The sequence below is a fragment of the Streptomyces sp. NPDC030183 genome (assembly GCF_055573455.1).
Map to the genome: position 1 here is coordinate 226,072 of NZ_JBVIBK010000008.1, position 57,291 is coordinate 283,362.

A 57,291-nucleotide genomic window follows, 5' to 3' on the forward strand; every position below is an offset into this window, starting at 1 on the left:
TCTGCGCGGGCACGACGACCGCGAGCAGTTCCTCGCCGGGATCACCCTCATCCTCGCCGGCATCACGGTGATCCACCCGCCCGCCGGATAGCAGGCGGGGCCCGGGTCGCTGCCCTGCCCGGATCCCTGTCCGCCTACGGCAGCCCGCGTACCCCCGGGCGCCGGTTGGCCCCGGTTGGAACCGATCACTAGTCTGAACGCCGATAAAGCCCGGATAAGCCGGGTGCCGAGCGGCGGACGCTCGGGCGGCGGGTCCTTCCGCGCGCCGGGCCCGCTCGGCCGAGCTCAGCAGCCCGACGGGGGAGCACATGGGAGAGCAGCGCAGGCGACTGCGGTCCAGCACGGTCGTACTCGGTGGCATGGGCGTCGTCGCCGCGGCCCTCACCTCCTGCGGATCCGACCCGGACCGCCGGTGCGTGGACCGCGACAGCTATGACTACGCCAACGGCTACAAGATCATCGCCGACAAGAACTGCAACTCCGGCTCCTCCTCGTCGTCCTACGGCAAGAACCGCAAGAGCAGCAGCAGCGGCAACCGCAGCCAGCCCGGCTCGGTCGACGCGGCCTGGTACTACGACGCCGACGTCACCGGCAACCGGGCCGACGACGGCACCTTCAGCCGCAGCGAGGCCGTCGACCGGGACGGCTTCGGCTGCTCCGGCTCCGGCGGCGGCTGACCCCGCCCGGGAGACAGAGCCATGGAACGCCGCACCATCGAACCCCGGCCCGGATGGCAGCAGACGGTGGAGGAACAGGGGCTCATCTATCCCCTGACCCGCCACCCGGACGGCTCCCTGCGCCCCTACTGGAACGAGAGCGCCTACTACGTCTTCTCGCTGCCCGAGGTGGAGGCCCTGGAGGAGGTCGTCGAGGAACTGCACGCCATGTGCCTGGCCGCCGCCGCGCACATCGTCGAGCACGACCGCTTCGCCGACCTCGGCATCACCGACCCGCGCCTCGCCGGCCTTGTCGCCGAGGCTTGGCACCGGCGTGACGAACTGCCCTCCGTCTACGGCCGCTTCGACCTGCGCTACGACGGCACCGGCCCCGCCAAGCTGCTGGAGTACAACGCCGACACCCCGACCTCGCTCGTCGAGGCCGCCAGCCCCCAGTGGTTCTGGATGGAGGAACGCTTCCCGGGCGCCGACCAGTGGAACTCCCTCCATGAACGCCTCGTCGACGCCTGGAGGAAGCAGGCCCGCCTCCTCCCGCCGGGCAGCCCCCTGTACTTCGCGCACTCCGCGGGCGACGAACTCGGCGAGGACCTGATGACCGTCGCCTATCTGAAGGAGACCGCCGAGCAGGCCGGACTCGACACCGACTGGATCTCCATGGAGGACATCGGCTGGGACCGCCTCTCCGAGCGCTTCGTCGACAAGAAGCTCCGCTTCATCCGCAGCATCTTCAAGCTGTACCCCTGGGAGTGGCTCACCACGGACCGCTTCGCCCCGCACGTCCTCGCCACCCTCGACAACGGTGGCGGCACCGGCACCACCCTCTGGATAGAGCCCGCCTGGAAGATGCTCCTCAGCAACAAGGCGCTGCTCGCCGTCCTCTGGGAGCTGTACCCCGGCCACCCCAACCTCCTTCCCGCCTACCTCGACGGCCCCCGTGAACTGGCCGCAACCGACGGCTACGTCTCCAAGCCCCTCCTCGGCCGGGAGGGCGCCGGTGTCACCGTCCACGAGCCCGGCGCCGACCCTGTCCTGCGCGAAGAGCCCTGCTGTTACCAGGGCTTGGCGCCCCTGCCGGCCTTCGACGGCAACCATGTCGTCCTCGGTGCCTGGGTCGTCGAGAACGAGTCCGCCGGCCTCGGCATCCGCGAGTCCTCCGGCCTGGTGACCGACGAGTACGCCCGCTTCCTGCCGCACGTCATCCTGTGACGTCCGCCGCCCCCGCCGCACCGGTCTCCTCGTCGTTCGAATGGTGGACGTCCGGGTCTGCGGCTCGGCGCCGCCCGATAAGGTGACCGACGGGTCGTGACTGGCGCGCTGGGATGGGACGGACCATCGGGGAGCGGCCCGGGAAGATGAGTGCCGTGCGCCTGGGCCGTACCGTGAACGCTGAACGCAACGTCCGGAGGTCCCCATGTCAGCCGAGCCCCTCTCCACCGAGTCCACCGCCTTCCGCTCCGCCCTCGACGTGATCCGCGCCGTCGAGCCGCGCGTGGCCGACGCCATCGGCCAGGAGGTCGCCGACCAGCGCGAGATGCTCAAGCTGATCGCCTCCGAGAACTACGCCTCCCCGGCCACCCTCCTGGCCATGGGCAACTGGTTCAGCGACAAGTACGCCGAGGGCACCGTCGGCCGCCGCTTCTACGCCGGCTGCCGCAACGTCGACACCGTCGAGGCCCTCGCCGCCGAGCACGCCCGGGAGCTGTTCGGCGCCCGCCACGCCTACGTCCAGCCGCACTCCGGCATCGACGCCAACCTCGTCGCCTTCTGGGCCGTCCTCGCCGACCGCGTCGAGGCCCCCTTCCTGGAGAAGGCCGGCGCCCGCCAGGTCAACGACCTCTCCGAGGCCGACTGGGCCGAGCTCCGCCAGGCCTTCGGCAACCAGCGCATGCTCGGCATGTCCCTGGACGCCGGCGGCCACCTCACCCACGGCTTCCGCCCGAACATCTCCGGCAAGATGTTCGACCAGCGTTCCTACGGAACCGACCCCGCGACCGGTCTCATCGACTACGAGGCCCTGCGCGCCTCCGCCCGAGACTTCAAGCCGATGATCATCGTCGCCGGCTACTCCGCCTACCCCCGTCTCGTGAACTTCCGGATCATGCGCGAGATCGCCGACGAGGTCGGCGCCACGCTCATGGTGGACATGGCGCACTTCGCGGGCCTCGTCGCCGGCAAGGTCCTCACCGGCGACTTCGACCCGGTGCCGCACGCCCAGATCGTCACCACGACCACCCACAAGTCGCTGCGCGGCCCGCGCGGCGGCATGGTCCTGTGCGACGACTCCCTCAAGGACCAGGTCGACCGCGGCTGCCCCATGGTCCTCGGCGGCCCGCTCCCGCACGTCATGGCCGCCAAGGCCGTCGCCCTCGCCGAGGCCCGTCAGCCCGCCTTCCAGGACTACGCGCAGCGCATCGTCGACAACTCCCGCGCCCTCGCCGAGGGCCTGATGCGCCGCGGCGCCACCCTGGTCACCGGCGGCACCGACAACCACCTCAACCTGATCGACGTCGCCACCTCCTACGGCCTCACCGGCCGCCAGGCCGAGGCCGCGCTGCTCGACTCCGGCATCGTCACCAACCGCAACTCCATCCCCGCCGACCCGAACGGCGCCTGGTACACCTCCGGTATCCGCATCGGGACGCCCGCCCTGACCACCCGTGGTCTGGGCACCGCGGAGATGGACGAGGTCGCCGGTCTCATCGACCGCGTCCTCACCACCGCGACTCCCGGCACCACCAAGTCGGGGGCGCCCTCCAAGGCCCAGCACGTCCTCGATGCGAAGGTCTCGGACGAGATCTCCCGCCGCGCCACCGACCTCGTGGCCGGCTTCCCGCTGTACCCGGAGATCGACCTCGGCTGACATCGCCGCCAGGCGCCGCTCCTCCTGATCGCGAGGGGCGGCCGCCCCGGCCGTCAGGCGTCCAGCAGCTCCTGTCGGGGCTCCGACGGTCCGGCGTCCCGCCGGGCCGCCGCGCGGCGCACCAGCACCGTGACGGTGGAGCCGAGGGCGAGGCCCAGCACCAGCGCGGGTATCGCCCACCGGGCCTGGTCCGCCAGGCCCGGCTCGACCGCCCTTGCGCTGCCGTCCGTCGCCGCGCGGCCATCGGTCGGGACCCCGTCCGGCGTGCCGGATGACGGAAGCGTGCCCTGGCCCGCGCCGGTCGACCCCGGGCCGTCGGATTCTGCGCCGTCCGATCCCGCGCCCAGGACCCCGAGCCAGGTCAGCACCTGCCGTAGCTCCTCGGAGTGCTTTGCCTTGTGCCAGGTGCCGCGGCGCTCCGCCGCGTTCGTGTCCGTGCCCATGCCTCCGACGCTGACCGTCGTCCGTATCCAGACGTCCTTCGTGCCGGGCAGGCTCGGATACACCCGGTCCACCCGCCAGGGGCTCACATCATGGATCATCCAGGTGACATTGATCATGTCGCCCGCTGCCTCCGCGATCTCCTCCTCCGGCATCGGAGGCTTTCCCCGGCGGTTGGCGAGCCCGGAGCCGGCCTCGCCCAGCAGCTCGTGCAAACGGATGTACGCCTTGTCCGTGCCGTAGAGCGAAGCCGTCCGCCGGCTGGTCGGTGAGGCCAGCAGCACGCTGGTCGGTCCGCCCGCCGCCGAGGGCGGCGCCCCCAGCAGTACCAGGGTCAGCGCCGTCAGTAAGGCCCCCACGGCCACCGCCGGTCCTCGCATTCCACGCATCCGACACCCCCGATCGGAAGCGGTGCGGTCCGCCCGCACTCGCAGTGTCATTCCTGGTACACCGCTCGCGCCGCCGGGGTTCCCACTTCGGCCCGGTCACTTCACGGACCGGGCGATCTCCTCGGCCCGTGCCCTGGAGTCCACGCCCTCCAACCGCAGGGTGAGGTCGCCCTCGTGCACCCACAGCAGCGTCGGGCCCGCCGTGCGCTCGGAGCGGGTGAAACGGGAGCCGTCCTCGGAGAGCATCCAGAAGCGCAGCAGATGCGCCCTCGGGAACCACAGCACCTCGTACCAGCCGGGTCCCAGGTCGACCCACTCCACGTCCTGCTCGCCCAGGACGCTCTTGGTGTACTCGGGCGCCAGCCGGGCCGCGTACTCGTCGAGCCGGATCACGCGCCCCCGCTCCCGCCAGCACAGGGTGACCACGAAACGGTCCTTCGGCGCCGCGGTCACGGACACCGCGTCCGGCGTGCCCAGCGCCTCCGGGACGAGCGGGGTGAACCCGGCGCGCCGCCCGGCCTCGGCGAACGGGACCGGGTCGGGGCAGCCCGGCACCCTCGCGCCGGGCGAAGGTGTCGCCGACGGGTCGTACCGCACCTCGACCCCGCCGAACCGGAACCAGTCGGCCACGGCCGCCCGCACCGGGGGAGTGAGGACCAGGGCGGTGAGCAGCCCGCACAGCGCGGCCGTCAGCGCACGCCACCGGAGCCGCAGCCACCGGCGCACCGCCGGTCGCCCACCGGCCACCACCGGCGGCTCGGCCACTGGCGTCGGCGCCTGCTCGGCGAGTATCTGCCGCAGGACCCGCTCGACCATGGTCTCGTCCGCGTCGCCCCCCGGCCGGTCCAGCGACCGCCCGAGCGCCCGCAACTCCGCGGGCAGCCCGACCACCGGACGATCACGCAGCGCACCGTCGCCGTCGCCCCCAGGGGCCCCGTGGCCGCCGTCGCCGGGGGTACCCGCCATGTCACCTGTGCTGCGGCCCTCGCCCCGCCTGGGCGCCCGCTCCCTGTCCTCGTCCCCGGTCCGCTCACTCACCCCCCATCACCCGCTCTCCCGCTTGCCGCCGGTCGAGAGGCTCTCCCGGGTCGAACTCGGGCAGCAAACGCCCCAGCCTGCGCAGGGCGCGGCTCAGGCGGGACTTCACCGTGCCCCGGGGCCAGCCGAGGGCGGCGGCCGTCTCCGACTCGTCCATCTCCAGCAGATAGCGGTACGTGACGACCAGACGGTGCTCCTCGCTCAGCTGCTCCAGCGCGCCCAGCAGGGCGACCCGGCGCTCTATGTCCAGTGCCGCGACCGCCGGATCGGACGCCGGCGGTATCAGCGGCTCGGCCTCCGCGAGCGCCGCCTCCCGGTCGGCCAGGGACCGCTGACGTCCGGCTGTCCGCACTGTGTTCCTCGTCTCATTGGCCACGATCGACAGCAGCCACGGCCGGAACGCGGCCCCGTCCCGGAAGCGGCCGAGCGAGCAGTACGCCTTGAAGAAGGCCTGCTGCACCACGTCCTCCGCGTCCGGACCGGCACCGAGCGCCCGCGCCGCCCTGAGCGCGATGCCCGTGTGGGCGCGCACCAGGTCCGCGTACGCCTCCGGCTCCCCGGCGCGTACGCGTGCGATCACCGCGGCCTCATCGACGATGCGGCCCCCCTCCCGCGTTCTCACAACAGGGGTACACCGCCCGGGCCCGATCGGTTCCCACCCGTGTGCCGGTTTCCGGTACGTTCCGGAACGGGTCCCGATACCTGAGAGAATGATGAGCATGGCCTCTGACCGCCCACCCGTCGCCCACCACCGCCCTCAAACGGGGCGCTCCGCGCCGCTGCCTGGTTCTCGTGTGCTCTCCGGAATCCAGCCCACCGCAGGCTCGTTCCACCTCGGCAACTACCTCGGCGCCGTGCGCCAATGGGTGGCTCTGCAGGAGTCCCACGACGCGTTCTACATGGTCGTCGACCTGCACGCGATCACGATCCCGCAGGACCCCGCGGACCTGCGGGCCAACACCCGGCTCGCCGCCGCGCAGCTGCTCGCCGCCGGTCTCGACCCGGAGCGGTGCACCCTCTTCGTCCAGAGCCACGTCCCCGAGCACGCCCAGCTCGGCTGGGTGATGAACTGCCTCACCGGCTTCGGCGAGGCATCCCGCATGACCCAGTTCAAGGACAAGTCCGCCAAGCAGGGCGCCGAGCGCGCGAGCGTCGGCCTCTTCACGTACCCGATCCTCCAGGTCGCCGACATCCTGCTCTACCAGGCGAACGAGGTCCCGGTCGGCGAGGACCAGCGCCAGCACATCGAGCTCACCCGTGACCTCGCCGAGCGCTTCAACGGCCGCTTCGGCCAGACCTTCGCGATCCCGAAGCCGTACATCCTCAAGGAGACGGCGAAGATCTACGACCTCCAGGACCCGGCGATCAAGATGAGCAAGTCGGCGTCGACCCCCAAGGGGTTGATCAACCTGCTCGACGATCCGAAGGCCACCGCCAAGAAGGTCAAGAGCGCGGTCACCGACACCGACACCGTGATCCGCTACGACGCAGCCGAGAAGCCGGGCGTCAGCAATCTGCTGACCATCTACTCGACGCTCACCGGGACGGGTGTCGCGGAACTGGAGCAGAAGTACGTCGGCAAGGGCTACGGTGCGCTCAAGACGGACCTCGCCGAGGTCATGGTCGACTTCGTGACGCCCTTCCGGGAGCGCACCCAGCAGTATCTGGACGACCCGGAGACGCTCGACTCGATCCTGGCCAAGGGTGCGGAGAAGGCACGCGCTGTCGCCGCGGAGACGCTCTCCCAGGCGTACGACGCGGTGGGCTTCCTGCCCGCCAAGCACTGAGCCGCACCACCGCGGCACCACCCTCGCACCACCGCCGCACCACCCCCGTCGGCCGAGCGCCGATCGCGCCACCGGCAGCGCTGTACATCACTCCGGCCACGCCTGCCCGGAACACCGTCGTGGCCGTACAGTCGATAGCCGGTGGCGCGTCACGACAGACGAAGACACGGACGCATGACACGACGACAGGAGACGACGTGGGGACCGTAACGATCGGTGTGTCGATCGCGGTCCCGGAGCCCCACGGCAGCCAGCTCCAGGAGCGGCGCGCGGGCTTCGGCGACGCCGCGGCTCACGGCATCCCCACCCATGTCACGCTGCTGCCGCCGACGGAGGTCGAGGAGACCGAGCTGCCGGCGATCGAGGCGCATCTCGTCGAGGTCGCGGCCGCCGGCCGGGCCTTCCCGATGCGGCTGTCCGGCACGGGCACCTTCCGGCCGCTCTCGCCCGTGGTGTTCGTCAAGGTCGTCGAGGGCGCCGAGGCGTGCACCTGGCTGCAGAAGCAGGTCAGGGACGCGTCGGGGCCGGTGGCACGCGAGCTGAACTTCCCGTACCACCCGCACGTCACCGTGGCCCACGGCATCGCCGAGGAGGCGATGGACCGGGCGTTCGAGGAGCTGGCGGGGTACGAGGCCCAGTGGCCCTGCACGGGCTTCGCGCTCTACGAGCAGGGCGCCGACGGGGTCTGGCGCAAGCTCCGCGAGTTCGCCTTCGGCGGTTCGGTCGTCCCCCCGCAGGCGGGCGCCCCGGTGGGCGACACCACCCTCCCCGCCCACTGAGAACCGGGTCGGCCGGCGCCCTACAGCGGCAGGCGGCGGAACAGCGGCCTCGGTACGTGGCGCAGCGCCGCCATCACCAGCCGCAGGGCCCCCGGCACCCACACCGTCTCCGAGCGGCGTCGCAGACCCAGCTCGATGGCCGTCGCCACCGCCTCCGGGGTGGTGGCGAGGGGCGTCTCCGGGCGGCCCGCGGTCATGTTCGTGCGGACGAAACCGGGCCGTACGACCATCACATGGACGCCGGTGCCGTGGAGGGCGTCGCCGAGGCCCTGGGTGAAGGTGTCGAGGCCGGCCTTGGCGGAGCCGTAGATGAAGTTGGAGCGGCGGGCGCGTTCGGCGGCCACCGAGGACAGGACGACGAGCGAGCCGTGGCCCTGCCCCTGGAGGGCCCGCGCGCACACCAGTCCGGCCGACACGGCGCCCGTGTAGTTGGTCTGGGCGACGCGCACGGCGGCCACCGGGTCGCGTTCGTCGTGCGCCTGGTCGCCGAGCACACCGAAGGCGAGGAGCACCATGTCGACGTCGCCCTCGGCGAAGACCTTGCCGAGGATCGTCTCGTGGGAGTCGGGGGCGAGGGCGTCGAAGGCGACGGTGTGCGTCTCGGCGCCGAGTCCGCGCAGATGGGCTGCGGCCCTCTCCAGGTCCGGCGAGGGGCGTCCGGCGAGCCAGACCGTGCGGGTGCGGCGGGCGATCAGCCGGCGGGCGGTGGCCAGCGCGATCTCCGACGTACCGCCGAGGATCAGCAGGGACTGGGGGGTGCCGAACGCGTCCTTCATGACAGCTCCTGAGCGACTGGGGAACGGGGGTGCGGGGCGCGGCGCGAGCGCGGGGGGTGTGGTGAGGGCGCTGGGGGTGCGGTGCGGGGCGCTCCCCGCGCCGCCCCCTACAGGCCCAGGCGGCGGGCCAGGTCCGAGACGAACACGCCGTCGGGGTCCAACTCGCGGCGCAGCGCGCGGAACTCGGGCAGGCGGGGGTACATCGCGGCCAGCAGTTCGGGGCGCAGCCGGGCGTCCTTGGCCAGGTACACGCGTCCGTCGGCCGATGCGACCTCGTCGTCCAGCCGGTCGAGGAAGGCGCCGAGGCCGGGCAGGCCCGCCGGGATGTCGAGGGCGAGCGTCCAGCCCGGCATCGGGAACGACAGCCAGCCGGGGTCGCCCTCGCCGAACCGCTTCAGCACGGCGAGGAAGGAGGGGCAGCGGCGCGCGGAGATCCGGGTCACGATCCGCCGCAGCGCCTCCTCGTGGCCGTGCCCGACGACGAACTGGTACTGCACGAACCCGGAGCGCCCGTAGAGCCGGTTCCAGTGCGGGACCCCGTCCAGGGGGTGGAAGAACGTCGAGATCCGCTGGAGCTGGTCGGCGCGGGCCCGGGGGGCCTTGCGGTACCACAGCTCGTTGAACAGGCCCACGGTCTTCCGGCCGAGCAGGCCCTCGGGGACGAAGGAGGGGGCGGCCGGGAGCCGGGAGGTCCGGAATTCCAACGGACTGCTCAGCGGGTCCCGGCGTGCGAACCGCGCTCCACGCGTGCGTGCGGACGAGGACTCCAGTGTCTCCAGAGGGGCGTGCTCACCGCGGGTCAGGACCGCGCGGCCCGTCGACGAGCCGCGGGCGAGGAGGTCGATCCAGGCCACGGAGTAGCGGTAGTAGCGGTCGGTGGCCGTGAGCCGGGCCAGCAGGTCGTCCAGGTCGCGGGCCCGTTCGGTGTCGACCGACATCCAGGACGTCTCGACGGGCAGCAGCCGTACGGTCGCCGTGAGGATCACCCCCGTCAGGCCCATGCCGCCGGCCGTGGCGTCGAAGAGAGGGGTGCCGGGGACAACCGTGCGGATCTCGCCGTCGGCGGTGAGCAGTTCGAGCGACAGCACATGGCGGGCGAACGACCCGGAGACATGGTGGTTCTTGCCGTGGATGTCGGCCGCGATCGCGCCGCCCACGGTCACCTGGCGGGTCCCCGGGGTCACCGGCACGAACCAGCCCAGCGGCAGCAGCACCTCCATCAGCCGGTGCAGTGAGACCCCCGCGTCGCACAGGACCGTGCCGCCGTCCGCGTCGATGGCGTGGACCCGGTCCAGGGCCGTCATGTCGAGCACGGCGCCGCCCGCGTTCTGCGCCGCGTCCCCGTACGCCCGCCCCAGCCCCCGGGCGATCCCGCCGCGCGCCCCGCACGCCCGCACGGCGGCCGCGGCCTCCTCGTACGTACGGGGGCGGATCAGCCGGGCGGCGGTCGGGGCGGTGCGGCCCCAGCCGGTGACGGGGGTGGTGCGGCCGGAGAGGGGGACGGCATTGGCTGGCATGCGCGCGACCGTATCGCCGCGCATGCCGAGGAATCGGGTGTGTCGGCCCGCCGTCCCAGGCGCCTCACCGAAATGGGTGATTAATGGGATGTCGTTCAAGATTGCCGGAGTTCTCGGGCGGTCGCCTAGAAGAGTGGCATCACATGGACGAAGTTGACGCTGTCGAGGGTGTGCGCGGCCTGGACCGGCGGCTGCTCTCCGTGTGCCGGGCGCACGGCGCGGACCCGCGCGTCGCGGCTGTCGCGCGCGGACTGTCCCGGGCCGGGGAGCACGGCGCGCTCTGGCTCGCGGCCGGGCTCACGGGCGCCGCCGCCGACCGGGAGCGCCGTGCCGTCTGGCTGCGCGGCACCGCCGTCACGGCCGGGGCGCACCTGCTGAGCATGGGCGTCAAACGGCTCGTACGCCGGGCCCGCCCCACCCACGTCGAACCGCTGGTCCGCACCGCCGGACGGCACTCCTTCCCCAGCTCGCACGCCACGTCGGCGGCGGCGGCGGTCGTGGCGTACGGGACGCTCGGCGTCGTCCCCCTCATGGCGCCGCTCGCCGCCGCGATGTGTCTGTCGCGGCTCGTGGTCGGCGTGCACTACCCGTCGGACGTGGCGGCCGGAGCGGCGCTGGGGGCCGTCACGGCCGCGCTGGGCGCCCGCTGGACGACCCGGCGGGGGGCGAGCGGCCATGGCTGAGCCCACGACCGTCCTGGAACGGCGGACCGCCCCCGCAGAGGCGCCGCCGAAGGGCGGGCTGGCGCTCGGTCTGCTCCGGACCGCCCGCCCCCGCCAGTGGATCAAGAACGTCCTCGTCATCGCCGCCCCCGCGGCCGCCGGCGAACTCTTCACGCCCCGCGCCCTGACCCGGCTCCCGCTGGTCTTCGTGCTCTTCACGGCCTGCGCCGCCGCCGTGTACCTGATCAACGACGCCCGCGACGCCGAGGCCGACCGCGCCCACCCGGTCAAACGCCACCGCCCGGTCGCCGCGGGCCAGGTCCCCGCGCCGGTCGCGTACACCGTCGGCGGCGCCCTCGCCGTCCTCGCGCCGGCGGCCGCCGTGTGGCTCTGCTCCCCGTACACCGCCGCACTGCTGACCGCGTACCTCGGACTCCAACTCGCCTACTGCGTCAGCCTCAAGCACGTCCTGGTCGTCGACCTCGCCGTCGTCACCACCGGGTTCCTGATGCGGGCGATGATCGGCGGACTCGCGCTGGGCATCCCCCTGTCGCGCTGGTTCCTCATCACCACCGGGTTCGGCGCGCTGTTCATGGTCGCCGCCAAGCGGTACTCGGAAGCCGTGCAGCTCGCGGACCGGGCCGGGGCGACCCGGGCGCTGCTCACCGAGTACACCGCCGGATACCTGCGCTTCGTCTGGCAACTGGCCGCCGGGCTCGCCGTCCTCGGCTACTGCCTGTGGGCCCTCGAAGAGGGCGGTGTACCCAGCACCAGTGTGCTGCCGTGGCGTCAGCTCTCCATGGTGGCCTTCGTCCTGGCCGTGCTGCGCTACGCCGTCTTCGCCGACCGGGGCACGGCCGGTGAGCCCGAGGACGTCGTCCTGCGCGACCGGGCCCTCGCCTCCATCGCGCTGATGTGGCTGGCGATGTACGGGCTGGCCGTGGCCGACTGGTGATCAGCGCCGGACTGGTGATCAGCGCCGGACCGGTGAACAGCGCAGAACTTGTGAACAGCGCAGGGCTGGTGATCAGCGCTCACGTGGGTACCCCCGGCATCGGGTGACCACGACGAGGGCAGAGTCGGATCATGGACTGGCTGAAAAGGCTTCCCGGGATCGGCCCCTTGGCCGAGCGCCTGATGACCACGCACGCGTGGCGCTCGTACGAACGGCTGGAGCGGGTGACGTGGACGCGGCTGGCGGCGGCCATGACGTTCATCAGCTTCCTCGCGCTGTTCCCGCTGCTGACCATGGGCGCGGCCATCGCTGCGGCGACGCTCGGCGAGGACCGGCGGCGGGAGCTGGAGGACCGGCTCGCCGAACAGGTTCCCGGCATCTCCGACCAGCTCGACATCGCCGGGCTCGTCGAGAACGCCGGCACCGTCGGGTTCATCGCCGGCGCGCTGCTGCTCTTCACCGGCATCGGCTGGGTCGGGGAGATGCGGGGGTGTCTGCGGGTGGTGTGGGAGAAGCCGGAGCCCGAGGAGAACCCCGTCCTCGCCAAGGCCAAGGACGCGGGCATCCTCGTCGGGCTCGGCGGCGCGGTGCTCGTCTCCCTCGCGGCGTCCATGGTGGCCTCGGCGACGATCGGGTGGACCGCGGACCGGCTCGGCGTCGACCGGGGCGGGTGGGGTGGGGTCCTCCTCCAGATCGCCGCGTTCGGCGTGGCCGTGCTGGCCGATTTCCTGCTCCTGCTGTACGTCCTGACGCTGCTGCCGGGCGTCCATCCGCCGCGGCGGCGGCTCGTGGTGGCCGCGCTCATGGGGGCGATCGGCTTCGAGCTGCTGAAGCTGCTGCTCAGCGGATACATGCAGGGGGTCGCGTCGAAGAGCATGTACGGGGCGTTCGGTGTGCCGATCGCGTTGCTGCTGTGGATCAACTTCACGTCGAAGTTGCTGCTGTACTGCGCGGCTTGGACGGCGGAGGGGCGGGGGGAGGCGGAGGGCGCCCAGTAGCTCGGGGGTGCGCGGTTCGTCGGCGGGTGCGGGTGGTGTGTGGTTTCTCGCGCGGTTCCCCGTAGCCCCTGAAAAGCGACCTGGGCTGCGCCCCGTGCTTCTCAGGATGAAGGGCGGGCCGCAAGGCCCGAGCCTTCAGGGGCGCGGGGAACCGCGCGACCAGCCACGAACCACCCGCACCCGCCGACGAACCGATCCCGTACCCCCGCGGATGCGACCCACGCCCTACTTTCCGCGCAGGGGCCACTTCCGGTTCACCAGGAACACCCCGCCCGCGACGAGGGCCAGGACCCCGCCCGTGATGCCCAGGGCGATCCCGATCCCGCTGGACTCGTCGGTCGCCGCCGAGGCCACCGCCTTGCCGCCCGCGCCCCCTGTGGCCGGCGCCGAGGCCGGTGCCGTGCCCTCCGGCCGCGTGCTGGGCCCGGGGCTGTCGGAGGTCTCCGCTCCCTTCGGCGGCACCAGTTCGCCCACCGGCCGCACCTTGCCCGCCGCCGCGAACCCCCAGTCGAAGAGCTGCGCGGTCTCCTTGTAGACCTGGTTGTGCTCGTTCTTCTCGGGGTGCATGACGGTGACGAGGAGCACCCGGCCGTCCCGCTCGGCGACCCCCGTGAACGTCGCGCCCGCGTTCGTCGTGTTGCCGTTCTTCACACCCGCGATGCCCTGGTAGGCGTCCAGACCGCTGTCGCCGGTGAGGAGCCGGTTGGTGTTCTGGATCTCGAAGGAGGACCGCTTCTTCTTGCCGTTCTTGCCCTTCTTCGTCTCCCCGGGGAACTTCGCGCGCACGGTGGAGCAGTACTCCCGGAAGTCCTTCTTCTGGAGCCCCGACCTGGCGATCAGCGTCAGGTCGTAGGCCGACGAGACCTGCCCCTTGGCGTCGTAGCCGTCCGGGCTGACCGCGTGCGTGTCGAGGGCCTGGAGCTCCTCGGCGTGGGCGTTCATGTCGGCGACGGTCTGCTTGACGCCGCCGTTCATCGCGGACAGGACATGTACCGCGTCGTTGCCGGAGCGAAGGAAGACGCCGAGCCACAGATCGTGCACGGTGTACGTCTCGTTCTCCTTTATGCCGACCATGCTGGAGCCCGCGCCGACCCCGGCGAGGTCGGTGGGGGCGACCTCGTGCTCGTCGTCCTTGTTGAACTTCGGCAGCAGCGTGTCCGCGAAGAGCATCTTCAGCGTGCTCGCCGGGGCCAGCCGCCAGTGCGCGTTGTGCGCGGCCAGCACCTCGCCCGACTCGGCGTCCGCCACGACCCACGACCTGGCGCTGATGCCCTTGGGCACCACCGGCGCGTCACCGCCCAGGTTGGCCTGCGTCCCCGGCAGGCCCAGCTGTTCGCCGCCGACGGTCGACATCGCCGCCGGGGGAGTCGCCGACGGGGAGGCGCTGCCGCTCGGGGTCGGGTCGGCGGCGTGGGCGGCCGGGGCGAGCACCGGGGAGAACAGCGACGCCGACGAGAGGGACACGGCGAGGGCGGAGGTGACCAGCAGGGAGCGCCTGACGGTCTTCTTGGAGGCGGGCACGATCGAGAAAGTACATGGCTCCGCCCGGTGAGTCCCACAGCGGTTCTCGGCCACCGCGCCGCCCGCGCCCCCGCTCGCACCCCGGCGCGAATGCCCGGCGGGCGGCGGTGATACTGAACCCATGAAGCTCAGCCGCCCCCTCTCCTGGTTCCTGCTCGCCTTCGGGGTGTGGAGCTGGGTCATCTGGGTCACTTTCATCCGGAATCTCTGGAAGGACGGCAGCGGCCTCGCGTTCGACGACGCGGGCGATCCGACCGCGTACTTCTGGGTGCATCTGACGCTCGCCGTCGTCTCCTTTGTCCTTGGGACGGCCATCGGCGTCATCGGGTTGCGCGGTCTGCGCGCACTTCGTCGGACCGCGTGACGGGGAGTACGGCGTGATGGTGATCGTCTTCGTGCTCGTGGCGCTGCTGGTCCTGGCCGCCTTCGGGGTCCTGCACTGGTACGCCTGGCGCCGGTTGGTGCGCGACACGACCCGGGGGCCGGGCCTGGCCAGACGGGTGGGCGCGGGTGTGTTCATCGCCGGGCCGGTGCTGCTGTTCGCGGCGTTCGGCGCCGAGCGCGGCGGTGCCCCTTTCTGGCTCCAGCAGACGCTGGGCTGGCCGGGCTTCCTGTGGCTCGCCCTCTCGCTGTACCTGCTGCTGGCCCTGTTGGCGGGGGAGGTCGTACGCCCCCTGCTGAACCGTCTCCTGGCGCGGCGCGCTCCGGTCCCGGCGGAGCGTCCCGAGCCGGCGGTACGCGAACCGGAGCCGGTCCCGGCGGGCGCCAGGCCCGCGGACCCGGCCGACCCGGCCGACCCGGCCGGATCGACGGAAACGGCCGGGTCCGCCGACGCGACGGCGACCGCCGACCCGGCCTCCGCCGACGGCACCCCACCCGTCGCCGGCTCTCCCGTCGAGCCCGCCGGGTCGGCCGGTCCGGCCGGGGCGTCCCCCGCGGGCGTCTCCCGGCGGCTCTTCGTCTCCCGTGTGGTCGGCGGGGCCGTCGCCGCCACCGCCGTCGGGACGGTCGGCTACGGCACGTACGGCGTCGTCCGGGGTCCCCGGGTCAAGCGGGTCACCGTGCCGCTGGCGAAGCTCCCGCGCGCGGCGCACGGCTTCCGGATCGCCGTCGTCAGCGACATCCACCTCGGGCCCATGCTGGGCCGCGGCTTCGCGCAGAAGGTCGTCGACACGATCAACGCGACCCAGCCCGACCTGATCGCGGTGGTCGGCGACCTGGTCGACGGCAGCGTGAAGGACCTGGGCCCGGCGGCGGCGCCCCTCGCGGGCCTGGAGGCACGGCACGGCAGCTACTTCGTCACCGGCAACCACGAGTACTTCTCCGGCGCCGAGCAGTGGGTGGAGGAGGTGCGACGCCTGGGGATGACCCCGCTGGAGAACGACCGCCGGGAGCTGCCGTACCTCGACCTGGCCGGGGTGAACGACATCGCGGGGGAGGACGAGGGCCACGGCCCCGACTTCGCGAGGGCGCTCGGCGACCGGGACACCTCGCGGGCCGTCGTGCTCCTCGCCCACCAGCCCGTCCAGATCCACGACGCCGTCGACCACGGCGTGGACCTCCAGCTCTCCGGGCACACCCACGGCGGTCAGCTCTGGCCCATGAACTACGTCGCCGAGGCGGCCAACCCCACCCTCGCGGGCCTGGAGCGCTACGGCGACACCCAGCTGTACGTCAGCCGGGGCGCGGGCGCGTGGGGGCCTCCGGTGCGGGTGGGGGCGCCGTCGGACATCACCGTCGTCGAACTGGCGTCGAAACAGGCGTGACACTTCGTCAGGCTTCCTGGCGAAAACCACAGTTCACGCGCTTACCAAGTTCTTTCTCAACTCAACAAAACCCCTCTTCCGTGCGTACGAACGCGTGTGGTTAGGTGATCGGCGCCACCGCGCGGCCACTGAGCGTCGCGGGCCGGGTGGAGTCATGGGGAGGGGCACCGATGCGGTCGGTTCGCATGCGGGTTCTCGCGTCGCTGCTGGTGCTGGCGATCGCGGCGATCGGCGGCCGGCAGTTGCTGCCCGCCGAGCGGGACGCGAACAGGACGATCACCGTGGGAACGACCGACTCGGTCACGTCCCTCGACCCGGCAGGCGCGTACGACGCCGGTTCCTGGGCCCTGTTCAACAACGTCTTCCAGTCGCTGCTCACCTTCGAGCCCGGCGGCGCGACGCCCGTACCCGACGCGGCGCGTGGCTGCGCGTTCGCCGGCAACGCGCTCACCGTCTACCGCTGCACCCTGCGCCCGGGGCTGAGGTTCCCCAGCGGACGCGAGGTGACCGGGGCGGACGTGAAGTACTCCTTCGACCGGGTCAAGCGGATCAACTCGGACGTCGGCCCCGCCTCGCTCCTCGGCACCCTGCGGTCGGTGAGCGTGAGCGGGCCGACCGTCACCTTCCGCCTCACCTCGCCGGACGCCACCTTCCCGTACAAGATCGCCACCGGCGCCGGATCGATCGTCGACCGCACCGAGTACCCGGCGAACCGGCTGCGCACCGACGGGGGCGTCGACGGCACGGGACCGTACGTCCTGACGTCGTACACGAAGGACCGGCAGGCCCGCCTCGGCCCCAACGAGAGCTACCGGGGCGCCGTCCAGCACACCGGCAGACGGGTCCTCATGCGCTACTACAAGGACTCGGCGGCGCTGGAGACGGCGTGGAAGGCGCGGCGGATCGATGTCGCCGCGCGCACCCTGCCGCCCGCCGTGCTCGCGGGGCTCTCCCCGAGCGACCCCGACCAGCGGGTCATGGAGTCCGACAGCACCGAGACCCGCAACCTGGTCCTCAACGTCCGCGAGGGCTCCCCCTTCCACGACCGCCGGGTGCGGCAGGCGCTGGCCGCGGTGATCAACCGGGAGAAGCTGGTCGCCGACGTGTACCAGGGCACCACCGACCCGCTGTACTCGCTGATCCCGGCCGGGGTCACGGGCCACACGACCTCGTTCTTCGACGCGTACCCGAAGCCCGATCCGCAGCGGGCCCGCAAGCTGCTCGACGCGGCCGGCGTGAGCATGCCGGTGCGCTTCACCTACGCCTATGCCGAGGGCCGTGAGTCGGCCGTCGCCGAGGCCGCCGAGCTGAAGCGGCAACTGGAGGCGACCGGGCTGTTCTACGTGACGACCAAGGCCTACCCGTGGGCCGACTTCCAGCAGCGTTACGCCGACGGCAGGCTGGACGCGTACGGCGTCGGCTGGGTGGCCGACTTCCCCGACCCCGACACCTTCGGCGGGCCGCTCGTGGGCACCGGCGGCTCCATGAAGGACGGATACGGCAGCGAGGAGGCCGACCGGCTCGTCCAGGAGGGCCGGCGCTACGAGGACCGCAGCAGGGCCGTCGACGACTTCAAGAGCCTCCAGGACGTCGTGGCGCGGGACGTCCCGCTGATCCCGCTGTGGCAGGGCAAGGAGTACGTGCTCAGCACGGAGGACGTCGGCGGGGCGCAGTACCTGTCCGACGCGACCGGGGTGTTCCGGCTGTGGCGGCTGGACTGGATCTGACGGCGGGCGGATGCCGCCGCCGGCGTCTCAGCGCGGCGGCAGGGTCACCGTCACCTCCAGACCGTCGCCCGGGGACGTGGTCACCGTGACCTCGCCGCCGTGGGCCTCCGCCACGCCCTGCACGATGGCCATCCCCAGGCCGCTGCCGGCGCCGCCGCCCGCCCGGAAGAAACGGTCGAAGATCCTGGCCGCGTCCTCCGCGCACAGCCCCGGGCCCTCGTCCGCGACGGACAGCCGCACGGCGCCGCTCTCCCGTGCCACACAGAGACGGACCGGCACGTCCGCGGGGGTGTGGGTGCGTACGTTGCTCACCAGGTTGCCCAGGATCTGCCGCAGCCCCGACTCGTCGGCGTGGACGAGGAGGGCGCCCTCCGCGGCGACCGTGACGGGGCGTTCCGGCTGCTGGGCGCGCAGATCGGCGGCGGCGTCACGGACCAGGCAGGCGAGATCCACGTTCCTGAGCCGGAGTTCGGGGTGCTGGTCGAGGCGGGCGAGGGTGAGCAGTTCGTCGACGAGGCGGCCCATGCGGTCGACCTCGCCGTTCATGCGGTCCCAGGCGCGGCGGCGTTCGGCGGGATCGGTGAGCATGCCCTTCTCGTGGAGCTGGAGGTAGCCGCGGATCGCGGACAGCGGGGTGCGCAGCTCGTGGGAGGCGTCGCCGACGAAGCGGCGCAGCTGGGCGGCGCTGCGTTCACGGGTGCGGTAGGCCGACTCGACCTGCTGGAGCATCGAGTTGAGGGCGAGGCGCAGCTGCTCGACCTCCAGCGTCGCCTCGGAACTGGACGGGACACGGCGGGTCAGATCGCCCTCGGCGATCGCGGACGACGTCTCGACCATGTCCTCCAGCGGCCGCATCCGGCGGCGCACGCCGAACAGGGTCAGACAGGCGAGGAGCGCGAGGAGCAGGGCGCCGACACCGAAGTCCAGCCGGAGCGCCTTGGCGATCACCCGGTGGAGCGACTCGGTGGAGGTGGCGAGCAGGACGGTCGTGCCGTCGTCGAGGCGGGCCGCGGTGACCCGGTGCGGGGCGCCGGACACGTCGATGTCGTGGGGTTCGTCGTCGGCGACGAGGGCGGCCGGGTCGTCGACGGCGGCGGTGAGCGCCCGCTGTCCCGCGGTGGGCGCGAAACCGGCGACGGTCAGCGGCTCGCCCCGCTCGTCGAGGGCGGCGAAGACGGCGCCCTGGACGAGGGAGTCGGCGTCCTCGGCGGCGGGCTCGGCGGAGGACTCGCGGCTGATGGCGACCAGCGCGCTCAGCGCGTCGACCTGTTCCATGCTGACCCGGGCACGGCCGATCGAGTCGCGGGTCGTCATCAGTTCCGTGTCGACGCTGTCCAGCAGGTACAGCCGCATGCCCATCGCGCTGACCGTGGTCGCCGCCGTGATCGCCACGGCCAGCAGCACCACGTTGGCGAGGGTGAGCTTGGCGCGCAGGGAGTAGTGGCCGCGCCCCTGCCGGGGCATGCCGGGGAGCCGCCGGGGCCTGCCGGGGAGCCTCCGGGGCCTGCCGGGGAGCCGTCGGGGGAGGGTCATGCCAGTCCGTATCCGACGCCCCGCCGGGTGGTGATCAGCGGCGGGCCGAGGGCGTCCAGCTTGCGGCGCAGATAGCTGATGTAGGTCTCGACGACCGTCGACTCGGCCGGCGCGTGCTCGTACTGCCAGACATGGCGCAGGAGCTGTTCCTTCGGCACGATCCGCCCGCCGTTGCGCACCAGGAACCGCAGCAGGGCGTACTCCGTCGGCGTCAGCTCCACCGTGCGGCCCGCCCGGTGCACCGAGTACGTCGTCTCGTCCAGCTCCAGGTCGCCGTAGCGCAGCGGCGGACGCTGGGGGAGGACGTCGGCCCGCCGGGTGCGGCGCAGGACGGCGGTGACGCGGGCGACCACCTCGTCGATGTGGAACGGCTTGGTGATGTAGTCGTCGCCGAAGCCGAGCGCGCCCACGATCTCCGCGGGCGAGTCCCGCGCGGTCAGGAAGACCAGCGCCAGCTCCGGCCGCCGGGCGCGCAGTTCACGGCCGAGGGCCCGGCCGTCGCCGTCCGGGAGCATCACGTCCAGCAGGGCCGCGTCGGGCCGGGTGCGGTCGGCGAGCGCGAGTGCCTCGCGGACCGTACCGGCGGTCATCACCTCGAAGCGGTGGTAGCGCAGGGCGATGGCGAGGACGTCCGCGATGCTCGGCTCGTCCTCGACGACGAGCACGGTGGCCGTCGTCTCGCGCTGCCCAACCCCGGCGTGGCCCACGGCCTCGTCGACTCCCTCGTGTCGGGTCATGTCCTCAGTATCCGCACGGGTCTTCGGCCCGGGGAGGGCTTCCTCTTTGGAGTTCCTTGAGAGTCATGGGCCTGCCATGTCGCCCCGGCCGCCCGGCCGTCGAAGGTGTTCCGAGGACCTGGGGGACCCAACGAACGCCGCAGAAGGAGAGTTGATCGTGGCGACACTGGCACGGTGGTGCTATCGGCACCGACTGGTGGTCCTGTTGCTGTGGGTGGGGACGGTGTGCGGCGTCGGCTTCGCCGGCTCGGCCGCGGGCACCGACTACGTGAACGTCTTCTCGCTCCCGGACACGGACTCCAAGCGCGCGTACGACCTGATGGACAAGGCGTTCCCGGAACGGGCGGGCGACGTCGACACGGTGGTGTGGAAAGTGGACGAGGGGTCGGTACGGGACGCGTCCGTACGGTCCCGGATCGAACCCGCGCTCGAACGGATCGGGCGGATGGACGGCGTCGGGGAGGTCACCGGCCCGTACGACGAGGCCGGCGCCGCGGGCGGCGGCGCGGGCGTCAGCCGGGACGGGACGATCGCCTACGCCCAGGTGACCTTCACCGAGCAGGCGAACTCCGTACCGAAGGCGCTGATCGACGACGTCATCGAGACGGCGCGGGACGCCGAACGGGACGGACTCCAGGTGGAGCTGGGCGGCCAGGCCATCGCCCGGGCGCAGGAGGCCACCCAGGGCACGTCCGAGGCGGTCGGCATCCTCGCGGCGGCCGTCGTCCTCTTCCTCGCCTTCGGTTCGCTCTTCGCGATGCTGCTGCCGATCGTGGTGGCGATCGCGGGCGTCGGCACCGGCATGATGGCCACGGCCCTGCTCAGCCACACCACGAACATCCCGGACGTGGCCCCGCTGCTCGGCTCGCTCATCGGTCTAGGCGTCGGCATCGACTACGCCCTCTTCATCGTCACCCGGCACCGGCGCGGCATCCTGCGCGGCATGAAACCGGAGGAGGCGGCGGTGACCGCCCTCAACACCTCCGGCCGTGCGGTGCTGTTCGCGGGCGGCACCGTGTGCATCGCGCTCGCCGGCATGCTGGTGATGAACCTCCGCTTCCTGGACGGCGTCGTCATCGCGACCTCGCTGACCGTGGTGCTGAGCGTGCTCGCCGCGGTCACCCTGCTGCCGGCCCTGCTCGGGCTGCTGGGCCCGCGGGTCCTCAGCCGCCGCCAGCGGCGCCGGCTCGCGGCCGCGGGGCCAGAACCGGAGACGACGAGCGGCCTCGCCGCCCGCTGGTCGGCGTACGTCGAGCGACGCCCGCGCTCGACCGCCGTGCTCGCGCTCGTGGTGATGCTGGTCCTCGCCGTGCCGGTCCTGTCGATCCGGCTCGGCACCTCCGACCAGGGCAACCACCGGGACACGACGACCACCCGGCAGGCGTACGACCTCCTGGCGGAGGGTTTCGGCCCGGGCTTCAACGGCCCCCTCCAGGTGGTCGTCGACGGCACGGACACGAAGGGCCTCGTCTCGCGCATCGAGTCCACCCCGGGTGTGGCCCAGGTGGCCGCCGTACCGCCCGCGAACGGGGTCACGGTGATCCAGGTGGTCCCCACGACCTCGCCGCAGGACGAGCGGACCGACCGGCTCATCGACCGGCTGCGGGACGACGTGATCCCGGCGTACGGGACGGAGGCCCATGTGGGCGGGGTGACGGCGGTGTCGAAGGACTTCGCGTCCGTGACGGGCGACCGGCTGCCCTACTTCATCGCGACGATCATCGCGCTGGGCTTCCTGCTGCTGATGATCGCCTTCCGCTCCCTGGTGGTGCCGCTGACGGCCGCGCTGATGAACCTCGTCGCGGCGGCCGCGTCCTTCGGCGTCCTGGTGGCGATCTTCCAGTGGGGCTGGGGCACGGAACTGCTCGGCGTCGGCAAGGAGGGCCCGATCGCCGCGTTCCTGCCGGTCATCATGCTCTCCCTGCTCTTCGGGCTCTCCATGGACTACCAGGTGTTCCTGGTGAGCCGGATGCACGAGGAGTGGGTCCACACCAAGGACAACGCCCGCGCCGTGCGGGTCGGCCTCGCCGAGACCAGCCGCGTCATCAACTGCGCGGCCCTCATCATGATCTGCGTGTTCAGCGCGTTCGTGCTGAGCGGCGAGCTGGAGGCCGCGATGGCCGGCATCGGCCTCGCGGCGGCCGTCGCCCTGGACGCGTTCATCCTGCGGACGGCGCTGGTGCCGGCCGCGATGCATCTGCTGGGCAAGGCCAACTGGTGGCTGCCGGCGGGGCTGGAGAAGCGGTTGCCGCATCTGGCGGTGGAGCCGAAGGAGGAGCCGGCGGCCGTCGAACCGGCGACCGGGTCGGAGAGCGGCGGGCCCGCCTCCGTGATCCACGGCTTCATCCGCACGGCGGACGGTGAGCCGGTGGGGGACGCCGAGGTGACCCTGCTGACCCGCGGCGGCCGCAGGCTGGACCGGGTGGCGTCGCTGGCGGACGGTTCGTACATCGTCGCGGTGCCGGGCCCGGGCGCGTACCTCCTGGCGGCGGCATCACCGGCGCACACGTCCCGCGCACGACAGGTGGTCGTGGGGGAGGCCCCGCTGGTGTACGACGTGGAGCTGGCGGGGGTGACGGAGGGGGAGGTGGACGCGGTCAGCTGACCTTCGTCTGCCCGGCCTTGAGGATCAGGTCGACGTCCAGGGTGACTTCGGCGCCGATCGACCTGGGCAGCGTGACGGTTTCGCCGGGGGCGTGGATACGGTGGGTCTGGTACTCGCCCCCGGTCGGCTCGGTGAGCACGTGCACGCGCTGGTGCTGGCGGTTGATGATGACGTACACCGGGATCTTCGCCTGGGCGTAGGCGCCGACCTTGCCACGAAGATCGTTCTCGTAGTTGCTGGAGGTGACCTCCAGAACGAGACGGAATGCGATCGGGTCGTAGCAGTTGTTCTCGATGAGGTGGTCGTCGATGTCGGCGTCGACGACCGCGAGATCCGGGATCGCATAGTCTTCGGCTCCGTTCGGCAGCCAGACCCCCACACCCTCGAGTACCTCGGTTTCTCCGCCGGCCAGGCCCGCGGCGATGAAGGGGGTCCGCAACCTGGACAACGCACGGGCGTGGCCGACGTCGGGGGGCGGCGTCACAACGATCGTGCCGCCGATGATCTCGACGCGGTACCCCGGGAGCCGGTCCACGATCCGGTTCGCCTCCGCGATCAGCGGACGGTGGCCGTGGGGCCGGTCGACGGATGCTGCGGACATCGCGTGCCTCCTGTGGGCTGGGGTCGAGGCCAACATCGTGGGCAGGAGCGAGGCCAGAGGACCCGTTCGACCCCATTCACCCGAAAGTGATCACCTGCTCTTCTCGGCGGCCCCCGGGTCCGGCAGGACCTTCGTCATGCCCGGCAGGAAGTCCGTGAACAGTTCGTGGACCTCGTGGACGAGGGGGCGCAGGACGCGGAAGCGGGCCAGGGAGACCCCTCTGGTCGTCAGGCGGGCCCCTCGTTCCGCGAGGCGGTAGCTGCGTTCGCGGCCCTCCGTGCGGTCGAAGACCCAGTAGAGGACGAGGCCCATCTGGGAGAGCCACATCAACTCGGGCAACACCTCGCGGAGTTCCTCCGGGACCTTCGCCTTCGAACCGGCGAGGACCTCGCGGTGGATCGCGATGGACTCCTCGCGCGCCCCCGACGACTCCGGGGAGAAGGGGCTGAGCGGGCTGTCCGGGTCGGCCGCGTTCTTGAAGAACTGCGCCGCGAACTCGTGGTACGGCTCGGCCACGTCCAGCCAGGTCGTCAGGACCCCGGCGATCCGCGCCTGGAGATCCGTCTCCCGCTCCAGCACCGGCCGCACCGCCGCACGGTGCTCCGCGCCGATCCGGTCGTAGAACCCCTGGATCAGGTGCTCCTTGCCGGCGAAGTAGTAGTACGCGTTGCCGACGGAGACCCCGGCCTCCTTGGCGATCGCCCGCATCGTCGTCTTGTCGTACCCGCGCTCCTGGAAGAGCCGCAGGGCGGTCTCCAGGATGAGCGCGCGGGTCTGCTCGGACTTGCCGGAGCCGCCCCGGGGGCCGCCGGGTGCCCCGTCGTCGGCGGCGCCCGGTGGCTGCGCCACGGCGGAGGACTCGGGGCCGGGCTCTGCGCTGGGTTCGTCGTTCACTGCGGGCACGGGCAGAGCCTAACCAGTCGGGCAGGCACCGCTGTCGCAGCCGCCGGGGAGGGCGGGGGAGGGGGCGCCGGGCGCGGTTCCGGACGGGGCGTCGGGTGCGGCCACGGACGGGGCGTCGGGTGCGGCCACGGACGGGGCGTCGGGCTGGGGCGCGGTGTACGTCCACCCCTGCCGGGGGTCGTACGTCCAGCCGTCCGCGCCGGAGTAGATGCTGCCGCCCCACTGCGGCCGGCCGGCCGCCCCGCGCGTACCGCTTCCCTGCTCGACGCCCCGCCACTTCGCGGCGGCGAGCACCGCGCCCCGGGCGAGCCGTGCCCCGGCGGGGGTGCTCAGCCGGTGGGCCAGCGGCCGGTGCTCACGCAGCGCCCACAGGCAGACGATCCAGGCGGCGGAGCCCCGGTACACCTGCCCGGCGTCCCCGACGACGGTGATCTCCGCGAGTGTCGCCCGGTGGTCGAGCGCGGGGAAGCGCCGCTGGGCCTCCTCGGACCCCGCCGCGACGAAGTCCAGCGGCACCAACTGCCGCTGCCGGCCCAGCCACCCCCGCACGAAGACGCAGAGGGTGCAGCGGGCGTCGTAGAGCACGGTGAGCCCGCGGACCGGGACGCGCTCGGCGCCCCGGCCCGTGGCGGCCTCGATCGCCGTCATCGGGGTCACGCCCCGGCCGGCGGGACCGAGGGCGCCCCGTGCGTGGTCCAGCCCTGCGGCGCGACCGGCGGTACCTGCTCCCGCTCCATGGCGCCCCGCCGCCGGAACTTGTTGAGCACGAACACGTTGCCCAGGTGCAGCGCCCCCAGCACCAGCAGCACCACGCCGAGCTTCGCCGACACCGCCTCGAACACCTCGCGGGGGCTCTCGATGGCGCCGTCCGTGTTCAGGTAGAGGGCCACGAAGCCCAGGTTCACGAGGTAGAACCCGACGACCAGCAGGTGGTTCACCGCGTCCGCGAGCTTCTCGTTCCCTCGCAGCACATCCCCGAGGAAGATCCGCCCGTTCCTGCTCAGCGTCCTCGCCACCCAGACCGTCAGACCCACGCTGACCAGCAGATAAATGACGTACGCGACGACCGTGAGGTCCATGCCCCCACCCCTTCCGGGTTCTTTGAACACGTTCAAAACGTGCTGTCGAGGAGACAGTAGACCTGTTTTTGAACATGTTCAAGCGAGGGTCGGGAGGGGGTGGGTGGGGCCCGGACGTGGGAGGGGGTGGGGCGCGGAGGGGTCAGGACGTGCGGGCCAGTTCCGGGCGCTTGGTGTAGTCGGTGAGGCCGACGACGTTCCCCCAGGGGTCGGCGAACTCCACGGTCCAGCCGGTGGCCACGGAGAACGGCGGGTCGATCGGCTGGATGCCCGCCGCGGTGAGGGCGCGGGCGGCGGACCGGGCGTCCCGCACCTCCAGCCACACCCGCGCCGCGGCCCACCCCGGCGGCCGGTGCAGCAGCTCGTCCTCCAGCCGGAGCAGCAGTCCGGGGGTCTCCTTGCCCACCTTCAGCAGGGCGATCCCGGCCTCGTCGAGCTGGAAGGCGACGTCGAAACCGGCCCGCCCGTAGAAGGCGACGGCTTCGCCGAGGTCGCCGACCGGCAGGAGGATGTTGTCGAAACCGAGCAGTTCGTACGACTCATCATCTGACATGCCGTCAGGTTAAAACGCGGCCCGGCGGAACGGCGGGAGCGACAGCGGACGGTCGCGCGAGGGTCGACGGAACGGGGGACACCGGAGCGGGGGAGGGGCGGGAGATGGGAGAAGGAAGGGCGGGGAAGAGGGGAAACCGCGAGGGCCGACCGCGGACGTCCGCGCTCGGCCCCCTTTCCTCGCGCTGAGGTCAGCCGATGGCGATGCGGGTCTTCCAGTAGCTCACGGCTGCGACGATCTCCGTTCCCGAACCCGTCAGGACGGTCTTGCCACCGGCGTAGAACCGGACCGAACCGTCGGAGCGAACGGACCAGATGTCGGGGATCCCGTCCGCGTTCGCGTCCGGGGTGCCGATGAGAAGGGGAACGTTGGCAATGGACCAGCCCGCGGAACCGTACTCGAGGTCGGTACCGCCGGAGGAGTCGGCGCCGGACGACAGGGAGTCCAGGTCGGTGCCGCCGCCGCTTGCCGCCTTGCCCTTGCGGAGCATGAGCTGGGAGTGGACGTCCGCGCGGTACACCATGTCCGTCACACCGTCGCCGGTGATGTCGAGGACGGTGACGATGTCGCGCTCGGTCCAGGCCGAGGCGGACAGACGGATCGCCTGGTCGATGGTGGCGCCGTGGTAGCCGGTGAGGGCCCAGAGTTCGTCGCCCGCGGTGGCGAAGAAGTCGGTGCGGCCGTCGCCGGTGGCGTCACCCGTGGAGACGATCTGCGTCAGTGATGCCGGGCTGGGAGCCCCCTCGGGGAGCAGGATTTCCACCCGCTTGTCGATGTTGACGGCACCGTAGCCGTCGCCGGGATACACCCACAGCTTTCCGCCGACGCGCACCACCAGGTCCTGGAGGCCGTCACCGCCGTAGATGTCTCCGTTGTGGGTGATCAGGGCGCCCTTGAAGTGACCTGAGGGCGCGGCGACGTAAGGTGGCAGGTCGTCGCCGTTCGGATCCTTGTCCGGGTTGGACCGATAGGCGCCCGCCATCGAGTAGTCCAGGTCACCGGAGCCCTTGGAGAGATCGTTCGTGGCCTGGGAGGGGTAGAGGGACAGGTTGCCGGCCTCGGTGACGACCATCAGGTCCGGAAGCTTGTCCCCGGTGAAGTCGCCGGGCGAGTCGGCCTGATCGCGCGGGGAGACGTAGAAGAAGTACTTCGAGGGTTGCGACACGTTGCCCGCGCTGTCCACGGTCCGCACGTACAGGACATTGGGGCCGGCGGTGGGCGGCTTGGCGTTCGTCAAGGTCGCGCTGACCGTGGTCGCGGAACCGGCCTTGCGGTCCAGGTGGAAGGGGTAGCTGGGCGCGTTGAATCCGTACTCGTACCGCACGACGTCCGTGTTGAGGGCACGAACGGTGAACGTGCCGGGGGTGCCGAACTTCTTGGTGCTCCACTTGGTGTCGTCGGCGCCGCTGCCGAAGCCGTTCTCGTCGCCGTCGGCGTTGGGGAAGTCGGCGGAGCTGACCTTGGGCGATTTGGGTGCGGCGGTGTCGAGGACGAAGCGGCACGGTGTTTTCGCCGGGGAGAACGAGGAGGACGATCCCGCGTCGTCCCAGGACCGTGCTCGCCATGAGTAGAGGGTGCCGTTGGTCAGTTTGCTGGTGGGGAACTCGTCGGTAGTCTCCAGCGCGGTGCCCTTGTCCTCTCCGACGCTCACTTTGCCGGTCTTGCCGAGGAGATCACCCGTGGTGGCCCACTTGCCGTGCGGCCACAGGTCGAAGTCGAGATATTCGAGGTTCTTGTCCTTGTCGGATGCCTTTGCAGTGAACGTGAGGCTTCCCGATCCCATCCGGGCGTACGGCTGAGTGGTGGTGCATTTGGCGTCCGGGCCGAGATCGAGCGAGGTGGGAGCGCTCGGCCTGCGGTTGTAGACCAGTTCGAGTACGGGCGGGTAGTTCCCGTTGGCCATGAACTTCTTCCATGCGTACTGGGAGTTCTCGTCCCTGGCGCGCATTCCGAACGTGATGCTGTCCCGGCCCTCGTCAGCCCTCTTCTGAGCGGCCGAACGAACGTTGAAGCCTTCCCAGGCGTCCCGGCAACCGGACTTAAAGCCGTGTGCGAAGCTCTTGGTGGTGATCTTGTTGCCGTCGTGCAGCTTGGGAGCGTTCTTCCAGTTGGTCCGTCCGTTGACCTTGCCGGTGAGATGCACGCTCATCGAGCGGGGGCTGCATGACCAAGAGTACGTCTCCAGCATGTACAGCTTCGCCGACTCGATCTTCGTTCCCTTGAGGTCCTTGTCGAAGTCCATGTTGAAGTACGAGCGCGAGGTGCCCCAGGTGTCCGACTCGAAGCCGACCCGGGCCTCGTGAGTACCGCCCTTGTTGAAGCCCTTGCCGTTGTAGAACGTCGCGTTGGGGTGCCGACTGTAGGCAGTGGTCCAGTTCTGGATCTGCTTCTTGACCGATGGGTCGACGAAGACCGGGTACGTGGTCGCCGGGTCGGTGAGGAAGTCCTGGTCGGGAGTGAGGAGCCAGTTCCCCCCGGAAAGGTCGGCCTTGACGAGTTCACCACGGGAATCAGGGGAGGGGCCGTCGAGCCCCGACAGGCTGAGGGTGGCTGCCGGGCCGGTCCGGGAGGGCTCGGGCGTCGGCTCGGCCGGGACGGTGGGCGGCGGAGCGTCCGACGGAGTGGGCGCGGGACCGTCGGTGGCCAAGGGGAGCTCCTCGGGGTCCGGGTCGATCTGCTCGTCCGTCTCGACGAGCTCTTCCTCGGTCGCACTTGCGTCGTCGCTCGGCGTGGGTGTGGACGTGTCGACGGGGTCCGGAGTCTCGGGCTCGGTCGGCTGGGCGGAGGCACCGACCGAGCCGTCGGTGACCGCAGGGGTACCGCTGCTGTCCCACATCAGGGGCGTCGGTGACAGCGCCACCTCTTGGCCGTCCGAGTCCTCAGCGGCAAGTACGCCCGTGATCGGGTTCAGACGGAACGACAGGTCCGCCGACGTAATGCCGTAGGTGAGCTGTTTGGTGCGTGGGTCGGCCGCGGCCTGCCGGTTCTTGAGGACCAGCAACTGCGCGAAGCCGTCGTCATCGGCCGTGAGAACCAGATCGGCACCTGGGAGGATCTCCGGGTACAGGGCGCGGGAACCGTCAATGATCGGCGCCGGAACCGCACCGGGCCAGGTGAGCTGGATGTCGTGGCCGTCGACGGTCAGGGTGACGAGGGTATTCGAGTCCGCGGCAGCGGTCTTGAGGCCCCGGAGCAGGGATATCCGGTGCGCCGCGGACCGGGAGGCACGTTGCTCGTCGCGTGTCGCCTTGGAGCCGGCCGAGAACACCATCTTGGTGTTGGTGGCTTTCGGCTCCCAGCCCTTTTCGGTGTGGTGCAGGTCGTAGTCGATGTCTTTCCAGGCACCGTCCACCTTGGCCCGGATGGGGGAGGAGTAGAGCTTTTTGGCCATCTTCCCGTCGGGGCGCGCCCAGGTGGTGGAACGCGCGGTGCGCAGAGCCGTGGCCTCGACAGACTTGCCGGTCTTCGAGGCCCGTGCGAGCGCGACGGCTTCGGTGACCGGCTTCGCCGCGCGGTCGCCGTCCGACGTGCCGCGTGAATCAGGTTCGTCCAGGCCGAGTCCGACGAAGGTGATGCCGGTCGCGGCGAGCGCCGCGGTGAGTACGACGGCGGTCGTCCGTCCCCCGGGCACGCGGCGCCGGTTGCGTTCCTTGCGCGTCATCGGCGAGTTCCCCTTCCCCCATGAAACCGGCGCGGGACATGGCTCGGCCGGGCCAGCCGATGATGGCCCAAGAGAGGGCTGCCGTCACGCTTCGCAAACCACGGGATGCGAATGAGTCGGACAGCGGCGAGGCTCGTAAGTGTGGTTGGCGGCCTGGGCGCCCAATCGGCCTGCGGCCGGGCGTTTTTGGGATATAGGTCAGCCAATCACACCGCAATCGCTCTGATTAGATGCGTATTTGCAACGGGAACCAGCGAATTGCGCACTTGATCGCAGACATGCAAAGGATGCCGGTACTTCTGGTAGACGGAGATTCGAGCATGACTTACCGTTACATTGCGCTACGTACCGTGGTGATCATCACATCCCCACAGTCGATCTAGCGGAACTCCACAGGGTCAACACAGAATCTCCGCTATCTGATACGCCATCACGCGTGGTCCGTTCCTGGTCCCGCCTCGAATGGTCCGGGGGGACCTCGCCGTGTTCGGTCGCTTTTCGTCTGTCCGCTCGCGTCGGCTGCGCCGGGTGCGCGCCGCTGTCGTGCCCACAGTCGGGGCAGCGTTGCTCCTTGGCCTTCTGCCGGCACAGGCGTTCGCGTTGCCGCCCGACCCGGCTACGGCTGAGAAGGGCCGCGAGACCCTCGGCCTGGAGCCCCTCGACTCGGAGAAGACCGTCGCCGGAACGGTCTCCGAGCCCGATCTGGAGACTCTCAAGGTCGACGTCCCGCCGGACCAGCAGCAGGCCCCGACGGGCACGGCCACCACACCGGCTGCCGGCACGGGGTCGGTCGACTTCGGTTCGGCCGGTGGCGCGACCCCCGCATCGGCCCGTACGACCGGGGAAGCCCGGCAGACCGCTCTGACCCCTGTCGGGAATCTCCCTGTCAGCCTCGGCCAGGCTCCGGACCAGACGGCCCCGACCGGTACCTGGCAGGTCCAGGTCTACGATCGCGCCGCCGCGGTGTCCCAAGGGATCGACGGCACGGTCGTGAAGGTCCAGGCTCCCGCGACCGGCTCCGTCCCGATCTCGGTCAAGCTCGACTACGCGAAGTTCAAGAACCTTTACGGCGCCGACTGGGCCTCTCGTCTGCGCTTCGTCCAGTTCCCCGAGTGCTATCTGACCACGCCCGATGTCGAGGCCTGCCAGGAGTACGAGGAACTGGAGACCACCAACGACCTCCAGGCCCAATCGATCACCGCCACCGTCGACACGGCGGCGGACGGGACCGTCACCCCTGCTTCGGCCAGGTCGACGACGTCCGATGGACCGGCGATCGCCCAAGCTGCCTACCGCGCCTCGGACAGCGGGGTCACGCCGGTTGCCGCGACCGGCGACGCGGCCGTCGTCGGCGCGGTGGACTCCGGCGGCGGCGCCGGCGGCACCTTCAAGGCCACTCCGCTGGCCTCCAGCGGCAAGTGGTCGGCGGGAGGCTCCTCGGGCGCCTTCACCTGGACGTACCCACTGACGGTTCCGGCGGCCCCCGCCGGCCCGGCTCCGAACATCGAGTTCACCTACAACTCCCAGGATGTGGACGGCCGTACCGCCGTCGCCTCCCCCCAGTCCTCCTGGATCGGCGAGGGCTGGGACTACGACGCCGGTCACATCGAGCGCCGCTACCGCGCCTGCCAGGACGACCGCAAGAAGATGAAGTCCGGCGCCGCGAACAACACGGCCAAGAAGGACAAGACGTCCGACCTGTGCTGGGTTTCGTACAACGCGGTGATGTCCCTCGGCGGCAAGACGACGGAGCTGGTGCGGGACGCCGCCTCCGGCAGCAACCCCGAGACCGACACGGAGATCTACCGGCCCGAGAGCGACGACGGCACCCGGATCGAGCACCGCGTCGGCGGCACCAACGGCGACAACAACGGTGAGTACTGGATCGTCACGACCACGGACGGCACGAAGTACTACTACGGCCTCAACCAGGTGGGCGGCGGCCACGCCGACACCGACTCCGTCTCCACCGTCCCCGTCTTCGGCAACCATCCGGGCGAGCCCTGCCACGCCACATCCTTCGCCGAATCGCGCTGCGGCGCGGGCAAGAAGCAGGCCTGGCGCTGGGGCCTGGACAAGGTCGTCGACGTGCACGGCAACACGTTGGTGGTCACCTGGAAGCAGGAGACCAACTACTACGCCGTGAAGAAGAAGTTCAAGTCGCCCGAGCAGTACGACCGCTATGCCTACCCGAAGACCATCGAGTACGGCATGCGCTCGGACCTGACCAAGCCGTCCGCGACCGTCGAGTTCGGCGTGGCGCAGCGCTGCCTGAAGTCGGCCACGGCCTGCGACGCGGCGAACTTCGCGAAGACCTCCGACCCGGGCGCCTATCGCCCCTGGTGGGACACCCCCGGCAACCTCAACTGCAAGTCGACGTCGAAGCTGTGCCCGGCCTTTCCGTCCTTCTGGACGCAGATGCGCCTCGACTCGGTGACGACGAAGGCGGCGCGCGCGGGCCAGACCGGCCTGGGCAAGGTGGACACCTACGAACTCCACCAGTCCTTCCCCGAGGACTGGTACTACACCTCTCCCGGTCTCTGGCTGAACTCGATCACCCGCCGCGGCTTCGCCCCCGGTGACACCACCGGCACCCTCCAGCACAAGGACGGCGTCAGCTTCGGCGAGTACACGGTCGGCTCCTCCTCGCCCCTGAAGGGTCGCTTGAAGGACCGCCAGCTGCCCAACCTGGTGTTGAGCGGTCCGAAGGACCAGCGCCCGCCCTTCACCCGCCCCCGCATCGGAACGGTCGCCACCGAGCACGGCGGCGACATCGAGGTCGAGTACAAGGGCGGCTGCGCGAGCGAGCCGTCCGAGGACAAGGGCAGGAACAACGGCACCTGTTATCCGGTCCGGTGGTCACCGGACGGCGACGAGAAGAAGCCCGCGAAGTCCTGGTTCAACAAGTACGTCGTGCACTCCGTGACCGAGAACGACAAGGTCACCTCACGCGGCAAGCTGATCCACACCACGTACGACTACTCGGAGCCCGCCTGGGCGAAGTCCGACGACGAGTTCACCCGGCCGTCCCTGCGCACGTACGACGTCTGGCGCGGCTACCGCCAGGTGGCGGTCACCCAGGGCAGCAAGACCGCCTCGGGAGAAGTGCCACAGGCGCAGTCGTACTCCGAGACGCGGTACTTCCAGGGCGTCGGCGGCGAGGTCAAGGACTCAACCGGGAAGTACGCGCTCGTCAGCGAGGACAAGCCGCAGTACGCGGGCATGACCGCCGAGACCCTCACTTACGTCGACTCGGACAAGGGGAAGCCGAAGCAGCGCACTCTGAACTTCCCTTGGTCGAAGCAGACCGCTTCCCGGTTCCGTGAGGCCGAGGACGGCGCGGACATGGATCCGCTCCTGGCCCACCGCAGTGGCGTGAAGCGCACGGACGAGATCCAGAAGGTAGGTGACAGCTGGCAGGCCGTTCGGACCCTGACGACCGTCGACGACACCTATGGCATTCCGACCCAGGTCGAGACGGCGGTGGTCAAGCCGGACGGCTCCGGCGAGACCCTGTCCGATCAGATCTGCACCAAGACGTCCTACGTCCACAACACGTCGGCCTGGCTGATCGGATTGCCGAAGCAGCAGCGCACCACGGGCACCACCTGCGCGGCCCACGACACCGCCGACCCGGCAACGAAGCTGATCAGTGCGACCCGCACCACCTACGACAACCAGTCGTACGGCGATGCCCCCACGAAGGGCCTGGCCACCGCCTCCGCAGGGGTGGACGGCTCAGGGACCTCGTACTCGGTCGTCACGAAGACGACGTACGACCCGCTGGGCCGGGTCCGCACCGTCGCCAAGCCCGGGGCCGGCACGACGGAGATGCAGTACACCCCCGGAGACGCGGGTGGACCCGTCACTTCCGTGAGGGCGATCAACGCCAAGGGCCACGCCGTCACCACGACCTTCGACCCCGGCCGCAGCCTCGCGTTGACGGTCACCGACGCCAACGGCCGCATCATCCGCAGCGAGTACGACGCTCTCGGCCGCTTCGTGAAGGGCTGGTCTCCGTCCCGTTCCTCAGGTGGCAAGTCGCCGAACGTCGAGATCGAGTACCAGCCGGCGATCGCGACCTCGAAGGAGTCCCGACCCGCCGCGGTCACGACCAAGTCACTCAAGGACGACGGCACCTACAGCCGTCAGGTGACGATCTACGACGGTCTGATGCGTCAGGTCCAGACCCAGTCGGAGGCGCACGGCTCCGGCCGCGTCGTCACGGACACCACCTACGACGACCACGGCCTGGCGGACGAGCAGACCAGTGCGTACCTCGCGAAGGGCGAACCGGCCGCCGAACTCTTCTCCCCGAAGTCGAAGTCGCTCGTCCCGAGCCGGGTCAAGTTCCGTTACGACGGTCTGGAACGGCCGGTGAGCGAATCGAAGTACCACGGCGAGACCGTGGTGCACACGACCAGGAAGGAGTACGGCGACACCAGCACGTACGTGGATCCGCCCGGCTCGACGTCGCCGCGGACCCGGACCTACACGGACGCCCTCGGCAGAGTCACCTCGATCGTCCACTACAAGGACGACACGACCAGCGCCGGACGCACGACCACCTACGGGTACGACGCCCGCGGTCGGCGCACCTCCGTCACCGATCCCGCGGGCAACGAGTGGACGTACAAGTACGACGCCCGGGGCCGAGTGACCTCCACCACCGACCCTGACGTAGGCAAGACCGAGACGTGGTACGACGAGGCCGACCGGCCGTACAAGGTCACGGACGCGGCGCAGCGGACCACGTACACGGAGTACGACGAGCTGGGCCGGATCAAGTTCGTCCGCGAGAACTCCGAAAGCGGCACGCCGATCAAGTCGTTCACCTACGACTCCCTGCCGGGCGCCCTCGGCCAGCCGGTCGCCTCCACCAGGCACACGACGAGCGGCGACTACATCAGCCGCGTCACGGGCTACGACACCGAGTACCGTCCGACGGGTTCGGAGACGGTGATTCCCGCCAACACCATGACGACGGGTCTGTCCGGCACCTACGCGTACGCGTACACCTACACGCCGACCGGCAAGCCGCAGACGGTCACCCTGCCCTCCGTGGGCGGCCTGGCCCGCGAGAAGGTCGTCACCCGCTACAACAGCGACGGCCTGACCGAGTCGACCTCGGGGCTCGCCTGGTACACGTCCGACATCACCTACTCGCCGTACGGCGAACCTCTTCGGACGGTATCGGGCTCCCAGCCGAACCGCGTCTGGACGACCAACTTCGTCGACCCCTACACCGGACGTCTCCAGCGCACGGTCGCGGACCGGGAGACGGCCGGCCCACACCGCATCTCGGACAGCCGCTACGCCTACGACAAGTCCGGCATCATCACGTCGAACGCCCGTCAGCTCTCGGATGCCTCGGGCGACACCTGGGACACCCAGTGCTTCACCTACGACGTGATGGGCGAGCTCGCCAACGCCTGGACGTCGAACATCGCGCCCACCGGCAACGGCACGGGCTGCAAGTCGGCGGACGGCACGACGTGGGGCCCGCGGACGGACTACGCGTCTTCGTCGGGACCCGTGGCCGACGCCCCCGACACGGCGACCGACGCGTCCGCCCCGGACTCCTCCCTGAAGTCGACGCTGGCGGCCACGGCCCCCTTCACCGCGACGGTCGCCACGGGTGCGACGGCCTACCACCAGTCCTTCACCTTCGACTGGCTGGGCAACCGGGCCACCCTCACCGAGGCCGACCCGGCGGATGCGACCAAGAACGTCATCTTCACGTACGGCTACAACCCCAAGCAGCCGCACACGATGACGTCGATCGGCTCCAGTCCTGCGGGGCAGAGCAGCACGTACACGTATGACGCGGTGGGCAACACGACGGTCCGTGACCTGGTCGCAGGGCCCCAGGACCTGAAGTGGACCTCGGAGAACAAGCTCGACACGATCACCGTGGGCGGCAAGAAGACGACCTACGTCTACGACGCCACCGGCAACCGCCTCCTGGAGAACTCCCCCTCCGGCTCGACGCTCTACCTGGGCGAGACGGAGGTGACGACGGGCAGCGGCGGTGCGGTGACCCGCGCTTCCCGGTCCTACGCCCAGCCCGGCGCCCCCGTGGTGACCCGCACGGCGACCAGCGGTGCGACGACGGGACACCAGCTCTCGGCCCTCCTCGCGGACCACTTGGGCACAGCGAACACGGCGGTGGCACTGGCGAGCGGTCAGGTGGTCACCCGTCGAGCCGCCAAGCCGTACGGCGAACTCCGCGGCCCGAAGCCGGCGTCATGGCCCAACAAGCGCGGCTACATCGGCGTCGGCATCGAGGACACCACCACCGGCCTGACGCACATCGGAGCCCGCGAGTACGACCAGAACTCGGGCCGCTTCATCTCGGCAGACCCGATCATCGACATCGCGGACCCGCTGCAGATGAACGGGTACGCGTACTCCAACGGCAGCCCTGTCTCGCGATCAGATCCGAGCGGGCTCATCCGGGAACCTGTCGGAGGCGTGAGCAACGTGCCTCCGGTAAACAAGGAGGTGAAGGTTGGAGGAAGGACTGTCATTTACGACGGACAGGGAAAGCCTCACACCGTCGGTACTCCGACCGGCAATGCCTCAGAAGAACTGGCCTTCAAATACATGAACGATGATCTCAGGTTTGCAGGAAAGTACTACGACGCGGCGACCAGGACTGGATCCAAGTATCTATGGCAGGACGACTTGGCGCCGTTGGCAAGGCGTGAGCCGCGAACTTATTATGACGAAGGTGGAAATCTTAGAATCACGGGAGCTACGGCAGACTTTATCAAGGTGACCTGGAAGAGCGGAAAGATCATTAGCGTGGAAACCTGGGATGTGAATGAGAGTTCGCGTTCCTCGGGAAATCTCGGCAATGTTGAATCAACGGTCAGGAATAAAATGGATCCAACGGGGAAGAAAACGCAAACGGATAATGTTGTGTTTGTGGCCAAGGATTTCGATCAGGCGAGCGAGATGAGGGATCGTTTTTCGGGGAATGGGAATGTTAGGATCATTCATCCTGATTCTCATTTTGATACCCATAGGCAAGCTCCGCTGGTGCGTAAAGTGAATGGGGGCACCATCCGGATAACTCCGGGTGAGCAAATCGGGCGAGGGGTGCCGGGTGTAGACACGCCCTCTTCTGGGTCGACTTCGCGAGGTGGCGCCGGAGGTAGGCTCATGAATGGGGCAGGGATTTTCGGAGAGCTGTTTACGATTTACCAGTTCGCCAGGGACTGGGATACAATTACTGATGGGGGTTGTGTTGCCGTATTGCCAGGTGACTGTCAGCCTCCGCCTACGATGTAGTCGTTCGTATTCCAGTGGGTGACGCTGTCGGGAGTTGCTTTGTCTAGAGAGGTACTGACCGTGTGTTTGCAACCGCTGTCAGAATCCGAGGATGTGCGGCAAGTTATTGCTGAGGTCATTGCTCCCTTTGATCGTAACGGTGTAGGTGATGACCTTTCTTCCGGCGAGTGGGACGCTTGGACATTGGGTTCCGCGCATCGGGAGTTCCTTATCAGGCCTGGATGTGAGCGAGATCAGCGTCTGATACGGGATTATGATCCACCGCGTCAAACCGACTACCAGCTTCCGTCGGGTTGTTGCTCCGGAGGCCCGTTGGAGTTGTTGGATATCCAGATGCAGCGATCCCGGTCGGCTGTAGCGGCTCACGCCCTATGGAATGAGTGGGAAGAACTCGCCGCTGCTTTCCCTGTGGCGCGCAGCTTGGCAGACCTGATGGCCGAAGATCCGAATGCAACGGTTCTTCATGCCGGATCTGCATGGCGTAAGTACGTGGATCAACCACTCGTGCGTGCGATTCTGGATCGACCTGAACTCCGTTCCCGTTTCGGAGACCAAGCGGTAGGGGATTTCAGCGTGGGGAGCGAGCGCTTCGTGCAGGGGAAGGTCTATGAAGCCTTGGCGCGCGACGCTTTGTTGACCCTCGACGGAGAGTGGATTTCCAGGGAATCTATGCCACACGAGCAGTACATTGAATTTTTCAACTCTTACGTGGATGGGCTGTCGCCGGATACCGTCATCGTAAACATCACCTACCACTCGTGATGGTGGGGATGCCACCTGCGCGCCTCGAGGGCTCAACGTGTGGCTCGTAGGCGCCGGAGCTTTGCTGTGGTTGAAGGCTAGCTCGGGGCTTGACGCCGTTCCGGGCCGTGCAGGTTTCGTCTCACTATCGGGCATTTGCTCTGTAACAGTGCCGACCCAGACGTAGAGTCCGTTTCCCCGTACCACGTCATGCAGACGTGCCGCCCGCTCACGACCAGGCATTGCGCCTGCCCAGGCGGCGCGGGCGCCGGGGCACCCCCAGGTCATCCGCTCGAGACGGGGAAGAAATCATGCGGAACCGGGAGGCCAGCGGTCCTCTCAGGACCGCACCGCCCCCCGACCCGCCCGCATCGCCTGCCCCGGCTCAGGACCCGCAGCCCCCCACCCGCCGCGTGCCCAGCGCGATGTCGTCCATCCGTACGTCGTACGACGACGGGCTGGGGTTGGCCTGGTACAGCTGCCAGCCCAGCTTCAGCTTGTCGAAGGTCGGGAAGACGAAGTCGTCCGCCGTGCCGCCGTGCTGCTTCGTCGAGACGGTCAGGTCAGGTTGCTCGACGCCGTTGAGGTACACGGTGACCCGGTTGTCCGTCGCGTCGAGGTGGAACTCCGCGCAGGTCCACGCCCCGTCGGCGGCCGGCGCGGACGTGCGCCAGTTGGTCCAGTCGCCCGTGGGGCCGAGGTCGGAGCCGACGCCGTAGAAGTTGCCCTTGTCCGTGGGGGCGTACTGGCCGCCGAGCGGGCGGACCAGGGTGGGGGAGTCGGAGCCGGACGCCTCCGCCAGGGTCCAGTGGGCCCAGTCGGGCGCTGTCGGGAAGCGGTCGACGCGCAGCCGTATCCGGGCCCAGAAGCTGTTGCCGGGCGGGGTCAGGTTCGGGAAGACGACGAAGGCCCGGCCGTTGCCCTCGGTGCGGACGCGCAGTTCGCGGCCGCGTCCGTCGGAGGCGCGCTCGACGGTCAGCGAACCGTTCGCGGTGTCGGTGGTCCAGCCCCGTCCGCCGGTGACCGGGCCGAGGGGGAGCCGGTTGAAGTTCTCCTTCACGAAGGTCCCGCCGTACGAGTCGTGCGGGGCGGGGGTCGCCGAGGCAGTGGGGGGTGTCGCGATCAGGATCGCGGCCGCGGCCGACAGTGCGGCGGCGGCTTTCCTCAGGGAGTTCATGGGCGAAGTCTGTAATCAACTCCCTTGCTCGTCACAGTAGTTACGCATCAATTCAGCCACCCGGCGTCCCCGCGTTCCGCGGCCGTCGTCAGTGGTCCCCCCTACTGTCCCCCCAAGGGCAACGGTGTTGTTCGTCGACGTGACGATGAGTGGGGTGCGGGCGGGAGCCGGTGGCTCGATATCGCCGAGGAGCGGCGGGACGTGGGTGAGTTGATCCGCCGACGCGTCGTCCAGGAGGTCGCGGAGTTCAACGCCCGTACCGAGCACGAGCTGTTCCAGGGCCTCGTGCAGCCCGAGGACACCGAGCGCGTGCTCAACGGCTACGCGCTGGGCGAGACCCGCCGGATCGACCCCGAGACGCAGACCGAGCCGGCGCTGCGCGCCCGACCCGGCAGGACGGCGGCCCCGGCGGCCGGTTCCGCGAGTACCGGACCTCGTACGGCTTCGGTGAGCTGGACCAAAGTGCCCAGACCCGTCGCACGCTGCTCCAGCGGCTCGCGCCCCGGCTCGCCATCGCCGACCGGTGCACCCTGGAGGGGCGGTTCCTGCACGTCAAGGGGAGCGACACACCTACAAGATCCACCTGGGGTCCGGCAGCACCTGATGTCGCCCAACGACCCAGTACTCGTGGATCGTGCCGAAATCGGCCACCCTGGGCGTCGACGGGAACCGAACCGCGCAGAGTGGCTGTCTCCCCTATGAGGGCGACCGCATGCTCGCGGTGATCCTCAGCAAGGCGATGCTGCTCGCCAAGGACAGGGAGATCACGGACCCGACGATCCTCAGCCGGCTGTGACCGCGAGGTAACAACTTCTCTCCGGGCCCCCCTCTCCTGCAATATGACGGACAGCCCATATTCAGCCGCTCAAGCAATCAACACGCAGGAGTCAGTACCGTGACCGAGCAGCCCCAGCAGCCCGCTCAGCCCCCGCAGCCGCCCCAGCCCGGCTACGGGTACCCGAACCAGGCTCCTGGCCAGGCGCCGGGCGCCAACCCCTACGGCGCCCCGCAGGGCGGCTACCCGCAGGACGCGTACCAGCAGCCGGGCGCCGCTCCGGGCTACGGCTACCCCGCGCAGGGCGCCCAGCCGGGCTACGGCTACCAGGCGCCCCCGGTCGGCGGCGCGTACACGGGCGACCCCAACGCCCCGTACGGGTACGACCCGTACGGCCGCCCGTACTCCGACAAGTCGAAGATCGTCGCCGGCATCCTGTCGCTGTTCCTCGGCTCCTTCGGTGTCGGCCGCTTCTACATCGGCCACGTCGGGCTGGGCCTCGCGCAGCTGTTCACCTGCGGCGGCCTCGGCATCTGGGCGCTGGTCGACGGCATCATCCTGCTGACGAGCAGCAACACCACGGACTCCAACGGGCGGGTCCTGCGTGGCTGAGCGCGGCCCCGCCGTCCTGCGACACCCGGCGGCGGCCCCCCTCGCGGTGGCCGCCGCCGGGCTGGCGGGCGCCGCCCATCTGTACGGCACCAATCCGCACGAGCCCGGCCATCTGCTGCCCCAGTGCCCGTTCCGCTATGTCACGGGGCTGCTCTGCCCCGCCTGCGGCGGCACCCGCATGGTGTACGACCTGATGCACGGCCAGTTCACCGCCGCCTGGCACGACAACCGGGTGCTGCTGCTCGCCGCGCCCTTCGCGCTCGCCCTGCTCGGCCGCTGGTTCGTCGAGGGGGTGCGCGGACGCCGCTGGCGTCCCCGACTGAAGCCCCGCACCCAGGCGTTGATCCTGGGCATCGCGGTGACCTGGACGGTCGTCCGCAACCTGCACTGAACGGCCGGGGCGCCTCCGCCGAATCACCGCTTCTTCCCACCGTGGGCTGTCGTAAATCCCTTACGCCCGCTTTATGTCGCGCAGTTGTCGCAACTTGGCCGGAACCGGATCACGGAATCGGAACGATCGCCTGTTTCCCCTCCCATCCGTCCCATGCGCCTCACTACGCTGCAACGGCGACAGGGGGGATGACGGGGGATAACGTCGTGCTCGATCGTCGGCCGGTGTTCGCCGTGCCCGATTGCTGCCGGTTTTCGCCGCGCCTTCCCTCCTGGACTACCCCGGAGCAATCCGCTTCGGCCTTTTCAGTCAGTACATCCAGGAGTTACTTCCATGACCGTCCCCACCCCTGACGCTCCCTTCGGCTACGACCCGCAGGGCCGTCCCTACTCCGACAAGTCGAAGATCGTCGCCGGCGTTCTGCAGCTCTTCCTCGGCACGCTCGGCATCGGCCGCTTCTACGTCGGTTCCGTGGGCGTGGGTGTCGCCCAGCTGCTCACCTGCGGTGGTCTGGGCTTCTGGTCCCTGATCGACGGCATCCTGTTCCTCACCAGCAACGACCGCACCGACGCGCAGGGCCGCGTCCTGCGCGGCTGACACCGCGCCCGGGCCCCTCGGGCCCGGTGAGGTACGGCGACGACGCTGAGGGCCCCGCTCCGATCCCGGAGCGGGGCCCTCAGCGTCGTACGGCCAGGTGAGGCCGGGCAGTCCTAGAAGCGGCGCGTGATCAGCGCCCGCTTCACCTCCTGGATCGCCTTGGTGACCTCGATACCGCGCGGGCAGGCGTCCGTGCAGTTGAAGGTCGTGCGGCAGCGCCACACGCCGTCCTTGTCGTTGAGGATCTCCAGCCGCTGCTCGCCGGCCTCGTCACGCGAGTCGAAGATGAAGCGGTGGGCGTTGACGATCGCGGCCGGACCGAAGTACTGGCCGTCGTTCCAGAACACCGGGCACGAGGACGTGCAGGCGGCGCACAGGATGCACTTCGTCGTGTCGTCGAACCGCTCGCGGTCCTCCGCCGTCTGAAGCCGCTCACGCGTGGGCTCGTTGGTGTCCTTCGTGATCAGGAAGGGCATCACGTCCCGGTACGCCTGGAAGAACGGCTCCATGTCCACGACCAGGTCCTTCAGGACCGTGAGGCCCTTGATGGGCTCGACCGTGATCGGCTTCTCGGGGTTGATGTCCTTGATCAGCGTCTTGCAGGCCAGACGGTTCTTGCCGTTGATCCGCATGGCGTCGGAACCGCAGATGCCGTGAGCGCAGGAGCGGCGGAAGGTCAGCGTCCCGTCCAGGTCCCACTTGATCTTGTGCAGACCGTCGAGGACACGCTCCTTGGGGTCGATCTCCAGCTGGAAGTCTTCCCACACCGCCTCGGCCGCGACCTCGGGGTTGAAGCGGCGGACCCGGAAGGTGACGGTGATGTACGGGGACGCGGCGGAGGCTGCCTCGGCCTTGTCCAGAACAGGGGTAGCCATCAGTACTTACGCTCCATCGGCTGGTAGCGGGTCTGGACGACCGGCTTGTAGTCGAGGCGGACGGTCTCGGAGCCGTCGTCGCCGACCTCGCGGTACGCCATGGTGTGACGCATGAAGTTGACGTCGTCGCGGTTCGGGTAGTCCTCGCGGTAGTGACCGCCGCGGGACTCCTTGCGGGCGAGCGCGGAGACCGCCATGACCTCGGCCAGGTCGAGCAGGTTGCCCAGCTCGATGGCCTCCAGCAGGTCGGTGTTGAACCGCTTGCCCTTGTCCTGGATCGCCACGTTCCGGTAGCGCTCGCGCAGCTCGGCGATCTTCTCGACGGCCGTCTTGATCGTCTGCTCGGTGCGGAACACCATGACGTTCGCGTCCATGGTCTCCTGCAGCTCACGGCGGAGGTCCGCCACGCGCTCGTTGCCCGTGGAGGAGCGCAGCCGCTCGATCTGCTCGACGACCAGGGACTCCGGGTTCTCCGGCAGCTCGACGAAGTCGGCCTTCTGCGCGTACTCGGCGGCCGCGATGCCCGCCCGGCGCCCGAACACGTTGATGTCGAGCAGCGAGTTCGTGCCGAGGCGGTTGGCGCCGTGCACGGAGACACAGGCGACCTCACCGGCGGCGTACAGACCCGGCACGACGGTGGTGTTGTCCGCCAGGACCTCACCCTCGACGTTGGTCGGGATGCCGCCCATGGCGTAGTGCGCGGTCGGCTGGATCGGGATCGGGTCCGTGTAGGGCTCGATACCGAGGTACGTCCGGGCGAACTCGGTGATGTCCGGGAGCTTGGCGTCCAGCTGCTCCGGCGGGAGGTGCGTCAGGTCCAGGTAGACGTGGTCGCCCTCGGGACCGCAGCCGCGGCCCTCGCGGATCTCCGTGTAGATGGAGCGGGAGACGACGTCACGGGACGCGAGGTCCTTCATGACCGGCGCGTACTTCTCCATGAAGCGCTCGCCGTCCTTGTTGCGGAGGATGCCGCCCTCACCGCGGGCGCCCTCCGTCAGCAGGATGCCCATGCGCCAGATGCCGGTCGGGTGGAACTGGAAGAACTCCATGTCCTCCAGCGGCAGGCCCCGGCGGTAGACGGCCGCCTGGCCGTCACCGGTGAGGGTGTGCGCGTTGGACGTCACCTTGAAGAACTTGCCGCAGCCGCCGGACGCGTAGATCACGGACTTCGCCTGGAAGACGTGGATCTCGCCGGTCGCCAGCTCGTAGGCCACGACACCGGCGGACTTCTTGACGCCGTCGACCTCGGTGATCAGCTGGTCGAGGACGTAGAACTCGTTGAAGAACTCCACGCCGTGCTTGACGCAGTTCTGGTACAGCGTCTGGAGGATCATGTGGCCGGTGCGGTCGGCCGCGTAGCAGGACCGGCGGACCGGGGCCTCGCCGTGGTTGCGGCTGTGACCGCCGAAGCGGCGCTGGTCGATGGTGCCGTTCGGGGTCCGGTTGAACGGCAGGCCCATCTTCTCCAGGTCGAGGACGGAGTCGATGGCCTCCTTCGCCAGGATCTCGGCGGCGTCCTGGTCGACCAGGTAGTCACCGCCCTTGACCGTGTCGAAGGTGTGCCACTCCCAGTTGTCCTCCTCCACGTTGGCGAGCGCGGCGGCCATGCCGCCCTGCGCGGCGCCCGTGTGGGAGCGGGTCGGGTACAGCTTGGTCAGCACGGCGGTGCGGCTGCGCTTCGTCGACTCGATCGCGGCGCGCATACCGGCGCCGCCGGCGCCGACGATGACGGTGTCGTACTTGTGGATCTTCATGATCGGTTGCCTCAGCCCCGTGCCTAGCGGATGTTCGGGTCGAAGGTGAAGATCACCAGCGTGCCCAGCAGGATGGTGAACACCGTGGCGGTGTACAGCAGGCCCTTCAGCCACAGCCGCGTGTTCGGACGCTCGGCGTAGTCGTTGATGACCGTGCGCAGGCCGTTGGCGCCGTGCAGCATCGCGAGCCACAGCATCAGCAGGTCCCAGACCTGCCAGAAGGGGGACGCCCAGCGGCCCGCGACGAACGCGAAGCCGATCTTGGAGACGCCGCCGTCCAGGACGAGCTGGATGAGGAGGTGGCCGATGACCAGGACGACCAGGACGACGCCGGACAGCCGCATGAACAGCCACGCGGCCATCTCGAAGTTGCCGCGGGTCGACTTCGGGGTCTTCTTGGTGCGCTTGCGGGGCGGCTCGATGAGCGGCGCCGGGTTCTCCGGGCTGTAGCCCGAAAGGTTGCCCGAGCCCTCGACGGGGCCGATGCCGGAGGCGGTGGTCTCAGTGGTGGACATGGCTGTCAGCTCCCCCACAGTTCACGGACGGCGTGACCGAGGACGGGGTACATGGCCCCGATCATCAGCGCGGCCCAGACGCCGAGGACGATCCACAGCATCGTCTTCTGGTGACGCGGGCCGTTCGACCAGAAGTCGACGGCGATCACTCGAAGGCCGTTGAGCGCGTGGAAGAGGATGGCGGCGACGAGGCCGTACTCCAGCAGCGCGACGATCGGCGTCTTGTACGTGGCCACGACCTTGTCGTAGGCCTCGGGGGAGACACGGACGAGAGCGGTGTCCAGCACGTGTACGAACAGGAAGAAGAAGATGAGGACGCCGGTGACTCGATGAGCCACCCAGGACCACATTCCTTCCCGGCCGCGGTACAGCGTTCCAGCCGGCACGGAAGAACCCTCCGGGAGCGGGATTGGGGCCGGCCGGCTTGTCTGTCGGTCTGACCCGGCCGGGTACGGTCCACCGGCCCTGGCCATCGTAGCGACGTGTGCGTGCGGCGCTTAAGCCGGGTATGGCGGTGTGATCAAACTGGCATCGAAGGCTGCACGTAAGGGTGAGTATCGGGCGGCATCCGGGGTGTCACGGGCCCGGGGCCCGGAGCAGGCCGATCAGGCGTTCTCTCGCCAGGCGCCGCAGTTCCTCCGCCACCACCGTCCGCTCCTCCTCCGGATCGTGCGTCAGCCGTGACCGGATGGCTTCGAGGGTGTGGCCGAGCAGCTCGGGGGCCGGGACGCCGTCGGGGCACAGGACGAAGACATGGCCGAAGCGGGCCTCGTAGGCCGCGTGGGCGGCGCTCAGCGCCGTGTGGGCCACGCCGTAGGTGTCGTCCGGCAGGACGGGCAGGGTCTCGCCCGCGAGGGCCTCGGCGAGGTCGGTCGCCGTGAGGTCGTACGCGGCCTCGTCGGAGGCGGCGAGCAGGGCGTCCACGTCCGGGTAGGGGCGGTGGTCGGTGAGCCGGTGGGCCCAGCGGAGGCTGCGCAGACAGGTGAGGAGGGACCGCCGCAGGGCGTCCTCGGGTGCGTGGTTGAACCGCTCCAGGGCAAGGGGACTCGGGGTGTGCGCCTGCTCCGGAAGGGTGACCCGGCCGGGGAGATGGGGGAGACGGTGCGGAGGCAGCGTGGTTCCTCGGCGGCGAGTAGGGGTCTGCGGGGTGGGGTGTGCGAGATGTGCCACCACGTTATCGAGGGGGGTCATGAGCTGTCCGTTCGATGCCCGAAATTCACCCGGTCGGGCAGGTTTCGGAACCTGTGGTGGACTGGTGGGAGGGTCGGACGTCGTAGGTTCGAGGGGGAGGTACGGGGAGAGGACGGCAGAGAGGTGAGGGACATGTGGCGGATGCGGACCGGGGCCGGGAGCGCGTCGTGAGCCGTGGCCGGCGTCGTGCCCCCGGCAGGAGGACGGCGATTACGTCGAAAGGGTTGCTCCTGGGGTCCGGGGTCGTCCTGGCGGGTGGCGCGGTCGCCGTGGCGGTGACCGTGTGGCCGGGCGGCGACGCCCGGACGGCGGGCGGCTCGCAGCCCTCGCAGGAGCGGTCGCCCGTGAGCGCCGCCAAGGGGTCCCCCACGCCGTCCCCCTCGCCCTCGCGCTCGTACGCCCTGTCGCAGAAGCCGCGCACCATCCCGGCGGTACGGCAGCACGAGGCGGCCCGCGGTCCGGGCTGGCGACCCGCCGAGGGCGCCCGGCTCGTCGTCCGCAACGGCGCGCTGGCCGACGAGGGGCGGCTGACCGCCGGGGAGCTGGGTCTGACGTACGCGGGGGAGGAGAAGCCCCGCGAGGGCGATGTGGAGCTGGCGCTCACCGGGTCGGGGAAGTCCGCCTCGGAGGCGTACACGCTGACCGTGAAGGACCGGCGGGTCCGGATCGCCGCGCCGGCCGAGGCCGGGGTCTTCTACGGGACCCGGACCCTGAAGCAGACGGTGCGCGGCGGCGACACGGCGCCGGAGGGTGTGATCAAGGACGAGCCGGCCAAGCCGCAGCGCGGGTTCATGCTCGACATCGCGCGCAAGCACTTCACGGCGGGCTGGATCGAGGACCGCGTCCGGGAACTGGGCGACCTCAAGTACAACCAGCTCGGCCTGCACTTCTCCGACGACCAGGGCTTCCGGATCGAGTCCTCGACCCACCCCGAGGTGGTGTCGCGGCAGCACCTCACCAAGGCGCAGGTACGGAAGATCGTGGCGCTCGCCGAGAGCCGGCACATCGAGGTCGTCCCCGAGATCGACTCGCCCGGCCACCTGGGGGCCGTGATCGCCGGGAACCCGGGATTGCAGCTGGTCAACGCCCAGGGCGTCGCCGCGCGCGGGGCCGTCGACATCTCCAAGCCGGCCGCCGCGAAGACCGTCGACGAACTCCTGAACGAGTACGCCGGTCTCTTCCCGGGCGCCCAGTGGCACCTCGGCGGCGACGAGTACCGGGCGCTGATGGCCTCGAACCCGGAGGCGTCCTACCCGCAGCTGGCGGCCGCCGCGCGGGCGAAGTACGGCGCGGGCGCGACCGTGGCGGACCTGGCGACCGGCTGGCTCAACGACCGGGCCGCGGTGATGCGCGGCCACGACCGGACGGTACGGGCGTGGAACGACGGGTTCTTCCGGGGCGGCCGCGTCCAGGCGGACAAGCGGATCCAGGTCGCCTACTGGACCGGCAAGGAGATCGGGGCACGGCAGCCGGTCGAGTACCTCAGCGCCGGGCGGCAGGTCGTCAACTACAACGACGAGTACCTCTACTACGTGCTCGGCGAGCCCAACCAGTTCTTCTACCCGACCGGGCAGCGCATCTACGAGTCGTGGACCCCGCGGGTGCTGCGCGGCACGACCGCCGTGCCCGCGCAGTACGACAAGCAGATCCTCGGCGGTGTCTTCGCCGTCTGGTGCGACCTCGCGAACCGGCAGACCGAGGCCCAGGTGGCGGCCGGGGTGCGCATGCCGCTGCGGGCGCTGTCGCAGAAGCTGTGGGACCCGGCGAAGCCGACGCTGTCCTGGACGGAGTTCCGGGCGCTGGCGGGACGGGTGAGCTGACGCGGCGGGTGGCCCGACGCGGCCGGTGCGGGTGAGCCGAAGCGGCCGGGGCGGGTGGGCCGACGGAAAGGAGTGGACGGGCGGGCCCGGTGAACCATATGTTCCGCCTGTTCTGATCGCCGAGCGTCCGGGTCTGGGGAGGACCGCGCTCGGCTCCTTCACTGGGGGGCTTGGGCATGACCTGTACACGCTGTCGGCAGTTCGAGGCGGCACCGGGGGGACAGCTCTGCCGGGCCTGTGAGGCCGAGGAGCTGCACCCGGACGTGGGCCCGGGCCTGCCGCAGGGCCTGCCGCAGGCGCCGCCGCTCCCGTACGCCGGGCAGGTGCCGCAGGCCGGGCAGGCGCCGCCGTTCGGCCCGGGGGCCCCGGCGGCCTGGCTGCGGTCGCCGGTGGGGCTCGGGCGTGCCGTGGCGATCCTGCTCGGTGTGGTCGCCCTGACGGACCTGGTCGCCGTGTGGGCGGACCTCACCATGCTCGACGTCCTGGGCCGGATGCTGGACGGCGCGTACGGCTCGTCGGTCGAGGCCGACGCCGACCGGGCCGACGCGCTGTCCGCCATGACCGGGGTGGCGCAGTCGGTCGCCTATCTCGCCACCGTGGTCGTGTTCCTCGTCTGGTTCCACCGGGTGCGCGTCAACGCCGAGGTGTTCGACCCCTTCGGTCACGAGAAGAAGCGCGGCTGGGCGATCGGCGGCTGGTTCGTGCCGATCGTGAACCTCTGGTTCCCGCGCCGGATCGCGGCCGACGTGTGGGAGGCGAGCAGCCCGTGGGCGAAGCGCCGGTCGCACGCGCTCGTCAACGCCTGGTGGACGTTCTGGCTGATCGGCAACATGGTGAGCCAGGGGGGCACCCGGCTCTACGCGAGGGCCGAGACGGCGGACGAGCTGCACTCGGCCACCCAGCTGGTGCTGTTCGCCGACGCCTTCGAGATCCCCACCGCCGTGCTCGCGATCCTCTTCGTCCTCACGCTCACCCGGATGCAGGACGACAAGGCGCGGAGCGGTCCGCCCGTGCAGGAGCCGGTCGCGGTCTGACCCTTCCCCCCTGTGCCGCCCCGAAGCCGACATCGGGTGATCGGGCGGATTGCCCGATTCCGGGGGCGGGCCGCCGTGCGGCTGTGGTGTATTCGCGGCATGGGGTACTGGGGGTACTACGTCGTGGCCCGCAGCGAACGGCCGCTCGCGGAGCTGGACGCGTTGGCCGGGGCGCGGGGCATGACGCCGCGGACGGTGGCGGCCGACGGCTGGCAGGTCTGGGCCTGCCCGAGAGGCGCCCACGGCGGCGGGGCGGCGGGCGGCGGCGGTGACGGTGACGGTGACGGTCACGTCGGGAGCATGAACACGCTGGCGCGGGAGACGGGTTCGCCCGCGCTGTTCGGCTACGTCATGGACAGCGACTGCGTGGTGGTGGAGGCCGCCGGGCCGGAGAGCGGGGGCTGGACGACCTGTCTGGCGCGGACCGCCATGGCCGACTACCTCGGGGACGGCGGCCAAGGACTCACCGTCGACGACTACTTCCTCGAACCGCGTGACGCCGCCGAGCGGGCCGTGGCCTGGGCGGCCGAGGCGGGGCGGATCGCCACCGAGGAGGACCTGGCCGACGTGCTCGCCGCGGAACCTGGACCGGCGGGCCCACTGGCTGAAAATATCCTCTTCCGGTTGCTCGACCGGCTCGGGGTCGTACCGCTGTGACAATCCCGGCCCGTTGCACGCAGTAAGGGGAAGTGCGGGTTCCGTTAGCGGGCGTTGGGGGGAACGCCGGGAAGTTCTCGGTTGCGGGGCCCTGTCGAGCGAGGACGAGCAGGATCGAGGGAGGCGTGATGAGCCTGGTGGAGCTGATCGCCCAGGCCGATGAACGCGGTCTGGCGGCAAGCGGGTTGGCTTGTTTGGACCGCTGCGTACCGCTTCTCGGCGGCGACGACGAGGTCCTGCGCCCGCTGTGGGCCGGACTGGTGGACGACGGCGACGGCTGGGGCGAACGGGTCGCGAAGATACGCGGTGAGCTGGAGGACGGCTCCGCGGCCTGCGACACCGTCGCCGAGGGGAAGGGCGTCGCCGAGGGGGAGGACGTCGTCGGGCTCGCCCGTCGGATGCTCGACGCGGTGCCCGACGAGCGGTCGGGGGAGGGTCTGCGCGAGTGGGCCGAGGTGTGCTCCGTCGCCGCGCTGCGCATCCATCAGCTGCTCGATCCGCTGGACCGCGGGGGAGCGGAGGCCGTCGACGCGTGCCGGGAGGGGCGCACCGACGGCGCGTCACATCTCGTCGCCGCCGAACTCCGGCGCCAGGTCGTCGTCCTGGAACTGATCGCCGGACACGGCGCGGGAGCCGTCCGGCAGGCGCTCGACGTCTCCACGGAGGGACGGCGGGTCCTGCGCGCCGTCGTGTCACGGCGGGCGCGCGGGGTACAGGGCTAGGCCCAGCCTGACGCCGCGGGGCCGCCCTCCGGGCGACGGCGGGAATGTGACGACAGGGCCTAGGGGCAGGGGGGACCGGGGCGGGGGCGCTGCCGCGCGGCCCGTAAACCGGGCTTTCCGAGCGGGTTCTGTGGGTGTCCTGCGGGCGGGTGTGGGGGTCCTGCACCGGTGTCGCCGAAGGGCCCCGGATCGTGTGACGCGAGGCGTGTGACGAGCGCTTGTACGGGTGTGAGCGCACAGCAGACATTCGTTTCGGTCAGGTCGGTCGGTTCGTTGGGTGAGAGCGGAGGGCCCGCACGACGGTCGGGAAGCGCGGCCAAGCCTGTGCGATGGGCGGCCGACGCGGTGGCGGTGATGCGGGAAGGGGCGCGGGTGCGCCTCGACTACTCGGCGCAGAGCCTGTGGCGGGTCGACCGGATGATCGAGGAGATACGGCAGGAGGGGGCGCCGTACGCCGCCGTGGAGCGCGTCCTGCGGGGATTCGGCGCCTACGGCGGCGAGGTCGTCGTGCGGTCGTCCGGCGGCGAGTGGGTCGAGAGCGGGGGCGGGCACTGGGTCCGCACCTGGGACGGCCGCTACTGGGACCCCTTCGACGAGGCGCGCCGCTGCTACACGGGCGAGGGGTCGCTGCGGCTGCTGTGCCGCGATGCGCTCCGCGGGAGGCCGGGCGCCCAGTAGCTCGGGGTCCACCGTTGTCGGGCGGGTGCGGGTGGTTCGTGGTTTCCTACCGCCGAGCTACTGGGCGCCCTCGCCCCTCACGGGGTCAGGCGCTGTCCGAGTCGCGCCCCCGTGGCCGTGCCCAGCTGCGCCACGCCGTAGTACGTCGACTTCGTCGTCGTCGGCGTGCCCCCGGGCGACGGCACGTACAGGACCGTGCCGTTCCCCGCGTCCTCCCCCTCCGCGCCGATCAGCAGATCGGCGTGGCCGTCACCCGTGACGTCCGTGAGGGAGACGGCGGAGCCCAGCTTGTCGTCCGTCTCCGTGGAACCGGCGACGTCGGGCGAGTCCTGGGAGAGGGCGAGGGAGCCGTTGCCCGTCGGCCCCGTGGCCGTGCCCTTCAGCAGCCACACCGACCCCGCGTTCGCGCGGTTCGTCCCGGCGCGGGTGATGTCCTCGTTGGGCGCGCCGGTGAGGATGTCCGCGTAGCCGTCCGCGTCCACGTCCCCGACGGACACCGACGCCCCGAACCCGTCGGACGCCTCCGACGCGCCCTCCACGTTCGCCGTGCCCTGGTGGACCGTCCGCGCGCCGGTCGTGGTGGGGCCCGTGGCCGAGCCCGGGACCACGGTCACCTGGCCGCCCGCGTCGCCGCCCGACTCCCCGGTGTACGGCTGGCCCACGACGAGGTCGTCGTAGCCGTTGCCGTCGACGTCGCCCGTGGCGAGCGCGCGGCCGCCCTTCACGGTCAGGGTCGCCACCTTCGTGAGCCCCAGCGACCGGGAGCCCTTGAACCAGGTCACCTTGCCGGTCCCGGACGCGTCCCGGTAGTTGAGGGCCACATCGGCGTACCCGTCCCGGTTGAAGTCACCGCTCGCGGCGTCCGCGTACGCCAACGGGCCCGTGGCCGTGGTGAGATCACCGGCGACCTCGTGCCCGTCGTTGAACCGGGCCGCCCAGTTGCCGCCCGTCCCGGTGGCGGCGGTGAACACGTCCGCCCTGCCGTCGGCGTTGAAGTCGCCGACCGCGACGGTCGCGCCGAACCGCGCGCCGTTCGGCTCGTAGTCGTCGCCGAGGGCCATCGTGTCGGCGTCGGCGGTGAAGGAGGGCCCGTACAGGATCGTCACCGCGCCGCGGTCCGCGTGCCCGGTGGTGTCGTCCTCGCCGGGCGCGCCGACCGCGAGGTCCGCGTAGCCGTCGCCGTTGATGTCGCCCCACGCGGTGGCCGAGCCCCACTGGTCGCCGGACTCGGCGGCGCCGGGCACGCCCGCGCTCGCCTGGTCCAGGCGGAGCCTGGCGGAGGAGACGGGGCCGCCGGTCCCGCCCGGCACGAGGGTGAGCACACCGCTTCCGGTCCCCGGCGTCGCGGCGACCAGGTCGCTGACACCGTCACCGGTGTAGTCGGCGGTCGGGATCGCCGAGTTGCGGGCGGGGGAGGCGGCGTAGCGGCGGATCTCGGGGAGTTCGGCGTACAGGTTCGCGCCGGGGGAAGCGGTCGACGCCGCGTCCTTGCCGCCGGAGATCACGTCCAGTTCGGCCGGCTCGCCCTGCTCGTACACGCCGCTGTCCTCGGACGCGGTCAGGGTGACCCTGCCGGTCGGATCGCCGCCGTACTGGCCGAGCTTCCAGGCCGCGAGCCGGGCCACGGACTCCACGGCGGCCCGGGTCGGCGCCGCGCCGTCGTAGTCGCCGAGGACCGCGACGCCCGTCGAGGCGCGGTCGAAGCCGGGGGTGTGCGCGCCGCGCACCGGCAGGTCGGCGCCGCCCGCGCGGCCCTCGTGGATCCGGCCGCACTTGTCGACGACGAAGTTGTACCGGAGGTCGCCGAGTCCGGCCGTCTCGGTGTCGTACGCCATGAGCGCGCGGATCAGCGCCGGGGACTCCGCGCAGCTGTAGGCGTCGGTGCCGCCCGTGTGGTGCACGAACACCGCGCTGACCCTGTCGTCGTACTGCGGCGACCCGGCCACCGTCGCCTCGTTCGCGCCCCACCGGGCCCGGCCGACGATCGGGGGCCGGGTGACGGTGGAGGTGACCGCGACCGGCGGGTCGTCGGTGACGAAGGCCGCGTTGCGCATGCCGGCGCCCGTCGTGCCCGGGTCGACGAGGTCGACCCGCAGCCCCTGGGGGAGCCCTTTCCGCGCTCCGCCGGCCGTGACGACCCGGGCCTCGACGCCATCGCTGGGGCCGACCCACAGCGGCTCGGAGGTGCCGCGGCTGCCGCCGGGGAGGGCGGCGGAGGGGCGCAGGTCGCGCCAGGCGCTCCACCGGCCGGTCACCGCGTCCCGGGTGCGCACCTGGGGCATGCCGTCCAGCCGGGCGGCGGCGTCGGTCCAGGAGACGCCGAGGAGGGAGAAGCCGGCGGTGCGGGTGCGGGCCAGTGCGGGGCGCCCGTCGGCGGCGGACGTGAGCGCCAAGTCGCGTACCTGGGCGGGGCGCTGGGCCCCCGCGGCGGACGGAACCGTCCCGTCCTGGGGGCCGGCCACGGCGTACGACACCACGCTCGCGCCGCCCGCGACGGCCGCGCCGAGTGTCAGCCACGCCCTCCGCTTCGCACTCATCGGCCGGTACGCATGGCTCCTACCGCGAATCAAATGCCCCACCCCTACCCGAACGACGCGAAGACACCACCCGGCACAAGAGTGGCCTTCTATTCGAAGCACAAGCCGCCGCGAACATCACCATCGGGCGGCAGACGTGTGACTCAAGTCATGCGAACGGCCGTTGCTCCCTCTTACGGGTGATCTCCGACGGGTCCGTCCGGTGCTCTGTGACACTTCCGCGGGGCGCGACGCAGAAACCCGTGGGGCCCGGTGACGATCCCGAGAGGGTGGGGCGGGTCCCCGGACCGCGACGTCGTACGGACTAGGACAGCTCTTGGGCCAGGCAGGCGAACCTCGCCGCGTGCAGGCGTTCGACGGGGAACTGGGCGTGGCCGTCGCGCGGGCACAGGAGGGCGACGAGGCCGCGTTCGCGGTGGCGTACCGGCTGGTGCAGCCGGGGCTGCTCGGGTACCTGCGCGGCATCGTGGGGGACGACGCGGAGGACGTCGCCTCGGACGCCTGGCTGGAGATCGCGCGGGACCTCGGGCGGTTCAAGGGCGACGGGGCCGGGTTCCGGGGCTGGACCGCCACCATCGCCCGGCACCGCGCCCTCGACCACCTGCGGCGTCAGAAGGTCAGGCCCCGGGCGACCGCCCTGGAGAACGACCTGCTGGAGCTGCCCGGCGCCCACGACACCCATGACCAGGCGCTGGAGTCGCTCTCCACCGTGCAGGCCCTCGGGCTCGTCGCCCGGCTGCCCCGCGACCAGGCCGAGGCCGTACTGCTGCGGGTGGTCGTCGGCCTCGACGGCCCCGCCGCGGCCCGTGTCCTCGGCAAACGCCCCGGCGCGGTCCGCACCGCCACCCACCGGGGGCTGAAGCGGCTGGCCCAGCTGCTCAGCGCCGAGGGTGTGACGGAAGACGGCGCCCGGACGCTGGGGGAGTCGGGATGAACGGCAGCGGCGGCGGTCGCCGTGGCCACGACAGCGATGGGCACCACGCCGGCAGCGAAGGGCGCGAGATGCCGTCGGGCAGGGCGGAGTCGGACATGGGCGAACGACGACACGGCGAGGCCGGCCAGGACGGCCGCCGTGCCCTGAACGACGCCCCGGCCCCCGGCACCGAGCGTCCCGCCGACCTCGCCGAGCCCGGTCCCTCCACCGCCGACACCCCCTGCCCCGGCTTCTCCGCCGACCTCTCGGCCGCCGACACCTCCGCCGACCTCTCGGCCGCCGACACCTCCTCCCTCGGCCTCCTGCTCGCCGTGGCCGTGCGGGGGCGGGTCGAGGTCGACAGCGCGGGGGAGGCGCGGGCCCTGGAGGCGTTCCGGGCGGCGCGGGAGCAGGGGGCGCGTACCGCGCGCACCCGGCGGCGGGACGACTGGCGTCCCAACCCGCGGCGACGGGTGCAGCTCTCCGTCCGCACCACCCTGGCCGTACTGCTGTCCAGCGTCACCCTCGGCGGTGTCGCCTTCGCGGCGATCGGCTCGGCCACCCGCGACGACAACGGCGCCGGGCCGGGGCACGAGGAGCGGGACGGCCGTACGGGGACGCCCCACAGCGCCCCCGCGACGCCGGGTGCCTCCGCAGCCCCGGGTGCCGCCCCCTCGACGGGTGACCGGTCCGCTCGCACGCGGGACGCCGAGGCCCACTGCCGCGCGTACGAGGAGAAGGCCGAGGGGCGGGCCGGGGCCCTGGACGCCACCGCCTGGCGGTGGCTGACGGACGCGGCCGGCGGTACGGCGAAGGTCGCGGCGTACTGCGCCGCCCGGCTCGCCGACGCCGAGGCCACCGGGGCCACCGAGGACGCCGGCGACCGGGAGCAGCGGGCCGGGGACTCCGCGGGGAAGCGGGACGGGGCGGGTCGGTCCACGGGGGCCGACGGCCGGGCCACGGGATCCGGGGCCGGGGGGAGGCCCGACGGCGCGGGCGCACCGGCCGGGGACACCACCGGGAAGCCGGACCGGTCGCAGGACCCGGCCGCGCCGGGCACCTCGGACCAGCGGGACCAGGCGGACCAGGCGGACCAGGGAGACCAAGGGGGCCAGGACGGCCAGGCGGACGGGTCGAAGGACTCGGACGGGCCCGGCCGGGCCGACGGGGCGGACGAGGCCCCGGGAACGAAGTAAGGCCGGCGTGCTCGCGAGACCCCCGTACTCGCAAGACACCCGGCCGACTCCGCCGATGGCAACGGCCGGGGCCGCCACCCCCCACAGGAGAGGCCCCGACCGTCGCGCGGCACGGGCCGCGCGGCGGCCCGTACTACCTACAGCGCCGCGCCCCCGATTTGTGTCACACCTCGCCGGATCACGAGTTAGTTGCATGTTCTACGGACATGGACGGGCAGCGGTTTCAGGCCGTAACGTGCCATTCGCGCCGGATCGCGGAGGACGACCACAGCTCTGACCACCGGTGAGGTTGAGACCGCAACCATTGATCGGGACCACGACGGAGAGAACCCGGGCCGCGAGAGCGGCGCCGGCTCAGGCGCAAGAGGGGCGCGGTGCTGGGGGACGACGCGGAGCTGACCGCCGCGGTGCTTGCCGCACAGGACGGGGACGAGACCGCGTTCCGGACTGTGTACCGGGCCGTGCATCCACGGCTGCTCGGGTACGTACGGACGCTCGTCGGTGATCCGGACGCGGAGGACGTCACCTCCGAGGCGTGGCTCCAGATCGCCCGCGACCTGGAGCGGTTCACCGGAGACGCCGACCGGTTCCGGGGCTGGGCCGCACGGATCGCCCGCAACCGCGCGCTGGACCACATACGCATGCGCGGCCGCCGCCCCGCGATAGGCGGCGACGAGACCGAGCTGACCGGCCGGGCGGCCGAGTCCGACACGGCGGGCGAGGCGATGGAGGCACTCGCCACCGGCCGCACCCTGTCCCTCATAGCCCAGCTGCCCCAGGACCAGGCCGAGGCCGTCGTGCTGCGCGTCGTGGTCGGCCTCGACGCCAAGACGGCCGCCGAGACGCTGGGCAAGCGCGCGGGCGCCGTACGGACGGCCGCGCACCGGGGCCTGAAACGGCTCGCGGAGCTGATCGGGGAGAATCCGGAGGCGGCCGCGGAGGCCGATCCGGAATCCGGCGACGCGCTGGACGCGGTGCCCCCACCGAGAGAACCGCGTACCCGCGCGGCTACGTCCGCCGGTGTGACGCATACGCGTTCGCGGACGCAGAAGGACATGTGATGGCCGACGAGCAGTACAAGTGGCTGAACCGCGATGTGGCGGAGCGGCTGCTGCGTGGCGAGCCTGTCGAAGCCGTCGACCCCGACACCCGCGCCCGGGCCGGCCGGCTCGCCGAGACGCTCGGCGCGCTGACCGCCGAAGCCGCCCCTGAGTCCGCGCCGAGCGCTGAACTGCCGGGTGAGGAAGCCGCGTTGGCCGCCTTCCGCACCGCCAGGGCCGCCCGCGCGGGGCAGCGGGACGAGACCGCCGCGCCCGCGCGGGGCAGCCGTACCCACACTCCGGCGCCGGTCGCCGACGCCGGTCTCGTCCGTCTCGGCCGGCCCGCTCCGGACGGCAGGCGGGCCCGCTGGGGCCGGCCCGCGCGGTTCGGGCTGGTCGCGTCGCTGGCCGCCGGGATGCTCGGCGGAGCCGTCTTCGCGGCGGGCAGCGGTGTCCTCGTGGGCACGATCGGGGACGACGAACCGGAACCCCCCGTCTCCGTCACCTCCCCCGCCGAGTCGCCGGACCGCCCGCTGATGTCGCCGTCGTCGCGCGAGGGCGACACCGGCGGCGGGGCGCAGGGCGACCCGACACCGCGGGGCGACGGCTCCGGCGGGAAGGGCCCCGACGGCGGGGAGTCCGGCGGGGCCGAGGACGGCACCTCGGACGACGCCGGGCGCGACCGGGGCGGCCTCACCCCGGAGTGGTGGAGCGGCGTCTTCTCCGCCTGCCGCGACGTCCGCAACGGCAAGGACCTGGACGACGGCCGCCGGCGCAGCCTGGAGGACGCCTCCGGCGGCAAGGGCGAGGGCCGGCTGAAGAAGTACTGCGACGGCGTCCTCGCGGGCGGCGGCAGGAACTCCGGTGACACGAACAACAAGGGCGGGGGCGCCGGTGGCTCGTCGGGTTCCGCCGGTTCCTCCGGCACGGGGTCGAAGAACCGCTCCGGGGCCGAGTCCGACGAGGACGACGACTCCGACCGCGGCCGGGGCAACGGGCGCGGCAACGGCAACGGCAAGAGCCACGGCCGGGGCGGCAAGGGGCAGGGCAAGGGCCACGGCCACGGCAGGAACCAGGGCGGCAAGGGCGACGGGCACCGCAAGGGCGGCTCGGGCCAGGGCGGCCACGGTTCGGGCGGGGGCGGCAAGGGCGGCCACGGTTCGGGCGGGGGCGGCAAGGGCGGCCACGGTTCGGGCGGGGGCGGC

The 57,291-nt window shown here is 71.1% G+C and carries 48 protein-coding genes, 1 pseudogene and 1 riboswitch (2 of these 50 cut by a window edge); of the genes and pseudogenes, 28 read left to right on the forward strand and 21 right to left on the reverse strand.

Annotated elements, in window-relative coordinates:
- The 4 genes from ACZ4Z2_RS12365 to ACZ4Z2_RS12380 form a co-directional block, all read left to right on the forward strand.
- Positions 1-91: the end of a TetR family transcriptional regulator gene (locus ACZ4Z2_RS12365; RefSeq protein ID WP_468074988.1), read on the forward strand. The gene continues 770 nt to the left of window position 1, outside the view; the window shows 91 of its 861 coding nt (coding positions 771-861); its start codon lies off the left edge, out of view; it ends in the stop codon at positions 89-91.
- 217 nt (positions 92-308) lie between these two features.
- Positions 309-677: a hypothetical protein gene (locus ACZ4Z2_RS12370; RefSeq protein ID WP_468074990.1), complete on the forward strand. Its 369-nt coding sequence runs from the start codon at positions 309-311 to the stop codon at positions 675-677.
- A 21-nt stretch (positions 678-698) separates the two neighbouring features.
- Positions 699-1,883 carry a glutathionylspermidine synthase family protein gene (locus ACZ4Z2_RS12375; protein ID WP_468074992.1) on the forward strand — a complete coding sequence of 395 codons (1,185 nt, stop codon included), beginning with the start codon at positions 699-701 and terminating at the stop codon, positions 1,881-1,883.
- 86 nt (positions 1,884-1,969) lie between these two features.
- Positions 1,970-2,057: riboswitch (ZMP/ZTP riboswitch) on the forward strand.
- A gap of 31 nt (positions 2,058-2,088) precedes the next feature.
- Positions 2,089-3,537 carry a glycine hydroxymethyltransferase gene (locus ACZ4Z2_RS12380; RefSeq protein ID WP_468074994.1) on the forward strand — a complete coding sequence of 483 codons (1,449 nt, stop codon included), beginning with the start codon at positions 2,089-2,091 and terminating at the stop codon, positions 3,535-3,537.
- A 53-nt stretch (positions 3,538-3,590) separates the two neighbouring features.
- Here ACZ4Z2_RS12380 and ACZ4Z2_RS12385 read toward each other — a convergent pair whose 3' ends face one another.
- The 3 genes from ACZ4Z2_RS12385 to ACZ4Z2_RS12395 form a co-directional block, all read right to left on the reverse strand.
- Positions 3,591-4,337, reverse strand: a complete 747-nt coding sequence (locus ACZ4Z2_RS12385; protein ID WP_468074996.1) for a hypothetical protein — start codon at positions 4,335-4,337, stop codon at positions 3,591-3,593.
- Between the two features lie 126 nt (positions 4,338-4,463).
- On the reverse strand, positions 4,464-5,333 hold the full coding sequence (locus ACZ4Z2_RS12390; protein ID WP_468074998.1) for a hypothetical protein: 870 nt from the start codon (positions 5,331-5,333) through the stop codon (positions 4,464-4,466).
- A 64-nt stretch (positions 5,334-5,397) separates the two neighbouring features.
- The gene (locus ACZ4Z2_RS12395) at positions 5,398-5,985 is read right to left on the reverse strand and encodes an RNA polymerase sigma factor (RefSeq protein ID WP_468075000.1); all 588 of its coding nucleotides are present in this window, start codon (positions 5,983-5,985) and stop codon (positions 5,398-5,400) included.
- Between the two features lie 214 nt (positions 5,986-6,199).
- Between ACZ4Z2_RS12395 and trpS the strand changes: the two genes are divergently transcribed.
- Entirely contained in the window at positions 6,200-7,192 is a 993-nt protein-coding gene (gene trpS / locus ACZ4Z2_RS12400) for a tryptophan--tRNA ligase (RefSeq protein ID WP_468075002.1), read from the forward strand.
- Positions 7,193-7,389: 197 nt separating this feature from the next.
- The gene (locus ACZ4Z2_RS12405) at positions 7,390-7,971 is read left to right on the forward strand and encodes a 2'-5' RNA ligase family protein (RefSeq protein WP_468075003.1); all 582 of its coding nucleotides are present in this window, start codon (positions 7,390-7,392) and stop codon (positions 7,969-7,971) included.
- 20 nt (positions 7,972-7,991) lie between these two features.
- Here the strand turns inward: ACZ4Z2_RS12405 and ACZ4Z2_RS12410 are convergent, their stop codons facing one another.
- The gene (locus ACZ4Z2_RS12410) at positions 7,992-8,747 is read right to left on the reverse strand and encodes a decaprenylphospho-beta-D-erythro-pentofuranosid-2-ulose 2-reductase (RefSeq protein ID WP_468075005.1); all 756 of its coding nucleotides are present in this window, start codon (positions 8,745-8,747) and stop codon (positions 7,992-7,994) included.
- Between the two features lie 107 nt (positions 8,748-8,854).
- Positions 8,855-10,264: an FAD-binding oxidoreductase gene (locus ACZ4Z2_RS12415; protein ID WP_468075007.1), complete on the reverse strand. Its 1,410-nt coding sequence runs from the start codon at positions 10,262-10,264 to the stop codon at positions 8,855-8,857.
- 143 nt (positions 10,265-10,407) lie between these two features.
- Here ACZ4Z2_RS12415 and ACZ4Z2_RS12420 point away from each other — a divergent pair, with 143 nt between their 5' ends.
- The 3 genes from ACZ4Z2_RS12420 (at position 10,408) to ACZ4Z2_RS12430 (ending at position 12,879) form a co-directional block, all read left to right on the forward strand.
- Positions 10,408-10,947, forward strand: coding sequence for a phosphatase PAP2 family protein (locus ACZ4Z2_RS12420; protein WP_468075009.1), 540 nt, complete (start codon positions 10,408-10,410; stop codon positions 10,945-10,947).
- Entirely contained in the window at positions 10,940-11,881 is a 942-nt protein-coding gene (locus tag ACZ4Z2_RS12425) for a decaprenyl-phosphate phosphoribosyltransferase (protein WP_468075011.1), read from the forward strand. Before ACZ4Z2_RS12420 ends, ACZ4Z2_RS12425 begins: the two co-directional genes overlap by 8 nt.
- Before the next feature lie 131 nt (positions 11,882-12,012).
- Complete coding sequence (locus ACZ4Z2_RS12430; protein ID WP_468075013.1) at positions 12,013-12,879, forward strand: YihY/virulence factor BrkB family protein; 867 nt, start codon at positions 12,013-12,015, stop codon at positions 12,877-12,879.
- Between the two features lie 225 nt (positions 12,880-13,104).
- Here the strand turns inward: ACZ4Z2_RS12430 and ACZ4Z2_RS12435 are convergent, their stop codons facing one another.
- Positions 13,105-14,400: a D-alanyl-D-alanine carboxypeptidase family protein gene (locus tag ACZ4Z2_RS12435; RefSeq protein WP_468075015.1), complete on the reverse strand. Its 1,296-nt coding sequence runs from the start codon at positions 14,398-14,400 to the stop codon at positions 13,105-13,107.
- Between the two features lie 121 nt (positions 14,401-14,521).
- Between ACZ4Z2_RS12435 and ACZ4Z2_RS12440 the strand changes: the two genes are divergently transcribed.
- The 3 genes from ACZ4Z2_RS12440 to ACZ4Z2_RS12450 all read left to right on the forward strand — a co-directional run bounded on the left by ACZ4Z2_RS12440 (position 14,522) and on the right by ACZ4Z2_RS12450 (position 17,893).
- Positions 14,522-14,764: an SCO4848 family membrane protein gene (locus ACZ4Z2_RS12440; protein WP_468075017.1), complete on the forward strand. Its 243-nt coding sequence runs from the start codon at positions 14,522-14,524 to the stop codon at positions 14,762-14,764.
- Positions 14,765-14,780: 16 nt separating this feature from the next.
- Positions 14,781-16,166 carry a metallophosphoesterase gene (locus tag ACZ4Z2_RS12445; protein WP_468075113.1) on the forward strand — a complete coding sequence of 462 codons (1,386 nt, stop codon included), beginning with the start codon at positions 14,781-14,783 and terminating at the stop codon, positions 16,164-16,166.
- 170 nt (positions 16,167-16,336) lie between these two features.
- Entirely contained in the window at positions 16,337-17,893 is a 1,557-nt protein-coding gene (locus ACZ4Z2_RS12450; protein WP_468075019.1) for an ABC transporter substrate-binding protein, read from the forward strand.
- Between the two features lie 27 nt (positions 17,894-17,920).
- On the opposite strand, the gene ACZ4Z2_RS12455 is transcribed toward ACZ4Z2_RS12450, so the two are convergent.
- Positions 17,921-19,357, reverse strand: a complete 1,437-nt coding sequence (locus ACZ4Z2_RS12455; RefSeq protein WP_468075115.1) for a sensor histidine kinase — start codon at positions 19,355-19,357, stop codon at positions 17,921-17,923.
- A gap of 65 nt (positions 19,358-19,422) precedes the next feature.
- Positions 19,423-20,091, reverse strand: a complete 669-nt coding sequence (locus ACZ4Z2_RS12460) for a response regulator transcription factor (protein ID WP_468075117.1) — start codon at positions 20,089-20,091, stop codon at positions 19,423-19,425.
- Positions 20,092-20,329: 238 nt separating this feature from the next.
- Between ACZ4Z2_RS12460 and ACZ4Z2_RS12465 the strand changes: the two genes are divergently transcribed.
- Positions 20,330-22,768 carry an MMPL family transporter gene (locus tag ACZ4Z2_RS12465; RefSeq protein WP_468075119.1) on the forward strand — a complete coding sequence of 813 codons (2,439 nt, stop codon included), beginning with the start codon at positions 20,330-20,332 and terminating at the stop codon, positions 22,766-22,768.
- Here ACZ4Z2_RS12465 and ACZ4Z2_RS12470 read toward each other — a convergent pair.
- The 6 genes and pseudogenes from ACZ4Z2_RS12470 to ACZ4Z2_RS12495 form a co-directional block, all read right to left on the reverse strand.
- The gene (locus ACZ4Z2_RS12470) at positions 22,761-23,369 is read right to left on the reverse strand and encodes a Uma2 family endonuclease (RefSeq protein ID WP_468075020.1); all 609 of its coding nucleotides are present in this window, start codon (positions 23,367-23,369) and stop codon (positions 22,761-22,763) included. The two genes, ACZ4Z2_RS12465 and ACZ4Z2_RS12470, sit on opposite strands and share 8 nt — an antisense overlap.
- A 90-nt stretch (positions 23,370-23,459) precedes the next feature.
- A complete protein-coding gene (locus ACZ4Z2_RS12475) occupies positions 23,460-24,218 on the reverse strand; it encodes a TetR/AcrR family transcriptional regulator (RefSeq protein WP_468075121.1) in 759 nt (252 codons plus the stop codon).
- Positions 24,219-24,419: 201 nt separating this feature from the next.
- Positions 24,420-24,920: pseudogene (locus ACZ4Z2_RS12480) on the reverse strand (thiol-disulfide oxidoreductase DCC family protein); the annotation flags it as partial.
- 5 nt (positions 24,921-24,925) lie between these two features.
- Positions 24,926-25,351: a hypothetical protein gene (locus tag ACZ4Z2_RS12485; protein ID WP_468075022.1), complete on the reverse strand. Its 426-nt coding sequence runs from the start codon at positions 25,349-25,351 to the stop codon at positions 24,926-24,928.
- 142 nt (positions 25,352-25,493) lie between these two features.
- Positions 25,494-25,904, reverse strand: coding sequence for a VOC family protein (locus tag ACZ4Z2_RS12490; protein WP_468075024.1), 411 nt, complete (start codon positions 25,902-25,904; stop codon positions 25,494-25,496).
- A gap of 190 nt (positions 25,905-26,094) precedes the next feature.
- Complete coding sequence (locus tag ACZ4Z2_RS12495) at positions 26,095-29,565, reverse strand: DNRLRE domain-containing protein (RefSeq protein ID WP_468075026.1); 3,471 nt, start codon at positions 29,563-29,565, stop codon at positions 26,095-26,097.
- Between the two features lie 462 nt (positions 29,566-30,027).
- On the opposite strand from ACZ4Z2_RS12495, the gene ACZ4Z2_RS12500 reads away from it, so the two are divergent.
- Together ACZ4Z2_RS12500 and ACZ4Z2_RS12505 are read left to right on the forward strand one after the other, a co-directional pair.
- Positions 30,028-36,861 carry an RHS repeat domain-containing protein gene (locus tag ACZ4Z2_RS12500; RefSeq protein WP_468075028.1) on the forward strand — a complete coding sequence of 2,278 codons (6,834 nt, stop codon included), beginning with the start codon at positions 30,028-30,030 and terminating at the stop codon, positions 36,859-36,861.
- 18 nt (positions 36,862-36,879) lie between these two features.
- Positions 36,880-37,623: a hypothetical protein gene (locus tag ACZ4Z2_RS12505; protein WP_468075030.1), complete on the forward strand. Its 744-nt coding sequence runs from the start codon at positions 36,880-36,882 to the stop codon at positions 37,621-37,623.
- A 364-nt stretch (positions 37,624-37,987) separates the two neighbouring features.
- Here the strand turns inward: ACZ4Z2_RS12505 and ACZ4Z2_RS12510 are convergent, their stop codons facing one another.
- Positions 37,988-38,779, reverse strand: coding sequence for a hypothetical protein (locus ACZ4Z2_RS12510; RefSeq protein ID WP_468075032.1), 792 nt, complete (start codon positions 38,777-38,779; stop codon positions 37,988-37,990).
- Between the two features lie 634 nt (positions 38,780-39,413).
- Here ACZ4Z2_RS12510 and ACZ4Z2_RS12515 point away from each other — a divergent pair.
- The 4 genes from ACZ4Z2_RS12515 (at position 39,414) to ACZ4Z2_RS12530 (ending at position 41,154) form a co-directional block, all read left to right on the forward strand.
- A complete protein-coding gene (locus tag ACZ4Z2_RS12515) occupies positions 39,414-39,575 on the forward strand; it encodes a DUF7737 domain-containing protein (RefSeq protein ID WP_468075034.1) in 162 nt (53 codons plus the stop codon).
- Positions 39,576-39,674: 99 nt separating this feature from the next.
- Positions 39,675-40,166 (forward strand): TM2 domain-containing protein, encoded by a 492-nt coding sequence (locus tag ACZ4Z2_RS12520; protein WP_468075036.1) that lies wholly within the window; start codon positions 39,675-39,677, stop codon positions 40,164-40,166.
- On the forward strand, positions 40,159-40,557 hold the full coding sequence (locus ACZ4Z2_RS12525; RefSeq protein ID WP_468075038.1) for a DUF2752 domain-containing protein: 399 nt from the start codon (positions 40,159-40,161) through the stop codon (positions 40,555-40,557). The genes ACZ4Z2_RS12520 and ACZ4Z2_RS12525 overlap by 8 nt, the downstream gene beginning before the upstream one ends.
- Positions 40,558-40,890: 333 nt before the next feature.
- A complete protein-coding gene (locus ACZ4Z2_RS12530; protein WP_338896439.1) occupies positions 40,891-41,154 on the forward strand; it encodes a TM2 domain-containing protein in 264 nt (87 codons plus the stop codon).
- A 113-nt stretch (positions 41,155-41,267) separates the two neighbouring features.
- Here the strand turns inward: ACZ4Z2_RS12530 and ACZ4Z2_RS12535 are convergent, their stop codons facing one another.
- The 5 genes from ACZ4Z2_RS12535 to ACZ4Z2_RS12555 all read right to left on the reverse strand — a co-directional run bounded on the left by ACZ4Z2_RS12535 (position 41,268) and on the right by ACZ4Z2_RS12555 (position 45,489).
- Positions 41,268-42,029 carry a succinate dehydrogenase iron-sulfur subunit gene (locus tag ACZ4Z2_RS12535; protein ID WP_099969588.1) on the reverse strand — a complete coding sequence of 254 codons (762 nt, stop codon included), beginning with the start codon at positions 42,027-42,029 and terminating at the stop codon, positions 41,268-41,270.
- Entirely contained in the window at positions 42,029-43,783 is a 1,755-nt protein-coding gene (gene sdhA, locus ACZ4Z2_RS12540; RefSeq protein ID WP_468075041.1) for a succinate dehydrogenase flavoprotein subunit, read from the reverse strand. The genes ACZ4Z2_RS12535 and sdhA overlap by 1 nt, the downstream gene beginning before the upstream one ends.
- Positions 43,784-43,806: 23 nt before the next feature.
- Positions 43,807-44,298, reverse strand: coding sequence for a succinate dehydrogenase hydrophobic membrane anchor subunit (locus ACZ4Z2_RS12545; RefSeq protein WP_468075043.1), 492 nt, complete (start codon positions 44,296-44,298; stop codon positions 43,807-43,809).
- A 5-nt stretch (positions 44,299-44,303) separates the two neighbouring features.
- Positions 44,304-44,684, reverse strand: a complete 381-nt coding sequence (gene sdhC / locus ACZ4Z2_RS12550) for a succinate dehydrogenase, cytochrome b556 subunit (protein WP_468075045.1) — start codon at positions 44,682-44,684, stop codon at positions 44,304-44,306.
- Between the two features lie 190 nt (positions 44,685-44,874).
- Positions 44,875-45,489, reverse strand: a complete 615-nt coding sequence (locus ACZ4Z2_RS12555) for a 2-oxo-4-hydroxy-4-carboxy-5-ureidoimidazoline decarboxylase (RefSeq protein WP_468075047.1) — start codon at positions 45,487-45,489, stop codon at positions 44,875-44,877.
- Between the two features lie 224 nt (positions 45,490-45,713).
- Here ACZ4Z2_RS12555 and ACZ4Z2_RS12560 point away from each other — a divergent pair, with 224 nt between their 5' ends.
- The 5 genes from ACZ4Z2_RS12560 (at position 45,714) to ACZ4Z2_RS12580 (ending at position 50,400) form a co-directional block, all read left to right on the forward strand.
- The gene (locus tag ACZ4Z2_RS12560; protein WP_468075049.1) at positions 45,714-47,309 is read left to right on the forward strand and encodes a beta-N-acetylhexosaminidase; all 1,596 of its coding nucleotides are present in this window, start codon (positions 45,714-45,716) and stop codon (positions 47,307-47,309) included.
- A 176-nt stretch (positions 47,310-47,485) separates the two neighbouring features.
- Positions 47,486-48,343 (forward strand): DUF4328 domain-containing protein, encoded by an 858-nt coding sequence (locus ACZ4Z2_RS12565; RefSeq protein ID WP_468075051.1) that lies wholly within the window; start codon positions 47,486-47,488, stop codon positions 48,341-48,343.
- A gap of 99 nt (positions 48,344-48,442) precedes the next feature.
- A complete protein-coding gene (locus ACZ4Z2_RS12570; RefSeq protein ID WP_468075052.1) occupies positions 48,443-49,000 on the forward strand; it encodes a hypothetical protein in 558 nt (185 codons plus the stop codon).
- A gap of 128 nt (positions 49,001-49,128) precedes the next feature.
- Positions 49,129-49,722, forward strand: a complete 594-nt coding sequence (locus tag ACZ4Z2_RS12575; protein ID WP_468075054.1) for a hypothetical protein — start codon at positions 49,129-49,131, stop codon at positions 49,720-49,722.
- A gap of 273 nt (positions 49,723-49,995) precedes the next feature.
- Positions 49,996-50,400: a hypothetical protein gene (locus ACZ4Z2_RS12580; RefSeq protein WP_468075056.1), complete on the forward strand. Its 405-nt coding sequence runs from the start codon at positions 49,996-49,998 to the stop codon at positions 50,398-50,400.
- Positions 50,401-50,477: 77 nt separating this feature from the next.
- On the opposite strand, the gene ACZ4Z2_RS12585 is transcribed toward ACZ4Z2_RS12580, so the two are convergent.
- Complete coding sequence (locus ACZ4Z2_RS12585; protein WP_468075057.1) at positions 50,478-52,937, reverse strand: FG-GAP-like repeat-containing protein; 2,460 nt, start codon at positions 52,935-52,937, stop codon at positions 50,478-50,480.
- Between the two features lie 316 nt (positions 52,938-53,253).
- On the opposite strand from ACZ4Z2_RS12585, the gene ACZ4Z2_RS12590 reads away from it, so the two are divergent.
- The 4 genes from ACZ4Z2_RS12590 to ACZ4Z2_RS12605 all read left to right on the forward strand — a co-directional run.
- Positions 53,254-53,871: an RNA polymerase sigma factor gene (locus tag ACZ4Z2_RS12590; RefSeq protein WP_468075059.1), complete on the forward strand. Its 618-nt coding sequence runs from the start codon at positions 53,254-53,256 to the stop codon at positions 53,869-53,871.
- 95 nt (positions 53,872-53,966) lie between these two features.
- Entirely contained in the window at positions 53,967-55,046 is a 1,080-nt protein-coding gene (locus tag ACZ4Z2_RS12595; protein ID WP_468075060.1) for a hypothetical protein, read from the forward strand.
- Between the two features lie 374 nt (positions 55,047-55,420).
- Complete coding sequence (locus tag ACZ4Z2_RS12600) at positions 55,421-56,107, forward strand: RNA polymerase sigma factor (RefSeq protein ID WP_468075062.1); 687 nt, start codon at positions 55,421-55,423, stop codon at positions 56,105-56,107.
- Positions 56,107-57,291, forward strand: partial view of a hypothetical protein gene (locus ACZ4Z2_RS12605; protein ID WP_468075064.1) — the 5' portion only. 99 nt of this gene lie beyond the right edge of the window; only the first 1,185 of its 1,284 coding nucleotides appear in the window; its start codon is at positions 56,107-56,109; its stop codon lies beyond the right edge, outside the window. Before ACZ4Z2_RS12600 ends, ACZ4Z2_RS12605 begins: the two co-directional genes overlap by 1 nt.

What these genes read in the sequence shown, in the direction of transcription:
- ACZ4Z2_RS12390 (WP_468074998.1), bottom strand. Translation starts at nt 5,333, where the DNA reads ATGGCGGGTACCCCCGGCGACGGCGGCCACGGGGCCCCTGGGGGCGAC.
- ACZ4Z2_RS12530 (WP_338896439.1), top strand. Translation starts at nt 40,891, where the DNA reads ATGACCGTCCCCACCCCTGACGCTCCCTTCGGCTACGACCCGCAGGGC.
- ACZ4Z2_RS12565 (WP_468075051.1), top strand. Translation starts at nt 47,486, where the DNA reads ATGACCTGTACACGCTGTCGGCAGTTCGAGGCGGCACCGGGGGGACAG.
- ACZ4Z2_RS12535 (WP_099969588.1), bottom strand. Translation starts at nt 42,029, where the DNA reads ATGGCTACCCCTGTTCTGGACAAGGCCGAGGCAGCCTCCGCCGCGTCC.
- ACZ4Z2_RS12545 (WP_468075043.1), bottom strand. Translation starts at nt 44,298, where the DNA reads ATGTCCACCACTGAGACCACCGCCTCCGGCATCGGCCCCGTCGAGGGC.
- ACZ4Z2_RS12420 (WP_468075009.1), top strand. Translation starts at nt 10,408, where the DNA reads ATGGACGAAGTTGACGCTGTCGAGGGTGTGCGCGGCCTGGACCGGCGG.
- ACZ4Z2_RS12370 (WP_468074990.1), top strand. Translation starts at nt 309, where the DNA reads ATGGGAGAGCAGCGCAGGCGACTGCGGTCCAGCACGGTCGTACTCGGT.
- ACZ4Z2_RS12410 (WP_468075005.1), bottom strand. Translation starts at nt 8,747, where the DNA reads ATGAAGGACGCGTTCGGCACCCCCCAGTCCCTGCTGATCCTCGGCGGT.
- ACZ4Z2_RS12425 (WP_468075011.1), top strand. Translation starts at nt 10,940, where the DNA reads ATGGCTGAGCCCACGACCGTCCTGGAACGGCGGACCGCCCCCGCAGAG.
- ACZ4Z2_RS12375 (WP_468074992.1), top strand. Translation starts at nt 699, where the DNA reads ATGGAACGCCGCACCATCGAACCCCGGCCCGGATGGCAGCAGACGGTG.
- ACZ4Z2_RS12455 (WP_468075115.1), bottom strand. Translation starts at nt 19,357, where the DNA reads ATGCCCCGGCAGGGGCGCGGCCACTACTCCCTGCGCGCCAAGCTCACC.
- sdhA (WP_468075041.1), bottom strand. Translation starts at nt 43,783, where the DNA reads ATGAAGATCCACAAGTACGACACCGTCATCGTCGGCGCCGGCGGCGCC.
- ACZ4Z2_RS12380 (WP_468074994.1), top strand. Translation starts at nt 2,089, where the DNA reads ATGTCAGCCGAGCCCCTCTCCACCGAGTCCACCGCCTTCCGCTCCGCC.
- ACZ4Z2_RS12555 (WP_468075047.1), bottom strand. Translation starts at nt 45,489, where the DNA reads ATGACCCCCCTCGATAACGTGGTGGCACATCTCGCACACCCCACCCCG.
- ACZ4Z2_RS12490 (WP_468075024.1), bottom strand. Translation starts at nt 25,904, where the DNA reads ATGTCAGATGATGAGTCGTACGAACTGCTCGGTTTCGACAACATCCTC.
- ACZ4Z2_RS12500 (WP_468075028.1), top strand. Translation starts at nt 30,028, where the DNA reads ATGGTCCGGGGGGACCTCGCCGTGTTCGGTCGCTTTTCGTCTGTCCGC.
- ACZ4Z2_RS12445 (WP_468075113.1), top strand. Translation starts at nt 14,781, where the DNA reads ATGGTGATCGTCTTCGTGCTCGTGGCGCTGCTGGTCCTGGCCGCCTTC.
- ACZ4Z2_RS12470 (WP_468075020.1), bottom strand. Translation starts at nt 23,369, where the DNA reads ATGTCCGCAGCATCCGTCGACCGGCCCCACGGCCACCGTCCGCTGATC.
- ACZ4Z2_RS12485 (WP_468075022.1), bottom strand. Translation starts at nt 25,351, where the DNA reads ATGGACCTCACGGTCGTCGCGTACGTCATTTATCTGCTGGTCAGCGTG.
- ACZ4Z2_RS12575 (WP_468075054.1), top strand. Translation starts at nt 49,129, where the DNA reads ATGAGCCTGGTGGAGCTGATCGCCCAGGCCGATGAACGCGGTCTGGCG.
- ACZ4Z2_RS12570 (WP_468075052.1), top strand. Translation starts at nt 48,443, where the DNA reads ATGGGGTACTGGGGGTACTACGTCGTGGCCCGCAGCGAACGGCCGCTC.
- ACZ4Z2_RS12495 (WP_468075026.1), bottom strand. Translation starts at nt 29,565, where the DNA reads ATGACGCGCAAGGAACGCAACCGGCGCCGCGTGCCCGGGGGACGGACG.
- ACZ4Z2_RS12430 (WP_468075013.1), top strand. Translation starts at nt 12,013, where the DNA reads ATGGACTGGCTGAAAAGGCTTCCCGGGATCGGCCCCTTGGCCGAGCGC.
- ACZ4Z2_RS12415 (WP_468075007.1), bottom strand. Translation starts at nt 10,264, where the DNA reads ATGCCAGCCAATGCCGTCCCCCTCTCCGGCCGCACCACCCCCGTCACC.
- ACZ4Z2_RS12595 (WP_468075060.1), top strand. Translation starts at nt 53,967, where the DNA reads ATGGGCGAACGACGACACGGCGAGGCCGGCCAGGACGGCCGCCGTGCC.
- ACZ4Z2_RS12440 (WP_468075017.1), top strand. Translation starts at nt 14,522, where the DNA reads ATGAAGCTCAGCCGCCCCCTCTCCTGGTTCCTGCTCGCCTTCGGGGTG.
- ACZ4Z2_RS12585 (WP_468075057.1), bottom strand. Translation starts at nt 52,937, where the DNA reads ATGAGTGCGAAGCGGAGGGCGTGGCTGACACTCGGCGCGGCCGTCGCG.
- ACZ4Z2_RS12450 (WP_468075019.1), top strand. Translation starts at nt 16,337, where the DNA reads ATGCGGTCGGTTCGCATGCGGGTTCTCGCGTCGCTGCTGGTGCTGGCG.
- ACZ4Z2_RS12510 (WP_468075032.1), bottom strand. Translation starts at nt 38,779, where the DNA reads ATGAACTCCCTGAGGAAAGCCGCCGCCGCACTGTCGGCCGCGGCCGCG.